The organism is Rhizobium sp. N122, from assembly GCF_002211295.1.
Lineage (GTDB): Bacteria > Pseudomonadota > Alphaproteobacteria > Rhizobiales > Rhizobiaceae > Rhizobium.
In genome coordinates this window covers 1-56,326 of the sequence record NZ_LOKU01000078.1, presented here as the reverse complement: position 1 = coordinate 56,326, position 56,326 = coordinate 1, and the positions used below count along the sequence as shown (strand labels likewise).

Annotated in this window: 55 protein-coding genes (1 of these 55 cut by a window edge); 22 read left to right on the top strand and 33 right to left on the bottom strand. The window is 60.6% G+C overall.

The annotated features are described in order from the left end of the window. From ATY75_RS31570 to ATY75_RS31545, 6 genes are all read right to left on the bottom strand, one after another. Positions 1-526: the 5' portion of a MerR family transcriptional regulator gene (locus tag ATY75_RS31570; RefSeq protein WP_049734001.1), read on the bottom strand. Its footprint begins 14 nt before the window's first position; the window shows 526 of its 540 coding nt (coding positions 1-526); the start codon lies at positions 524-526; its stop codon lies off the left edge, out of view. Positions 527-676: 150 nt separating this feature from the next. Then, positions 677-1,015, bottom strand: a complete 339-nt coding sequence (locus tag ATY75_RS31565) for an integration host factor subunit alpha (protein ID WP_003574027.1) — start codon at positions 1,013-1,015, stop codon at positions 677-679. Between the two features lie 105 nt (positions 1,016-1,120). After that, a complete protein-coding gene (locus tag ATY75_RS31560) occupies positions 1,121-2,092 on the bottom strand; it encodes a beta-ketoacyl-ACP synthase III (RefSeq protein WP_088940626.1) in 972 nt (323 codons plus the stop codon). A 20-nt stretch (positions 2,093-2,112) separates the two neighbouring features. After that, positions 2,113-3,159 carry a phosphate acyltransferase PlsX gene (gene plsX / locus ATY75_RS31555; RefSeq protein ID WP_049734000.1) on the bottom strand — a complete coding sequence of 349 codons (1,047 nt, stop codon included), beginning with the start codon at positions 3,157-3,159 and terminating at the stop codon, positions 2,113-2,115. Between the two features lie 98 nt (positions 3,160-3,257). Further along, positions 3,258-3,812, bottom strand: a complete 555-nt coding sequence (locus ATY75_RS31550) for a DUF177 domain-containing protein (RefSeq protein ID WP_088940487.1) — start codon at positions 3,810-3,812, stop codon at positions 3,258-3,260. Between the two features lie 9 nt (positions 3,813-3,821). Continuing rightward, on the bottom strand, positions 3,822-4,427 hold the full coding sequence (locus ATY75_RS31545; protein WP_088940486.1) for a ubiquinol-cytochrome C chaperone family protein: 606 nt from the start codon (positions 4,425-4,427) through the stop codon (positions 3,822-3,824). Between the two features lie 188 nt (positions 4,428-4,615). Between ATY75_RS31545 and ATY75_RS31540 the strand changes: the two genes are divergently transcribed. Continuing rightward, positions 4,616-5,149 (top strand): outer membrane protein assembly factor BamE, encoded by a 534-nt coding sequence (locus ATY75_RS31540; RefSeq protein WP_088940485.1) that lies wholly within the window; start codon positions 4,616-4,618, stop codon positions 5,147-5,149. 299 nt (positions 5,150-5,448) lie between these two features. On the opposite strand, the gene ATY75_RS31535 is transcribed toward ATY75_RS31540, so the two are convergent. The 4 genes from ATY75_RS31535 to ATY75_RS34375 form a co-directional block, all read right to left on the bottom strand. Next, entirely contained in the window at positions 5,449-7,587 is a 2,139-nt protein-coding gene (locus tag ATY75_RS31535; RefSeq protein WP_049733997.1) for a sodium-translocating pyrophosphatase, read from the bottom strand. A 199-nt stretch (positions 7,588-7,786) separates the two neighbouring features. Continuing rightward, positions 7,787-8,269, bottom strand: coding sequence for a transcription antitermination factor NusB (gene nusB, locus ATY75_RS31530; protein WP_003587419.1), 483 nt, complete (start codon positions 8,267-8,269; stop codon positions 7,787-7,789). Positions 8,270-8,272: 3 nt separating this feature from the next. Further along, a complete protein-coding gene (gene ribH, locus ATY75_RS31525; protein WP_003574043.1) occupies positions 8,273-8,728 on the bottom strand; it encodes a 6,7-dimethyl-8-ribityllumazine synthase in 456 nt (151 codons plus the stop codon). A gap of 3 nt (positions 8,729-8,731) precedes the next feature. Continuing rightward, a complete protein-coding gene (locus ATY75_RS34375; RefSeq protein ID WP_143535371.1) occupies positions 8,732-8,941 on the bottom strand; it encodes a hypothetical protein in 210 nt (69 codons plus the stop codon). A 130-nt stretch (positions 8,942-9,071) separates the two neighbouring features. On the opposite strand from ATY75_RS34375, the gene ATY75_RS31520 reads away from it, so the two are divergent. The 3 genes from ATY75_RS31520 (at position 9,072) to ATY75_RS31510 (ending at position 10,637) form a co-directional block, all read left to right on the top strand. Next, positions 9,072-9,431 carry a hypothetical protein gene (locus tag ATY75_RS31520; RefSeq protein WP_088940484.1) on the top strand — a complete coding sequence of 120 codons (360 nt, stop codon included), beginning with the start codon at positions 9,072-9,074 and terminating at the stop codon, positions 9,429-9,431. 176 nt (positions 9,432-9,607) lie between these two features. Then, complete coding sequence (locus ATY75_RS31515; RefSeq protein WP_088940483.1) at positions 9,608-10,111, top strand: cupin domain-containing protein; 504 nt, start codon at positions 9,608-9,610, stop codon at positions 10,109-10,111. Between the two features lie 10 nt (positions 10,112-10,121). Then, complete coding sequence (locus ATY75_RS31510) at positions 10,122-10,637, top strand: GNAT family N-acetyltransferase (RefSeq protein WP_088940482.1); 516 nt, start codon at positions 10,122-10,124, stop codon at positions 10,635-10,637. 102 nt (positions 10,638-10,739) lie between these two features. On the opposite strand, the gene ATY75_RS31505 is transcribed toward ATY75_RS31510, so the two are convergent. The 7 genes from ATY75_RS31505 to ATY75_RS31475 are packed head-to-tail and all read right to left on the bottom strand — an operon-like array spanning position 10,740 to position 16,674. Beyond that, positions 10,740-11,618, bottom strand: a complete 879-nt coding sequence (locus tag ATY75_RS31505) for a glycosyltransferase family 2 protein (RefSeq protein ID WP_064838008.1) — start codon at positions 11,616-11,618, stop codon at positions 10,740-10,742. A 44-nt stretch (positions 11,619-11,662) separates the two neighbouring features. Then, a complete protein-coding gene (locus tag ATY75_RS31500; RefSeq protein ID WP_088940481.1) occupies positions 11,663-12,415 on the bottom strand; it encodes a class I SAM-dependent methyltransferase in 753 nt (250 codons plus the stop codon). Between the two features lie 3 nt (positions 12,416-12,418). Then, positions 12,419-12,862, bottom strand: coding sequence for a GNAT family N-acetyltransferase (locus ATY75_RS31495; RefSeq protein ID WP_088940480.1), 444 nt, complete (start codon positions 12,860-12,862; stop codon positions 12,419-12,421). Next, positions 12,859-13,830, bottom strand: a complete 972-nt coding sequence (locus ATY75_RS31490; protein WP_088940479.1) for a hypothetical protein — start codon at positions 13,828-13,830, stop codon at positions 12,859-12,861. Before ATY75_RS31490 ends, ATY75_RS31495 begins: the two co-directional genes overlap by 4 nt. After that, a complete protein-coding gene (locus ATY75_RS31485; RefSeq protein WP_088940478.1) occupies positions 13,827-14,795 on the bottom strand; it encodes an exo-alpha-sialidase in 969 nt (322 codons plus the stop codon). The genes ATY75_RS31490 and ATY75_RS31485 overlap by 4 nt, the downstream gene beginning before the upstream one ends. 56 nt (positions 14,796-14,851) lie before the next feature. Beyond that, on the bottom strand, positions 14,852-15,556 hold the full coding sequence (locus tag ATY75_RS31480; RefSeq protein ID WP_088940477.1) for a WbqC family protein: 705 nt from the start codon (positions 15,554-15,556) through the stop codon (positions 14,852-14,854). 11 nt (positions 15,557-15,567) lie between these two features. Then, positions 15,568-16,674 (bottom strand): DegT/DnrJ/EryC1/StrS family aminotransferase, encoded by a 1,107-nt coding sequence (locus ATY75_RS31475; RefSeq protein WP_088940476.1) that lies wholly within the window; start codon positions 16,672-16,674, stop codon positions 15,568-15,570. Between the two features lie 197 nt (positions 16,675-16,871). On the opposite strand from ATY75_RS31475, the gene ATY75_RS31470 reads away from it, so the two are divergent. From ATY75_RS31470 to rfbA, 5 genes are read left to right on the top strand one after another with little or no spacing between them, the layout of a single operon-like run. Further along, on the top strand, positions 16,872-18,854 hold the full coding sequence (locus ATY75_RS31470) for a hypothetical protein (RefSeq protein ID WP_088940475.1): 1,983 nt from the start codon (positions 16,872-16,874) through the stop codon (positions 18,852-18,854). Next, the gene (rfbC, locus tag ATY75_RS31465) at positions 18,844-19,422 is read left to right on the top strand and encodes a dTDP-4-dehydrorhamnose 3,5-epimerase (protein ID WP_088940474.1); all 579 of its coding nucleotides are present in this window, start codon (positions 18,844-18,846) and stop codon (positions 19,420-19,422) included. The genes ATY75_RS31470 and rfbC overlap by 11 nt, the downstream gene beginning before the upstream one ends. A 6-nt stretch (positions 19,423-19,428) precedes the next feature. Further along, positions 19,429-20,484, top strand: coding sequence for a dTDP-glucose 4,6-dehydratase (gene rfbB, locus ATY75_RS31460; protein WP_088940473.1), 1,056 nt, complete (start codon positions 19,429-19,431; stop codon positions 20,482-20,484). A 2-nt stretch (positions 20,485-20,486) separates the two neighbouring features. After that, positions 20,487-21,374 carry a dTDP-4-dehydrorhamnose reductase gene (gene rfbD, locus ATY75_RS31455; protein ID WP_088940472.1) on the top strand — a complete coding sequence of 296 codons (888 nt, stop codon included), beginning with the start codon at positions 20,487-20,489 and terminating at the stop codon, positions 21,372-21,374. Between the two features lie 9 nt (positions 21,375-21,383). Then, positions 21,384-22,253: a glucose-1-phosphate thymidylyltransferase RfbA gene (gene rfbA, locus ATY75_RS31450; protein ID WP_088940471.1), complete on the top strand. Its 870-nt coding sequence runs from the start codon at positions 21,384-21,386 to the stop codon at positions 22,251-22,253. A 50-nt stretch (positions 22,254-22,303) separates the two neighbouring features. Here rfbA and ATY75_RS31445 read toward each other — a convergent pair whose 3' ends face one another. From ATY75_RS31445 to ATY75_RS31415, 7 genes are all read right to left on the bottom strand, one after another. After that, positions 22,304-22,915, bottom strand: a complete 612-nt coding sequence (locus ATY75_RS31445; protein ID WP_088940470.1) for a riboflavin synthase — start codon at positions 22,913-22,915, stop codon at positions 22,304-22,306. Next, positions 22,915-24,222, bottom strand: coding sequence for a bifunctional diaminohydroxyphosphoribosylaminopyrimidine deaminase/5-amino-6-(5-phosphoribosylamino)uracil reductase RibD (gene ribD / locus ATY75_RS31440; RefSeq protein WP_088940469.1), 1,308 nt, complete (start codon positions 24,220-24,222; stop codon positions 22,915-22,917). The genes ATY75_RS31445 and ribD overlap by 1 nt, the downstream gene beginning before the upstream one ends. A gap of 3 nt (positions 24,223-24,225) precedes the next feature. After that, the gene (gene nrdR, locus ATY75_RS31435; protein WP_003547190.1) at positions 24,226-24,702 is read right to left on the bottom strand and encodes a transcriptional regulator NrdR; all 477 of its coding nucleotides are present in this window, start codon (positions 24,700-24,702) and stop codon (positions 24,226-24,228) included. Between the two features lie 9 nt (positions 24,703-24,711). Next, positions 24,712-26,010, bottom strand: coding sequence for a serine hydroxymethyltransferase (gene glyA, locus ATY75_RS31430; protein ID WP_088940468.1), 1,299 nt, complete (start codon positions 26,008-26,010; stop codon positions 24,712-24,714). Positions 26,011-26,215: 205 nt separating this feature from the next. Next, positions 26,216-27,517: a L,D-transpeptidase family protein gene (locus ATY75_RS31425; RefSeq protein ID WP_088940467.1), complete on the bottom strand. Its 1,302-nt coding sequence runs from the start codon at positions 27,515-27,517 to the stop codon at positions 26,216-26,218. A 442-nt stretch (positions 27,518-27,959) separates the two neighbouring features. Further along, positions 27,960-28,475: a MarR family winged helix-turn-helix transcriptional regulator gene (locus ATY75_RS31420; RefSeq protein ID WP_003574072.1), complete on the bottom strand. Its 516-nt coding sequence runs from the start codon at positions 28,473-28,475 to the stop codon at positions 27,960-27,962. Positions 28,476-28,604: 129 nt separating this feature from the next. Beyond that, positions 28,605-29,042 (bottom strand): DUF6163 family protein, encoded by a 438-nt coding sequence (locus ATY75_RS31415; protein ID WP_049733978.1) that lies wholly within the window; start codon positions 29,040-29,042, stop codon positions 28,605-28,607. A gap of 226 nt (positions 29,043-29,268) precedes the next feature. Between ATY75_RS31415 and hemB the strand changes: the two genes are divergently transcribed. From hemB to ATY75_RS31375, 5 genes are all read left to right on the top strand, one after another. Beyond that, positions 29,269-30,282, top strand: coding sequence for a porphobilinogen synthase (hemB, locus tag ATY75_RS31410; protein ID WP_088940466.1), 1,014 nt, complete (start codon positions 29,269-29,271; stop codon positions 30,280-30,282). A gap of 180 nt (positions 30,283-30,462) precedes the next feature. Next, entirely contained in the window at positions 30,463-30,921 is a 459-nt protein-coding gene (locus ATY75_RS31400) for an RDD family protein (RefSeq protein ID WP_003574079.1), read from the top strand. A gap of 205 nt (positions 30,922-31,126) precedes the next feature. Then, complete coding sequence (locus tag ATY75_RS31395; RefSeq protein WP_088940464.1) at positions 31,127-31,903, top strand: arginyltransferase; 777 nt, start codon at positions 31,127-31,129, stop codon at positions 31,901-31,903. Between the two features lie 269 nt (positions 31,904-32,172). Then, entirely contained in the window at positions 32,173-33,057 is an 885-nt protein-coding gene (locus ATY75_RS31380; protein ID WP_088940463.1) for a DMT family transporter, read from the top strand. Positions 33,058-33,114: 57 nt separating this feature from the next. Beyond that, the gene (locus ATY75_RS31375) at positions 33,115-33,336 is read left to right on the top strand and encodes an AbrB/MazE/SpoVT family DNA-binding domain-containing protein (RefSeq protein ID WP_088940625.1); all 222 of its coding nucleotides are present in this window, start codon (positions 33,115-33,117) and stop codon (positions 33,334-33,336) included. Between the two features lie 80 nt (positions 33,337-33,416). On the opposite strand, the gene ATY75_RS31370 is transcribed toward ATY75_RS31375, so the two are convergent. Together ATY75_RS31370 and parC are read right to left on the bottom strand one after the other, a co-directional pair. Further along, positions 33,417-33,875, bottom strand: a complete 459-nt coding sequence (locus tag ATY75_RS31370; RefSeq protein WP_088940462.1) for an SRPBCC domain-containing protein — start codon at positions 33,873-33,875, stop codon at positions 33,417-33,419. Positions 33,876-34,070: 195 nt separating this feature from the next. Next, entirely contained in the window at positions 34,071-36,326 is a 2,256-nt protein-coding gene (parC, locus tag ATY75_RS31365) for a DNA topoisomerase IV subunit A (protein WP_088940461.1), read from the bottom strand. 234 nt (positions 36,327-36,560) lie between these two features. Here parC and ATY75_RS31360 point away from each other — a divergent pair, with 234 nt between their 5' ends. Beyond that, positions 36,561-37,748, top strand: coding sequence for a hypothetical protein (locus ATY75_RS31360; protein WP_088940460.1), 1,188 nt, complete (start codon positions 36,561-36,563; stop codon positions 37,746-37,748). Between the two features lie 87 nt (positions 37,749-37,835). Here ATY75_RS31360 and ATY75_RS31355 read toward each other — a convergent pair whose 3' ends face one another. Next, complete coding sequence (locus ATY75_RS31355) at positions 37,836-38,477, bottom strand: TetR/AcrR family transcriptional regulator (protein ID WP_088940459.1); 642 nt, start codon at positions 38,475-38,477, stop codon at positions 37,836-37,838. Positions 38,478-38,543: 66 nt separating this feature from the next. Here ATY75_RS31355 and ATY75_RS31350 point away from each other — a divergent pair, with 66 nt between their 5' ends. After that, complete coding sequence (locus tag ATY75_RS31350; protein WP_088940458.1) at positions 38,544-39,713, top strand: serine hydrolase domain-containing protein; 1,170 nt, start codon at positions 38,544-38,546, stop codon at positions 39,711-39,713. Between the two features lie 68 nt (positions 39,714-39,781). Here ATY75_RS31350 and aspS read toward each other — a convergent pair whose 3' ends face one another. Continuing rightward, complete coding sequence (aspS, locus tag ATY75_RS31345) at positions 39,782-41,572, bottom strand: aspartate--tRNA ligase (protein ID WP_088940457.1); 1,791 nt, start codon at positions 41,570-41,572, stop codon at positions 39,782-39,784. Positions 41,573-41,827: 255 nt separating this feature from the next. Here aspS and ATY75_RS31335 point away from each other — a divergent pair, with 255 nt between their 5' ends. The 4 genes from ATY75_RS31335 to ATY75_RS31320 all read left to right on the top strand — a co-directional run bounded on the left by ATY75_RS31335 (position 41,828) and on the right by ATY75_RS31320 (position 47,132). Further along, a complete protein-coding gene (locus ATY75_RS31335; RefSeq protein WP_088940456.1) occupies positions 41,828-43,219 on the top strand; it encodes a multicopper oxidase family protein in 1,392 nt (463 codons plus the stop codon). 128 nt (positions 43,220-43,347) lie between these two features. Continuing rightward, positions 43,348-44,493: a ribonuclease D gene (gene rnd / locus ATY75_RS31330; RefSeq protein ID WP_049733968.1), complete on the top strand. Its 1,146-nt coding sequence runs from the start codon at positions 43,348-43,350 to the stop codon at positions 44,491-44,493. A 113-nt stretch (positions 44,494-44,606) separates the two neighbouring features. Further along, positions 44,607-45,668 carry an adenylate/guanylate cyclase domain-containing protein gene (locus ATY75_RS31325; protein WP_064837985.1) on the top strand — a complete coding sequence of 354 codons (1,062 nt, stop codon included), beginning with the start codon at positions 44,607-44,609 and terminating at the stop codon, positions 45,666-45,668. 105 nt (positions 45,669-45,773) lie between these two features. Then, complete coding sequence (locus tag ATY75_RS31320; protein WP_088940455.1) at positions 45,774-47,132, top strand: esterase-like activity of phytase family protein; 1,359 nt, start codon at positions 45,774-45,776, stop codon at positions 47,130-47,132. Positions 47,133-47,456: 324 nt separating this feature from the next. Here ATY75_RS31320 and ppx read toward each other — a convergent pair whose 3' ends face one another. The 4 genes from ppx to ATY75_RS31300 form a co-directional block, all read right to left on the bottom strand. Then, complete coding sequence (gene ppx / locus ATY75_RS31315) at positions 47,457-48,977, bottom strand: exopolyphosphatase (protein ID WP_088940454.1); 1,521 nt, start codon at positions 48,975-48,977, stop codon at positions 47,457-47,459. A gap of 12 nt (positions 48,978-48,989) precedes the next feature. After that, positions 48,990-51,194: an RNA degradosome polyphosphate kinase gene (locus ATY75_RS31310; RefSeq protein WP_088940453.1), complete on the bottom strand. Its 2,205-nt coding sequence runs from the start codon at positions 51,192-51,194 to the stop codon at positions 48,990-48,992. Between the two features lie 62 nt (positions 51,195-51,256). Next, positions 51,257-51,970, bottom strand: coding sequence for a DnaA regulatory inactivator HdaA (gene hdaA / locus ATY75_RS31305; RefSeq protein WP_088940452.1), 714 nt, complete (start codon positions 51,968-51,970; stop codon positions 51,257-51,259). Then, positions 51,963-53,087 (bottom strand): AI-2E family transporter, encoded by a 1,125-nt coding sequence (locus tag ATY75_RS31300; RefSeq protein ID WP_088940451.1) that lies wholly within the window; start codon positions 53,085-53,087, stop codon positions 51,963-51,965. Before ATY75_RS31300 ends, hdaA begins: the two co-directional genes overlap by 8 nt. Positions 53,088-53,333: 246 nt before the next feature. Between ATY75_RS31300 and purM the strand changes: the two genes are divergently transcribed. Together purM and purN are read left to right on the top strand one after the other, a co-directional pair. Further along, entirely contained in the window at positions 53,334-54,407 is a 1,074-nt protein-coding gene (gene purM, locus ATY75_RS31295) for a phosphoribosylformylglycinamidine cyclo-ligase (RefSeq protein WP_088940450.1), read from the top strand. Then, positions 54,404-55,075 carry a phosphoribosylglycinamide formyltransferase gene (purN, locus tag ATY75_RS31290; protein WP_088940449.1) on the top strand — a complete coding sequence of 224 codons (672 nt, stop codon included), beginning with the start codon at positions 54,404-54,406 and terminating at the stop codon, positions 55,073-55,075. The genes purM and purN overlap by 4 nt, the downstream gene beginning before the upstream one ends. Before the next feature lie 6 nt (positions 55,076-55,081). Here purN and ATY75_RS31285 read toward each other — a convergent pair whose 3' ends face one another. Continuing rightward, positions 55,082-56,149 (bottom strand): acyltransferase, encoded by a 1,068-nt coding sequence (locus ATY75_RS31285; RefSeq protein WP_245317674.1) that lies wholly within the window; start codon positions 56,147-56,149, stop codon positions 55,082-55,084. Positions 56,150-56,326: the final 177 nt, after the last annotated feature.

The following is a 56,326-nucleotide window of genomic DNA, read 5'->3' as shown; positions in this document are numbered from 1 at the left end:
CGAGCAGACGCTTGCATTCCAGCAGGTCGTAAAGCGCCTCCTGCAGCAATGCCCTGTCTTCCTTGCCAACGCTCGACTTGCCGATCGAGACTTCCTGCTCGTCCTCGCCAGCCACAAAATTGAAGAAGCGTCGGGTAATCGGCGGCTTGGCGCGGCCGACAATCTGGTCTTCGTCGGCCATGCCGACGCGCGGTTCCCCGGCACTCGTTTCCTGCACGCCCGATGCAAGCGCCTCGACGCTGGCGAGATCGCCGTGGCCGACCGAGATGACGAACTTATTGCCGTTGGTTTTCAGAAGCTTCTGCACACCCTTGATCGTATAGCCGTGATCATAGAGCAAATGCCGGATGCCCTTGAGGAGATCGACATCCTCGGGCCGGTAGTAGCGCCGGCCGCCGCCGCGTTTCATCGGTTTTATCTGCGGAAAACGCGTCTCCCAGAAGCGCAGCACATGCTGCGGCAGATCAAGATCGTCTGCGACTTCGCTGATGGTGCGAAAGGCATCGGGGCTCTTGTCCAACGTCATACTGCTACGCGACCTCGCGGCTCGATCTTACGGCGACTCATCATATTTCAACGGTTTGGCGCCGACAATTCAAGTCATGTCTCGACGTTGCGCACAACGCAGGACAGTGCGAGGGGAAAAAAACGCCGATTGGAAACGGCAAGCCGGTGATCAGGAGGCCGGATTCTGCGGCTTCAGCTTGACCTTGCGAGACACATGCGCCTTGAGGATGCGCGTCTTCAGCACGTTCGACGCCTTGAAAGTCATGACCCGGCGGGGAGAAATCGGAACCTCCTCGCCGGTCTTCGGGTTGCGGCCGATCCGCTCGTTCTTGTCGCGCACCTGGAAGGTGGCGAAGGAGGACAGCTTGACGGTTTCACCACGCACGATGGCGTTGCAAACTTCGTCGATGACGGTTTCCACAAGTTCCGCAGATTCGGTGCGGGACAGCCCGACCTTTCGGAAAACCGATTCCGCCAGGTCTGCTCGCGTCACTGTTTTTCCGGTCATGGTTTCCCCGCCCATTACAAATATTTTGTGAAATCGCGCAAAGAGTATTTGTCTTGCGCCTTACGGTCAAGCTCTTGTTCGCCGCCAGTTTTTTTGGATTCGTGCCTACCAGCGCAGCAGAACGGCGCCCCAGGTGAAGCCGCCGCCCATGGCTTCGAGCATCACCAGGTCGCCCTTCTTGATACGGCCGTCGCCGGCAGCGGTCGCCAGCGCAAGCGGGATCGAGGCGGCCGAGGTATTGCCGTGCAGATCGACGGTGACGACGACCTTCGCCGCATCGATGTTCAGCTTCTTGGCCGAGCCGTCGATGATGCGCCGATTGGCCTGATGCGGCACCAGCCAGTCGAGATCCTCGGCGGTGGTGCCTGTGGAATCGAAGGCAGCCTGAATGACATCGGTGATCATCCCGACGGCATATTTGAAGACCTCGCGACCTTCCATGCGCAGCTTGCCGACGGTGCCGGTCGTCGACGGCCCGCCATCGACATAGAGCTTTTCCTTGTGCGAGCCGTCGGAGCGCAGATGCGCGGTCAGCACGCCGCGATCGGCAACCGTGCCCTCGCCATCTGCCGCTTCGAGCACGATCGCGCCGGCGCCGTCGCCGAACAGCACGCAGGTGGTGCGGTCGTTCCAGTCGAGAATGCGCGAAAAGGTTTCAGCGCCGATGACGAGAACGCGCTTGGCGAGGCCGCCGCGGATATAGGCATCCGCCGTGGTGACCGCATAGACGAAACCGGTGCAGACGGCCTGGACGTCGAAGGCGAAGCCGTGGCTCATGCCGAGACGATTCTGGATATTGACCGAGGTTGCCGGAAAGGTGTTATCCGGCGTCGAGGTGGCACAGATGATCATATCGATATCGGCGGGCGTCAGGCCGCCATTGGCAAGGGCGGCACGCGCGGCGGCCTCACCGAGCGAGGCCGTCGTCTCGTCATCGCCGGCGACATAACGCTGGCGGATGCCGGTGCGCTGGACGATCCATTCGTCCGACGTGTCGACGATGGCCTCCATGTCACCATTGGTCATCACGCGCTTCGGGAGTGCGGCTCCGAACCCGCGAACCACTGAACGGATCATATTCGATTGAACCCCATTGCTCATGCAGCTTCCGGGCCCATCGGGGGCAGCCGCTTGGCATGATATTTCTTAAGATCGTTTTCTATTTTCTGATTGAGGCCGTTCTTGGCCATATCGTAGCCGACTTCAATGGCCGCGGCGATGCCTTCGGCATTCGCCCCGCCATGGCTCTTGATGACGATGCCGTTCAGGCCGAGAAACACGCCGCCATTGACCTTGCTCGGATCGAGCTTCTCGCGAAGCAGGTCGAAGGCGCTTTTGGCAAAAAGGTAGCCGATGCGGGCAAGCAGCGTGCGCGACATGGCGGCACGAAGATATTCGGCGATCTGCTTGGCGGTGCCTTCGGCGGTCTTCAAAGCGATATTGCCGGAAAAACCTTCGGTGACGACGACGTCGACCGTGCCCTTGCCAAGATCGTTGCCCTCGACGAAGCCGGAATATTCGAGCGAATCGATGTTCGCCTCGCGCAGCAGCCGGCCGGCCTCCTTGACCTCTTCCTGGCCTTTCATCTCCTCGACGCCGACATTCAGAAGGCCGATCGTCGGACGTTCGACCTCGAACAGTGCCCGCGCCATGGCGCCGCCCATCAGGGCGAAATCCATCAACTGCTGCGCATCAGCGCCGATCGTCGCGCCGACATCGAGCACGATGCTCTCACCCTTCAGCGTCGGCCAGATCGCCGCGATCGCCGGGCGCTCGATATTGGCCATGGTGCGCAGACAGAACTTCGCCATCGCCATCAGCGCCCCGGTATTGCCGGCCGAGACCGCGACATCGGCCTCCCCCGTCTTCACCGCCTCGATCGAGCGCCACATGGTGGAGATATAGCGGCCGCGGCGCAACGCCTGGCTCGGCTTCTCACCCATGCTGACGGCAAGCTCGCAATCGTGAAAGAGCGATTTTTCCTTGAGTTTCGGAAACTTGGCGAGAACCGGATCGCACTGTTCCTTGAGACCGTAGAAAACGAAGAAAATATCCGGATGCCGGTCCAGCGCCTTGGCGGCGCCGGGGATGACAACCTGGGGACCAAAGTCGCCACCCATGAGGTCGAGAGATATTCTGATCACGCGTCCCTGATCCTTCTTTTCGCCGAGGGCGAAATTTCGGCCAAAATACCGGTTTTGGCGTCGCTTACAACTGAATTATGTCAAATGCCAGAGGCGCTTCAGTCCTTTTTCCAATCCTTGAGGGCAGCGAAAGCCGAAGGCTTTTTGTCGTCCTCGCCGCTATCCTCGATATGGCCTGAAAATTCGATGCCCGCCTTGCGCGGATAGGGGTCGATCGCAAGAGCGGCGAATTCGGCAACCACCTCGCCGGCATCGATCGTATCGCCGACAAAGGTTTCGGGCAGATCGGGACCGTCGGGATCGAGCAGCATCTCGCCGGCATCATTGCCGGCCTGGCGGGCAAGCTTGGAACCTTCAGGCACGAAAATCTGCTCGAAGCTCTCGTCGATGGCGGATTCGACCGGCTCCAGCGTCACGACGCAGGACTGGACGATCTTCGCCTGTACGCGCCCCTTGATGCGCACGCCGTCGCGCTTCCAGCGGGCAATCTGCAGATCGGCGCGGAGATCATCGACGGCGACGACGCTCCAGCTTTCTGCAAGAGCCTTCAACTCGTTGGCATCAGCATCGACATGAACCTCGACGGGGTTGGCCGAGATATGGCCGACCTTGACGTGATAGGAGAAGGGAACATGGTCCCGATCGTTCTTCATGATGTCCTCCTAAGCAACCGGTGGGTGGGCAACCGGCGGGAGCGTCGCCGAACCGGTGGCGATCTCCTCTTCGGCCAGAGTCGACAAATGCGCTTCCGCGGCGATCATCCAGCCGGCGAGACCGGACATGTCGGCCGGCGCCGGGCTTTCCGGATAGACATTGCGCGTGAGTGCGAGTGCGAGCGCTTCGGTATCGCCCGTGTCCATCGCCTTCGAATAGGCTTCGAGCCGGCCGTAAAACATGCCGGCGAGCTTCTTCATGCGCTTCGGCACGCTGTTATCGCCGATGCCGAGTTCGCGGATCGAATAGTCGATATCCTGGAAGAAGGCGTCAACGATCTCCTGGGCGATCTCCTGACCGCTGGTGGCAGAGCTGCGCGTGCGGCGGAAAAACAGAATCATGGCGATCGACAGCATCTCGAAACGGCCCATGACCGTATCCGGAACATTGAGCCGCTCATAAATCTCCGGCATGCGCGCGGCCGCCGTCAGCAGCGCATATTGTGTGTCGACGATTGCCTGGTTGTTGTTTTTCTTACGGAACAGCCCGAAGATCATTGTTTTTTCCGGAAATGCCTCATTCTTCACGCCGGCCGGCCTCTGGCCTTGTTGCATGATTTCGAAAGCTGGTTTACCGAAGCAGGCGCGAATTGCAATGCCGATCGTGGCCAGTTTCGGGACGACGCCCTCGATGCGTCAGCGAAGCGAATTCGGGATATTCGACCCGGAATGGCCACAATGGTTTTGCAGGAGGTAAAGCGTGCAAGGCCCCAAATGGCTGCTATCGACACTCAAGGGAGTAGATGTCGTTGAAGAAACGGTATTTCAAGTCTGACGTGAAATTCTTCAGCAGTGCGGCCATTGCCTTGATAATCGCCTCCACCACAGCGCTTTCCGGTTGCCAGACCAGCACCGTGCTCAACGGCGGATATGTCGCCGACCAGCAATCGCTGAACCTCGTTCCGGAAGGATCGAGCCGTGAGCAGGTGCTGCTTTCGCTGGGCACCCCGTCGACGACGGCGACCTTCGACGGCGAAGTCTTTTATTACATCTCGCAGCGGCGCACGCGCGCGGTCGCGTTCCAGAAGCTGAAGGTTGTCGACCAGAGCGTCCTGGCGATCTATTTCGACAAGGACGGCGTCGTCAGCCGCCGCGCCAACTACACGCTGCAGGACGGCAAGGTGTTCGACACGATCGGACGCGTCACGCCGACCGGCGGCAAGGAACTCACCTTCCTGCAGCAGATGCTCTCCGGCGGCAGCGCTGCGAGCGCCGCCCGCAGCCTGTTCGGCGGCGGCGCCGGCGGCACGCCGCAAAATCCGAGCAGCCTGCGCTGATCGGACAAGTTTCAACGACAAAACCCGCCGGATCGCTCCGGCGAGTTTTTGTTGACAAACCTTGTCTTTTACCTGGCATCTTCGGCTTTAGAGATTGCCGATACCGCCCCATCCGGCTACCGCCACCGACCGGGATCGAGTCACGGGTCTCGACCCGTCTTTCGGACCCTCGTAAACGGGGCGAAGAGCGATAGCCGCACCCTTTCCATCCTTTACCAACGTCTCGCATGGCACGTCCCCTCTCCCCGTTTTTACGGGGAGAGGATTAGGGTGAGGGGCTGCCAGCCGCTGTTGCGGCATCAACCGGCGAGAACAGCGAGCAGCAGCAGCGCGACGATGTTGGTGATCTTGATCGCCGGGTTGACGGCGGGGCCGGCCGTATCCTTGTAGGGATCTCCGACGGTATCGCCGGTGACGGATGCCTTGTGCGCATCCGAGCCCTTCATGTGACGCACGCCATCCTTGTCGACGAAGCCGTCCTCGAAGCTCTTCTTGGCATTGTCCCAGGCGCCGCCGCCCGATGTCATCGAGATGGCGACGAAGAGGCCGTTGATGATGACGCCGAGCAAGGATGCGCCAAGTGCGGCGAAGGCCGAGGCCTTGGAGCCGGAGATGAGCAACACGCCGAAATAGACGACGATCGGGGCCAGCACCGGCAGCAGCGATGGCACCAGCATTTCGCGGATGGCGGCCTTGGTCAGAAGGTCGACGGCCTTGCCGTAGTCCGGCTTGTCCGTGCCCTGCATGATGCCCGGCTTCTCCTTGAACTGACGGCGCACCTCTTCGACGATCGAGCCGGCGGCGCGGCCGACGGCCGTCATGGCGATGCCGCCGAAGAGATAGGGGATCAGGCCGCCGAACAGCAGGCCGGCGACGACGTAGGGATTCGACAATTCGAACGAGATTTCGCCGATATTGGCGAAATAGGGATATTGGTCGCCGTGGGCCGCGAAATACCTGAGGTCGTTGGCATAGGCGGCAAAGAGCACCAGCGCGCCGAGACCGGCCGAGCCGATCGCATAGCCCTTGGTGACCGCCTTGGTGGTGTTGCCGACGGCGTCGAGCGCGTCGGTCGACTTGCGCACCTCAGGCGGCAGATGCGACATTTCGGCGATGCCGCCGGCATTGTCGGTGACCGGGCCGAAGGCGTCGAGGGCGACGATCATGCCGGCAAGGCCAAGCATGGCGGTGACCGCGATGCCGGTGCCGAAAAGGCCGCCGAGCTGGTAGGTGGCCAGAATGCCGCCGACGATGACGATGGCCGGCAGGGCGGTCGATTCCAGCGAGACCGCCAGGCCCTGGATGACGTTGGTGCCGTGACCGGTCACCGACGACTGGGCGATCGACACGACCGGGCGCTTGCCGGTGCCAGTGTAGTATTCGGTGATGACGACGATCAGCGCGGTGACGACGAGGCCGACAAGGCCGCAGACGAAGAGGTTCGTACCGGTCACGTCGGCGCCGGCGACCGTGCCAAGCGAGCCCCAGCCGACCGTCAGCGAGGTGGCGGCGCCGAGACCGACGATCGACAGCAGGCCGGTGACGATGAGGCCCTTGTAGAGAGCGCCCATGATCGAGCCGTTCGAGCCGAGTTTGACGAAGAAGGTGCCGATGATCGAGGTGATGATGCAGGCGCCGCAAATCGCCAGCGGATAAATCATCGCCGACTGGAGGATCGGCGCGCCGGCAAAGAAGATGGCGGCGAGAACCATGGTGGCGACGACTGAGACCGCATAGGTCTCGAAGAGGTCGGCGGCCATGCCGGCGCAGTCGCCGACATTGTCGCCGACGTTATCGGCGATCGTTGCCGGGTTGCGCGGATCGTCCTCGGGAATGCCGGCTTCCACCTTGCCGACGAGGTCGCCGCCGACATCGGCGCCCTTGGTGAAGATGCCGCCGCCGAGACGGGCGAAGATCGAGATCAGCGAAGCGCCGAAGCCGAGCGACACCAGCGCATCGATGACTTCGCGCGAACCGCTCTCATGGCCAAGGCCAAAGGTCAAAATGGTATAGTAGATGGAGACGCCGAGCAGCGCGAGGCCCGCCACCAGCATGCCGGTGATCGCACCGGACTTGAAGGCGATGTCGAGACCGGCGGAGAGGCTGGCGGAAGCCGCCTGGGCGGTGCGCACATTGGCGCGGACGGAGACGTGCATGCCGATGAAGCCGGCAGCCCCGGACAGCACGGCGCCGATCAGGAAACCGATGGCGGCCGTGGCGGAAAGAAGCAGCCAGGCTGCGATGAAAACAACGACGCCGACAAGGGCAATGGTTCTGTACTGGCGCGTCAGATAGGCTTGGGCGCCCTCGCGGATATAGCCCGCGATCTCCTGCATGCGGCTATTGCCCTGATCGGCGGCAAGCACCGATCGGGTTGCCCAGGCGGCATACACCACCGAGAGCAGACCGCATGCAATTACGCATAAAAGAATGGTCATTTCGCTCTTTCCTCCCATAGGCCGGAGCTCACTCCTCCTCCGGCAAAAACGCCGCCGAATCGCCTTTCCTCTCCACAGAAATGCCACAGCTAAGCGGTGCGGAGATTGCGTGGTCGATCACGTGGCGTCAAGACCGCAACGGGCGAAAACCGTTGCAGTGCAAAGAAAGACTTAGGGAGATTGTTTGGCGGCTAAAGACTTACTTCTTCGTCTCGCCACGAACTTGCTTGGCAATACGGTCGAGCACCGCATTGACGAGCTTCGGCTCGTCGTCGTCGAAGAAGGCCTGGGCGATCTCGACATATTCAGTGACGATGACCGCCACCGGAACGTCCTTGCGGTCGGTGATCTCGAAGACGCCGGCGCGCAGGATGGCGCGAACGGTGCTGTCGAGGCGCGACAAGGCCCAGTCATCCTGCAGGGCCGCGGCGATCAGCGGATCGAGACGGGTCTGATCGCGCACGACGCCGGAGACAATCGAACGGAACCAGCCGGCATCGGCCTTCAGATAGGTGGCGCCGTCGAGTTCCTGGCCAAGACGGTGCGCCTCGTATTCGGCGACGATTTCCAGAACGCCGGTGCCGCCGACATCCATCTGATACAGCGCCTGAACGGCAGCAAGACGGGCAGCGCCCCGCTGGTTTGCAGTCTTGACCGGCCGTTCCGTCTTGTCGTCGTTCATTCGTTATGCACCCAGTTTCTGCTTCAGCTCGATCATCGTCAGAGCTGCGCGAGCGGCAAATCCGCCCTTGTCCTTGTCCGAGCGGCGCGCGCGCGCCCAGGCCTGTTCGTCATTTTCCACGGTCAGAATGCCGTTGCCGATGGCAAGTGACTCGCTGACCGCAAGATCCATCAAAGCGCGCGAGGATTCGTTCGACACGATATCGAAGTGATAGGTCTCGCCGCGAATGACCATGCCGAGGGCGACATAGCCATCATAATGCGTTCCGCCATTGTCGTCTCCATCGAGCGACATGGCAATCGCTGCCGGAATTTCCAGTGCGCCGGGAACGGTGACGACCTCGAAGGTGGCGCCGGCCTGTTCCAATGCGAAGGTCGCGCCTTCGAGCAGGGCGTCGGCCATGTCGTCGTAGAAGCGGGCCTCAACGATCAAAATATGGGGAGCGGTCTCTCTCGGCATGGTTCACCTTCGTTTTGTGGGGCGTTTTCCACTCGGCAGCCCGCGGTCAAAACATGCCTTCACCAGAATGGCAAGCACTTTCGCCCGATGCCGCAGCGCCAAAGAAGAAATATCCGCAAGGGGATAGCCGCGCCACCACCACGCTGCTCGGCAGGCCTTTCGACCCGGTTTTTCCGCATGCCTGGAAAACGGCAATTCGAAGGCGGATTTCATGAACAATTCTTAATGCGTTTTCAGTGGCTTAACCTATTGAATCGCGAAGAGGAGAACGCCAATTCCATGTCGTGACAGACGATCCCCTGCAACGACAGCCGACCGTCAAAGCAGATGAAAGGATATAATCATGAACCGCGTTGTCACTCTCACCATCGCAGCCACCCTCTCCTCCTTCGCATTTGCCGGCGTCAGCCGGGCCGAAAGCCTCGGGATGAACACTGCTCAGGGCATCGAGCAGACTCTCAGGACCTTCCACGGCAATGATTTCAACGTCGAGCAGGTCCATAACTGGCGCAACCTCGACGACGAGAGCACCGGGCCGCGCTCGGCGCCGGAACGTTCCGGCCAGGCCGTTCACGCCATCCAGGCCTCGATCGACGCCAACCGGTCGCTGGCCCATCGGCTCAACAACGAGGGCGTCGACGTCCGCAACATCGTCAATGCCGAACAGGCCGCCGACGGAAGCCTGACCTTCTACGTCCGCTGACAGCTCGAGCGCATCGCGTCCCATCGGTGCGCGGCGCTCAAAGCATGGGCGGCGGTCTCCTCTCCGCCCATGCCTTTCTCCGCCCATGCCTTTCTCCGCCTATGGCGGGGATTTCCAGAAAACCATTGAATTTTCCGCAGCGATGATGGTTTCTCTTCCTGCAACAGGAGGACATCATGGCCAGGGAATCGAAGGCGGTGATCAATATCGCCGATCTCAAGCTCGACCATTGGAAACAGGGCACGCTCTATGAAAGCCTTGACACGTCGTTCGGCGCGCTTCTCGGCCTGACCGGCCTCGGCATCAGCTATAACGAGGTGCCGCCGGGCAAATCGGGCTGCCCTTTCCACAATCACCATGTCGAAGACGAGCTTTTCTACGTGATATCAGGCAGCGGCGAATACCGCTTCGGCGGCGAGCGCCATGCGATCAAGGCGGGCGACACGCTCGGCGCGCCGGCCGGCGGGCCGGAAACGGCGCACCAGATCATCAACACCGGCACCGCTCCCCTCGTCTATCTCGGCATCTCGACGATGGCGAAGACCGAGATCGTCGAATACCCGGACTCCGGAAAATTTCTTGCCAAGACCAACAGAGACGGTTCCAAACCTGTACGCTTCCGCCATATCGGCCGACCGGAAGGCGATCTCGACTATTGGGACGCCGAGCCCGGCGCCTGAAGGACCTGATGTGACCGACATTCCAACCCTCGAAACCGAGCGGCTAACGCTCCGCCCACACCGCCTCGACGATTTCGAGGCCCATGCGGCACTCTGGGCAGACGAAGACGTCGTTCGCTTCATCAGCGGCAGCCCATCAACGCGCGAGCAGAGCTGGAGCCGCATGCTGCGGATTGCCGGCATGTGGCACCATATGGGCTTCGGCTTTCTGGCGATCGAGGAAAAGGCGAGCGGTCGTTTCATCGGCGAAGCGGGCTTCATGGAATCGCGCCGCGAGATGGAACCGCCGATCGAGGGGACGATGGAGATCGGCTGGGTGCTGATGCCCTCGGCGCATGGCCGCGGTTATGCCACCGAGGCGCTGACGGCGCTGATCGGCTGGGCGGAAAGCTATTTCCCGGGAAAGCCGATGAGCTGCATCATCAGCCCGGAAAACCAGGCCTCGCTCAGGGTCGCAGCCAAGCTCGGTTTCCGCGAGACCACACGCACGCAGTATAACGGCGAGATCATTCAGTTGTCGCGGTAGGGATCCGCCAAACGGGCACAGAGTGGCGCAGGGCGTCCACCGCACCGGCCCGATGCTCATGGAATGCGGGGTTGCGAATGCACGAGGGCGTGCCACCTTTCTTTACATCAGTGCTTCTTCAATTTGCGCAATTCTCGCTCCAAGCTGAGGGAACGAATTCTGCCAATACCGGTAGACATTCAGCAGGTTACGATATGAGGTAGGCAAGTCGCTTGCCGGCAAATAACCTCTTTCAAACGCAAAATTTAGCACGTCCTCATAGTAGGTGATTGCATAAATGAATTTCCAGTTGACCTCTGGGTTCGACGTGGCGTTCTCATGGCGCCTGAAATAGGAAAGCGGTGTAGGATGAACGACGAAGTTGCCGAGCTGCGCCAGTTCCACCCAGGCTGACAAATCAATCAAGCCAGGAAAGAGATCGCCTTCCATCTTATACAATCGGAATTGACCATTGCTATCGAATGCATCCTCCTTCCGAAATAAAGCCGTTGTATACTCTCCAACCAAATTGACGTGATTGAGAGCCGTCAACCGCAAGAAGTCGTCGCCAGAAACGATCTTGAGGCCATCTCCGGAAGCATTGAAGTGGTTGATGAAGCCGGTAGTGTGATTTTTCCCGTCAATCAAATAACGAGGAGAAAACGAAAGGCGCGTGTTTCTTTCCTTTGTCGACTCCAGCGCCTCTAGCAGGAACTGTATGCAGAAAGGGTGTAGCACGTCGTCATCGAACAGGAATTTGATGTATTCGCCGCTCGCGATTTCCACCAGTCTGCGCACATTGCTCTCGGGACCGGGATTCGGATTGCGGCTGTATTGGACAAACCCTTCGTAGTTCCGGCAGATCGCTTGGATTTCATCGGTCGGACAATCATCCGACACCAGAATTTCGACATCGGTGAAGCTTTGAGCTAACGCACTTCGCAGGCACAGTTCGAAATAGTCGGCCTTGTATGCGGGAATACAGATCGATACGCGCGGCATCGGACATCCTTCGAATTCAGAAGTTGAGTTCGCTAAAGCGCAGCCTATTGCGCTCGGCCGGCTTCACACATGAGAAAGATGCTGGCGCAAAGATCGGGATAGATTTGCCCTAGCTGATAGCACCCCTCCAGATATTCACTGGAAATGATGTCCGTCTGAAGCAAGCGATCCCACTGGAAATTTGCCAGGGCTTTGAAGAAAACGCCGGACCGATGCACAACGTTCAATCCCGCCAATCTTGCATCGCGCTCCAGGGTATCTAGTGAGTATGTGACGCGGTGACCATGTTCCGCTTCCGCCTTCGTGATTGCGGAATTGTGGCTTATCAAACCCATTTTAACAGCGATCTGGCGGGACGGGGCATTCGCATTCGGGCATACCAGGAAGAGCCTGCCCCCTTCCGATAGCCATTCGTCATTGATGCGCTTCAGCACGCCTACCGGATCGTCCAAATGCTCGAGAACATGTGTCAGCAGGACATTGTCATAGCGCTTGGGGAGCTTCACCTCTTCGAACACGTCATTAATAAATGTCAGGCCGTCACCCAGTTCGTTCCTCGCGACGGCTATTGCCTCATCGGAGGCTTCTACGCAGGTGATATCGTCGAAATAAGGAACGATCCTTTTCGTGAAATCGCCCCGGAAACTTCCAAGTTCAAGCAGGCTTCCCGGGCGGAAAAAGGGCATGAAAGACTTCAGCATGTAATGATGCATGACGTCAAAATCGAAGTTGTATGCGTAGCGATGATCACTAGCATCCTTGATTTCGCTATTATAATCGCGCTTCTTCTCAGCCATCTTCTACCCCAAATCTCGCTTCATTGTCAGCATTGACTGTTCGCTATCCAGCACCACGAACCCATATCTGCTATAGACAGCGACGGCGGCCGTGTTTTTCGCCTCGACCTCGAGGCGTATCGTTTCAAACCTCTTCTGCCTGGCCAAAGCGATGCTCCGTTCAAGCAACGCTCCCGCTATCCCCCTGCCGCGCCATTCTTCGAACACACTTAGATTCGTGATGAACGCCCATGTCTGTTGGGAATTGTTGCAATATATGGCCAGAAGCCCGATCAACCTACCGTCAGACCATGCCTCAAAGCGCTCGGCATTGAGCAGGATTTTCAGCGCATAAGCGTCGATGTCCACGCGTGCGCGAAGCCCCTCGGCGAAAACACTTCCGCATTCATTCAAGTGGTAGGCGATGTCGCTTGCCGAAGCGAGGTTGTGGCCCCAATCCGGCGTCATGCAGCGCGTTCCAATATTGCGGCGCCGAATCCATGCCGGCCAAACTGGTTTCCGTTATAGAGGAGGTAAATTGCCCCATCCGCCTCAAAGACGTGCGGATAGCACAACATGTCGGAATCCCATTCGCCGTCCGTCCCTTCAATCCCCAATTCAAGGTCATCGCGTGACCAGTTGATCAGATCGTGCGAATAGGCGTGGCCGATTTGATAGCCGCGTTTCCTGTTAGTTCGGAAATCCGACGATTGCCGATAGCAAAAGAACATATGATAGCGATCATCGATCCGGATGACGGTCGGCAGAGCTTGGCTCTCGTCGGCGCCAAGCCGATCCGGTATGATCTGCCTGCCTTCCTCCTTCTGCCAATTGATGCCGTCTGGCGAGGTCGCATGACCAATTTTATAAGTCCTATCCGGAGGCGCGCCCGGGGAGTATTCTTTCCACCCAGTCCCGAAAATGTACCACATGTGAAATAGGCCATCGATGAACTTCACAAAGCCGTCGCCGACCAGGCACGGCTCCTTGAGAGACGCCGACAAGACCGGCCCATCGCCGATCCTCTTGAACGACATCCCGTCGTCGTGACTGAGGGCAAGCCCGATTGCCGTATCGACCGAGACCGCAACCCTTCGATTCCAGCCGCATGTGTAGCCGTAGATCTTCCCTTCGTGTCGCATCACATTCATCGGGAAGATGCCGTGCTCGTCAAAGCAACCGAGTTTGCCGAGTTCAATGACCGGCCTGTCGGAAACGCGAATGGCCCGCTCCAGAGTCTTGTCCATATCGACAAAAGCGACATGGCTGAGATATTTGCCTTTCACGTCAGTTGCGCGCGTTGAGAAGTAGATTCGTATAAAGTCATCGAAAACGAGCGCCTGGGGCGACTGCGCAAACTCGACACAGCCTGCGGGCAGATGATGCTGCGTGGGATCAAAGATCTTGCCCAGTTTCTTCCATCGCATCTTGGTCATGCGTCACCAAGCTTTCCGTCGAGAACAGCAAGGCCGAAACCATTGCGCCCGACTTGATTGCCGAGATAGGCCATATAGGTCTTGCCATCCAACTCGAAGACATGCGGGTAGCTAACCATCTCATCATCCCAGCCTGTGTCGGACACCGTCAGCCCTGCTTTGCTATCGTCACGTTGCCAGTTGACCAGATCGTTGCTCGAGGCGTAGCCGATCCGGTATCCTTTTTCCTTGCCGCGATAATTCGTGCTGTGGCGATAGCAGAAGAACATGTGGTAGCGCCCGCCGGCAAAGATCACATCGGGGCTCGCCTGTGCCTCATCGGTCTCGATGACAGATTCGATCAGATCTCTGTTCGCTTTCTTCCACTGCACGCCATCTTCAGAGGTGGCTAGACGGATTTTGTATACAGGCTCCGCACGCCCATCGGCCATGATCCACTTGGAACCAGAGATATAGAACAGGTACCACCGGTCGTTAAAACGCCGAATCTTGGGACCACTCAGGACGAAGGGTTCATCCGGCGAGTATGGCACGACGGGTCCTCTGCCCGCCTTAGAGAAGGTCCGGCCTTCGTCCGTGCTCAAGGCCAATCCTATACCGACGTTGAATGGTACGGATTCGCATCGCGTCCAGCCGGCATAGTAAGCGCGTATGAGGTCGCCATCCTTCGCTACTGAGATCGGATAAGTACCAAATTGATCGAATTCGCCGAGACCGCCCAATTCCAGGACCGGACGCTCGCTGATCCGTATGATCTTAAACAAGTCAGCCCTATCCACGTCAATATAAGCAGAATGCGAGACATATTGCCCGGCCTGATCTGCTGGTGGGCGACAGGAAAAGTATATTCGCACAAAATCGTCGAAAAGCAGCGTTGCAGGCGCTTGAGCAAACTCCTTAAGCCACGGACGATCAGTCACCTCCTGCGGCGTAAAGACCTTGCCTAACTTCTTCCATTTGAACATTGCTTCACCGATATTTTCTTCTTGGCAGACCGTCGAAAGGAACCACTCGTCCGCAGCTAAGGTTGAAGGAGTTCATACGCACCCAGCATATTCTTCTGAATCTCTTCCACTGAATTGAACATGATGACATCCACAATTGACAGCCACGGCACGAAATCAGCGCCGAACTGAGAATATTCCGGACACTTCGACTTGATGAATTTCAGTTCTATACCGCGCGCAGCAAACGCCTCTCGAGAGTAAAGTTCCATACCCCCTATCGCATTCACATAGACCCCCGCGCCCGCTTTCTCGCAAAGCTCCAAAACTTTTTCCTGGCCCTTGAGATCGTGATTTATCGTTATTTCAGAGGAAACGGCGAAGTCTGTCCTGATGCCAAGGTAGCCGCAAATTTCCCTGATTGAGTTGAAAATATAGAAAAAAAGATTGTTGTCGGGGAAGCCTATCGCCTGCTCGATCACCGGGAAAGCATTGGAAAAAAATGGCGCGCGTCGATAAGCGCCTTGAATTTGATTGAGCAGCTTGTTGCGGTCGAAGTCTGGCGACAGGCTGCGCTCGCACACGTCTAAACTATCCGGCGCGGCCTTCAGCGGCAGAGAGAATGTGGCGTCCCGGCCGTCACGCAACATGCGGTTTCGGTTAATCCAACCCTTTTTCGTGTATTTGATATTGTCGTAGACGATGAATTTATCGACCGCACCAATCAGCTGAAAATAGCCAATGTAAGGAAAGAAATACGGCTGCATAATAGCCAGTTTCATTTCATCTACCCCTAAGAAGCAATGATCGCGCAGACCTTGTCGACGATCTCCATTTCCATGTCGGGATAGATGGGAAGGCATAGCACCTGTTGGGCGGCTTCGGTTGCTACCGGCAGATTCGCGGGCTGCGCAGATGGCAGGCTGCGGTACATCGAAAAGCTCGAGATCAGCGGATAGAAATAACGGCGCGGATGAATGCCGTTTTCCTTCAGAATCTCATAGAGCTCATCGCGCGAAATAGGATAGCCAGGACGTACGAGGATCGGGAAATAAGAGAAGTTGGAGACAGTCTCGCCTGAGCGGTCCAGGCATTCTATGCCCGCGACGCCGGCCAGACGCTCGCGGTATGCGGCGTCGATGAGCCCACGCCTTTCAAGGGCGAAGTTGATGTATTTCAGCTGCAACAGGCCGAGCGCAGCGTTGAATTCGCTCATCTTGCCATTCGTGCCTGGCGCCACCACGGTCACTTCATCGACGTAACCGAAGTTCTTCAACTGGTCGATGCGTGTCTTCGTCTTAACGTCCGGGCAAATGATGGCCCCGCCTTCGAATGTGTTGAAAACCTTCGTCGCATGGAAGCTCAGAATGGAAAGGTCGCCGTGATTGAGAATGCTTCCCCGTTCGTCTTCCACACCGAAGGCATGGGCGGCATCATAGATGACCTTGAGATTGTAGAGATCGGCAATCTTCTGGATCGCGTCGACATCGCAAGGGTGGCCGTAGCAGTGCACGGGCATGATCGCCGTCGTCTGCTGCGTGATCGCCGCCTCGATCTTCGCCGGATCGAGATTGAGCGTCACCGGATCGATGTCGACGAAGACGGGCTTTAAGCCGTTCCAGAGAAGCGAATGCGAAGTAGCCACGAAGGAATAAGGCGTGGTGATGACTTCGCCCGTGACACGGAGCGCCTGAAGCGCCGTCAGCAACGCAACGGTGGCGTTCGAAAACAGGCTGATGTGCTTGACGCCGAGATGACTGCAGAGCTCCTGCTCCAGCTGCTCGTGGAATGGCCCGCCATTGGTCAGGATGCGATTATTCCAGATAGCTTCCAGCGAAGGAATGAATTCTTCGAGCGGCGGCAGGCTGGGCTTCGTTACATAGATCTTTTCGTTTTTCATGACGCCGTCCAAAGTTGGGCACTAGCACGCAATTGGCCTAGCACGAACATCACGGCTTAACCTGTCCCCAAGCTGACCAGCGAAATTCCCGCCCAACAGTGTGGCGCAAGCTTCACGTCCAATATTCGACACCCGAACCAGCCCGAATGCTGTTTCGTGAATCACGAAGACGGTCGCCATCCGCGAAGGACGATACCTTGACGATCAATCAGCCCATTTCCGCTCTACCGGCCGGCCTTCCTGATCTGGCGCTTCTCATGGAGAAGGCTGCCGGCACTGGATCCGTCATCATCTATCAGCCTTATCTCGATCCTTTGCAGCGCAGCCAGCTCGACGCGGCGGCCATGCCGTTCGATATCTCGTTCAATACGCAGGCGACGACCCGCGAATATGAACTCTTCCGCACCCTGCATCAGCATCACGAGGCGATCGGCCTCGGCGACGACGTGTTCTGGGGGCTGCTTTCGAGCAAATTCGAGATGAAGTCGGTGACGAGCTTCCCGTCTTTTGTCACGGAAGCGGAAAAGGCCCGGGCGGAAGGTGCGGACGCCTATGTTTACAATCCGCTGATCGGCCACGCGGCGGTCTACAGCAACGTCTGGGAACATTCGCTGCTTGGCGGCCATCCCGGCATGGAGCCGATCTTCCTGCATCTTCAGGAGCTCGGCTATCCGATCGCGCCGCCGCAGGACAAGATTGCCTTCCTGTTCTGCAACTATTTCTGCGGCAATAGGAAATTTTGGTCCGGGTATTTCGCCTTTTGCGAACGCATTCTCGAATCGCTGGAAAACCAGGCGCGCGCCGGCACGGCGGCGGGCAATGCCTATTCCGGCACGGCTCACTACTCGCGCGATGCCAACGCCAAGATGCGGCCCTTCGTGATCGAGCGTCTGCTCGGCCTGTATGTCCAGCAGGCTATCGCCTCCGGATTGAAGATCGCCGCCTTCGTGCCGACCCTTGCCGATTTCGAATGGAAGTTCGGCGTCCGCCTGGGCCGGATGCTGCATGGCCTCTTCGCCGCCAAGGAAGCCTTTCTGCAGAGCCGTGACGAGGCTCTCCTGACCGCGTGGCAGCAAGGCCGTCAACCATTGATCAAGCAGCCGCATCTGATCTGGTGCGCCGATGATCCGCCGGCCTGGATGCCGCGCGGCCAGTTCACCGGCGGCCCCGAACTGATGCGTGCCTATTCCCACCAGGTTCCAGGCGCCTCTCCGGCGCCACAGCAGCCGCTACGGACGGAAAGGCCCATACCGGCCGCGCCGAGAATCGAGCAGCCGCCGTTGCAGCCCTTTGCCGGCGGATGGCAGGCCCACAAGGACCGTCATTGCATCTGGATCGTCACGCCCGAAAACTACAATCACAGCCACGCCTTCGACGAAGTCGCGCTCGGCCTGCAGGGCGCCTTCGAGGAACTCGGCGGCTCGGCACCGATCGTCCGCGACATGAACGCATTTGCCGGCCGTGCGCCAATCATCTACGGCGGCAATCTTCTGGCCCCCGAAGTCGTCGCTCATCTGCCGAAGGATAGCGTTCTGATCAACCTCGAGCAGGTCTCTGAAGAAAGCACCTGGATCAATTCACGCTATGTGTCGATCCTGAGGGCGATGCCGGTGCTCGACTACAGCCCGCGCAACCGCGAGAACCTTGCCGCCAAGGGGATCGATCACGCCGGTGTGCTCGAGATCGGTTACAACAGTTGCCTGAGCCAGATTCAGCACGCCCCCGTCAAGGATATCGACGTGCTCTTCTACGGCTCGATGAACGAACGCCGCCACCATATCCTGAAGACGCTGAAAGACGGCGGGCTCAAGGTCGCCCACCTCTTCAACATCTATGGTGCGGAACGCGATGCGGCGATTGCCCGCGCCAAGATCGTCATCAACATCCATCATTATGCAAGCGGCGTCTTCGAGATCGTGCGCATTTCCTATCTGCTCGCCAATCGGGTCTGCGTGCTGACGGAAGGCAACATCCGCGATCCGGACCTCCAGCCCTTCATCGGCGGCTTGGCAATCGAGCCCTATGACGACATGATCGAGCGCTGCTTCAAGCTGATCGCAGATGCTAACGAGCGCGATGCCATTGCCGCGAAAGGTCTTGAGGCCATTCGGATCCGCTCGCAGGCGGAGATGCTGATGAGCGTTATGAAGGCCGCAGAAAAGGTACGTCATGCGCATTGAGACCGCCGCCATCGAGGGCATCGTTGCAATCACGCCGCCACGCTTCGGCGATCACCGCGGCTACTTCTCCGAGGTATTCAAGGATGCCTGGTTCCGGGAAAATGTGGCCGACGTCACGTTCGTCCAGGACAATGAATCGCTTTCGGCGCAGGCCGGCACCGTCCGGGGGCTGCATTTCCAGATCCCGCCCCTCGCACAGGGCAAGCTGGTGCGCTGCCTTGCCGGCCGCATCATGGATGTCGTCGTCGACATCCGCGAGGGATCACCGAGCTTCGGCAAATGGCTCTCTCAGGAGCTTTCGCCGGACACCGGCAAGCAGCTCTGGATACCGGCCGGTTTCGCGCACGGGTTCGTAACGATCGAGCCGAACAGCGTCATCAGCTACAAGGTAACCGCACCCTACAGCCCGCAGCATGACCGGGGCATTGCGTGGAACGATCCGGCGATCGGCATTCGCTGGCCCTTCGATGAGCGAGACATGGTATCGTCCGACAAGGACAAGACGCTGCCGCGGCTCGCCGATCTGCCAAGCCATTTTTCCTATTCAGCACAGCAACCCCAGGATTGATCGACAATGCGCATACTGGTCACGGGCGGAGCGGGCTTCATCGGATCGGCATTGGTGCGCCATCTCGTCAGCGAGATCGGCGCCGAGGTGCTGAATGTCGACACGCTGACCTATGCCGGCAATCTGGAATCGCTGAAATCCGTCGAATCGGCGCCGAACTATCAATTCCTGCGCGCCGACATCTGCGACCATGCCAGAATGCAGGAAGCATTCGCGTCCTTCCGTCCTGAAATCGTCATGCACCTGGCGGCAGAGAGCCATGTCGACCGCTCGATCTCGGGCGCGGCCGATTTCATTCAGACCAACATCGTCGGCACATTCAGCCTGCTGGATGCCGCACGGCACTATTGGGACGGGCTTGACGTTCGCCGCAAGAGCGCCTTCCGCTTTCTGCATGTCTCGACGGACGAGGTCTACGGCTCGCTTGGCGACGAGGGCCTCTTCGAGGAGACGACGCCTTACGACCCCTCCTCGCCCTACTCCGCCTCCAAGGCCGCGAGCGACCATCTGGCGATCGCCTGGCACCGCACCTATGGCCTGCCGGTCGTCGTCTCCAATTGCTCCAACAATTACGGCCCGTTTCATTTCCCGGAAAAGCTCATTCCGCTGATGATCCTCAACGCACTGGAGGGCAAGCCTCTTCCGGTTTACGGCAATGGCGCGAATGTCCGCGACTGGCTCTATGTCGAAGACCACGCCCGCGCGCTTTACACGATCGCATCCAGAGGACGCCCCGGCGAAAAATACAATGTGGGCGGCCGCAATGAGCGCAGGAACATCGATGTCGTTCATCGCATCTGCGCTATTCTCGACGGCGCCTACAGCGATAAGGCACCGCATGCGCGTCTGATCACCAACGTCACGGACCGCCCCGGGCACGACGCACGCTATGCGATCGATGCCTCGAAACTCGAAAGCGAACTCGGCTGGAAAGCGCAGGAGACCTTCGAAACCGGCATCGAGAAGACCGTGCACTGGTACTTGGAAAACGAATGGTGGTGGAGGCCGTTGCGCGAAAAAGTCTACGCCGGCGAACGCCTCGGCGTTTTCAAGGGACAATAGCGATGCGCATCGCCGTCACCGGCAAACAGGGCCAGGTCGTTCAGTCGCTGCTCAGACGCGGCGCCGGAACGGGCGTCGAAATCAGCACGGTCGGGCGCCCGGAAATGGACCTTTCGGATCCTGCAAGTGTCGCAGACGCCTTCTCGGCTCTGCAGCCGGATGTGATCGTCTCGGCCGCCGCCTATACGGCGGTCGACAAGGCAGAGAGCGAAGCCGAACTTGCTTTTTCCGTCAACGCGGCCGGCGCCGGCGCGGTTGCCGAGGCTGCCGCGCGGATCGGCGTCCCGGTGATCCACATTTCGACCGACTACGTCTTCAGCGGCGACAAGGCCTCCGCCTATTGCGAAGAGGATGCGACGGCGCCGATCTCCGTCTACGGGCGTTCGAAACTCGCGGGCGAGAAGGCCGTCGCGGCGGCAAACCCGAACCACGTCATCTTGCGCACGGCCTGGGTCTATTCGCCCTTTGGCGCCAATTTCCTGAAAACGATGCTGCGGCTTTCCGAGACGCGCGATCATCTTCGCGTCGTCGCCGATCAGACAGGATGCCCGACCTCTGCATTCGACATCGCCGACGCGATTCTCGCGATCGCAACCCGCATCGTTGCGGACCCTGCGCCGTCGCTGCGCGGCACATTTCACCTGACCGGCAGCGGCGAAGCAAGCTGGGCGGATTTCGCCGAAGAGATATTCGCGGCGCGTCTTAAATCCGGCGGCAGAAACGTCAGCGTCGAGCGCATCCCGACGGTGGACTATCCGACACCGGCCAAGCGTCCCGCCAATTCACGCCTCAACGGCGACAAGCTCGCCAGAACCTATGGAATCCGGCTCCCGGAGTGGAAGCAATCCATGACAATCGTCATGCAAGACCTTTTGAACAAAGGTCTTTAAGGAGAAAGCATGAAGGGCATTATTCTCGCCGGCGGCACGGGCACGCGTCTGCATCCGATCACGCAAGCCGTCTCGAAACAACTGATGCCGGTCTACGACAAGCCGATGATCTACTATCCGCTGACAACGCTCATGCTCGCCGGCATCAGGGAGCTGCTGATCATCACCACGCCTCACGACGTCGAAGCCTTCAAGCGCCTTCTTGGCGACGGCTCGCAATGGGGAATTTCGCTGAACTATGCCGTACAACCGAGCCCGGACGGCCTCGCTCAGGCCTTTATCATCGGCGCAGACTTCTTGCACGGCGACAGCTCGGCGCTCGTTCTCGGCGACAACATCTTCTACGGGCACGGACTGCCGGAAATCATGAAATCCGGCACGAGCCGACGAGAAGGCGCAACGGTGTTCGCCTATCACGTCACCGATCCGGAACGCTATGGCGTTGTCGGCTTCGACGAAAAGATGAATGCGCTGTCGATCGAAGAGAAGCCGAAGACGCCAAAATCGAACTGGGCGGTGACCGGCCTCTATTTCTACGACCAGCAGGTGGTCGATATCGCCGCCAACCTGAAACCGTCACCGCGCGGCGAATTGGAAATCACCGATGTCAACCGCGCCTATCTCGAGCGCGGCCAGCTTTTCGTGGAGCTGATGGGGCGGGGCTATGCCTGGCTCGATACTGGCACACCGGATAGCCTGCATGATGCCGCAGGTTTCGTCAGCACGTTGGAGAAACGCCAGGGCTTCAAGATCGCCTGCCCGGAAGAAGTCGCCTGGCGCATGGGTTACATCTCGCAGGACGACCTCGCCAAGCTGGCGGAGAAGCTCGGCAAGAGCGCCTACGGCCAGTATCTGACGAAGCTCTCCCCGGCTTGGTGAGCTATCTGGCCGGCCAGACGCGCCAGTAGGAAACCCTACAAGTTTTCGATTCAGGCGCTCGGAAACTCCGCCAGCCGGGCGGCGTAGCGTGCCATGGTGTCGACTTCGAAATTGACGAAATCGCCGGCCTTGCGCTCGCCCCACGTCGTCACTTCGAGGGTGTGGCGGATAAGCAGGACGTCGAAATCCGTGCCGTCGACCGCGTTGACGGTCAGCGAGGTGCCGTCGAGCGCGATCGACCCTTTGGGGGCGACGAATTTCGCCAGGTGCTCGGGGGCCTGCAGGCGGTAACGGGTGGCGTCGCCCTCCGATGTTACCGAGAGGATTTCCGCCTTGCCGTCGACATGGCCGGAAACGATGTGACCACCGAGTTCATCGCCTATTTTCAGCGACCGTTCGAGATTGATGCGGCTGCCCTGCTGCCAGGTGCCGATCGTCGTCAGCCGCAGCGCTTCCTCCCAGGCCTCGACCTCGAACCAGCGGCCATTGCTACCTTCCTGCGGCAGACCGGTCACCGTGAGGCAAATGCCGGAATGCGAGATCGAGGCGCCCATGTCGATGGTCGAGGGATCATAGGCGGTTGCGACCCGCAACCGGATGCCTTCCTTCAAGGGGGAAACGGATTCGACCATGCCGACATCGGTGACTATTCCGGTAAACATCAAAACCCTCTTTCGTATTCATCCAGGCGATCGACGCCGAAGATCTGCGCGCCCATATGGATAAAACCGGATGGTATGTCGGTTGCATCGAGCGGGGATTCAATACCGTCTTCGCCGATGACGACAGGCGCCTGGTAAAGGTGGATGCGGTCGACCAGGCCGGCTTCGAGGAAAAGCCGCGCCGTTTTGGCGCCGCCTTCGACCAGAAGCGAGGAAATGCCGCGCGTGGCAAGCGCCGGCAGCAGGACTTCCGGGTGATAGGGATTACAGTAGACGATCTCGACACCGGCAGCTTCCAGTGCGGCGCGGCGGGAGTCCAGGTCGGCGGCGTCGGTGGGTGCGGTACCCCCCTCTGCCCTGCCGGGCATCTCCCCCACAGGTGGGGAGATCGAATCGGGGCTAGCGCCCTGCCCTACATCCACCGACGCAGAGTCATCGCTGTCAGAAATTCCGGAATTCTGATCGCGCCTCTCGCCGATCTCTCCCCTTGTGGGGGAGATGTCCGGCAGGACAGAGGGGGGTAAACCCTCGGCCTGCAACAGTGAGACTTCCTCGCTCGCCACCAAGATCACCGGCACATCCCGCGCGGTCGTAACCAGCTTACTCGTCAGCGGCAATGCCAAATAAGGATCGAGCACGATACGGATCGGCGACTGCGCTTCGAGGCCCGGCGTGCGCACAGTCAGCAGCGGATCGTCCGATATCGCCGTGCCGATGCCGACCAGGATGGCGTCGGTTTCGGCGCGCAGCGTCTGCACCTCGGCGCGGGCCTTCGGGCCTGTTATCGCCACTTGGCCCTCCCCCGCGCGACCGATCATGCCATCGGCGGAAACGGCAAGCTTGAGAGTCACATAGGGCCGGTTCTTCGTCTGGCGGGTGAGATAGCCGGCCAGCGAACGCCGGCCCTCAGCTTCCAGCACACCGGAATCGACCTCTATTCCGGCGTCGCGCAGCAGAGCGATGCCGCGGCCCGAAACCCGCGGATCGGGATCGGTGACGCTGATGACGACCCGGGCGACGCCATAGGCGATCAGCGCCTCGGCGCAGGGCGGCGTCTTGCCGTGATGCGAGCATGGTTCGAGGGTCACATAGGCGGTGGCGCCGCGAGCACGCGCGCCGGCTTCCGCAAGCGCCTGCGGCTCGGCATGCGGGCGGCCGCCGACGGCGGTGACCGCCTGGCCGACGACGACGCCGTCGCTGACGATCAGGCAGCCGACGGAGGGGTTGGTGGCGGTGCGGCCGAGATGCCGGCGCGACAGGCGGATCGCCGCCGCCATGAAACTCTCGTCATGCGGCGTGACGCTCATGGCTCACCTGTCCAGCGGGTCGCGGGCGATCTTGGCGTTGATTTCGGAGATGACCTTTTCGAAATCCTCGGCAAGCGAGAAATCCCGGTAGACCGAGGCGTAGCGCACGAAGCCGACATCGTCGAGGCTCTTCATGGCTTCCAGCACCTGCAGGCCGATCTGCTCGGAGGAGATCTCGGTCTCGCCGGAGCTTTCAAGCCGGCGAACGATGCCGGAAACGGCCCGCTCGATGCGATCGCGCTCGACAGGGCGCTTGCGCAGCGCCACTTCGAAGGAGCGCACCAGCTTGTCGCGGTCGAAGGGTACTTTGCGGCCGGTCTTCTTGATGACCATCAGCTCGCGCAGCTGCACGCGCTCGAAGGTGGTGAAGCGGCCGCCGCAATCCGGACAGATACGCCGCCGGCGGATGGACGTGTTGTCCTCCGCCGGGCGCGAATCCTTGACCTGTGTATCTTCCGAACCGCAATAGGGGCAGCGCATCGCTACTCCTTATCCCATGTAGTCATACATTGGGAAGCGGTCTGTGAGGTTGACCACCTTGCCGCGCACGGCGGCTTCGACGGCAGCGTTGCCCTCATCCGAATTGGCGACCTTCAGGCCGTCGAGAACTTCGACGATCAGATTGCCGATTTCGCGGAATTCGGCTTCCTTGAAGCCGCGGGTCGTGCCGGCCGGCGCGCCGAGACGTACGCCCGAGGTGACGAAGGGCTTTTCCGGGTCGAAGGGAATGCCGTTCTTGTTGCAGGTGACGTAGGCGCGGCCGAGAGCTGCCTCGGCGCGCTTGCCGGTGGCGTTCTTCTTGCGCAGGTCGACCAGCATCAGATGGTTGTCGGTGCCGCCGGAAACGACGTCGAGACCCCCAGCGATCAGCGTTTCGGCCAGCGCCTTGGCGTTCTTGACGACCTGGGCGGCGTAGTCCTTGAACTCCGGCTGCAGCGCCTCGCCGAAAGCGACGGCCTTGGCGGCGATGATGTGCATCAGCGGACCACCCTGCAGACCCGGGAAGACGGCCGAATTGAACTTCTTGGCCAGATCCTCTTCATTGGTGAGGATGACGCCGCCGCGCGGGCCGCGCAGCGACTTGTGGGTCGTGGTCGTCGCGACATGGCAATGCGGGAACGGCGAAGGATGCTGGCCGCCGGCGACGAGGCCGGCGATGTGGGCCATGTCGACCATCAGATAGGCGCCGACCGAGTCGGCGATTTCGCGGAAACGCTTCCAGTCCCAGATGCGGGAATAGGCAGTGCCGCCGGCGATGATCAGCTTCGGCTTGTGCTGTTCGGCCTTGCGGGCGACGTCATCCATGTCGAGCAGGTTGTCGCCTTCGCGCACGCCGTAGGAGACGACGTTGAACCACTTGCCGGACATATTGACCGGCGAACCATGCGTGAGGTGGCCGCCCGAATTCAGATCGAGACCCATGAAGGTGTCGCCGGGCTGCAGCAGGGCCAGGAACACGGCCTGGTTCATCTGCGAGCCGGAATTCGGCTGAACGTTGGCGAAGTTGACGCCGAACAGCTTCTTGGCGCGCTCGATCGCCAGCTCCTCGGCGATATCGACGAACTGGCAGCCGCCGTAATAGCGCTTGCCCGGATAACCCTCGGCATATTTGTTGGTCATGATGGAGCCCTGGGCTTCCAGCACGGCGCGGGAGACGATGTTCTCGGAAGCGATCAGTTCGATCTCGTGCCGTTGGCGACCGAGTTCCTTTCCGATCGCGCCGAAAATCTCGGGATCGACGTCCGCAAGCGAGCGATTGAAGAAGGATTCGGTAGAAGCATTGGTCATGGGCGGGCTCCTCAACTGGAATGCGCTGAGGTATTAGCCTTCCGCCGGGGCAAGGGCAATACGAAGAACGACATTTGCTGAGCAAAGCGCGCGCTCCCGTCATTTTGCGACAGCGCAAAACTAAGAACCGGCGGTCACCTTCCCCCGGCATAAAAAAACCGCGCCGGAAGGGCGCGGTTTGAACATGCGATGCCGAGGCCGGCGTTTATTGGGCCGGCTGTTCCATGCCGGCAGTGGTATCGAGCGCCAGCTCGGCGTTGCCGTCCATCTGATAGATGTCGTCGCGGAACTGGACGATGCCGTCGGGCATACCCCAAGCGGAGATGTAGACGAAATAGACCGGAACTTCCGTGGCGAGTTTGATCGGCGTGTTGACGCCGGTTGCGATTACCTGCTCCATCTGCTGGCGGTTCCAGCCGGGGGTCTCGCGCAAGAGCCAGTTCGACAAGTCGCGCACGTTCTGGACGCGGACGCAGCCAGAGGATTCGAAGCGCATCAGCTTGTTGAATAGGCCCTGCTGCGGCGTGTCGTGCATGTACTCGCCGTTCTTGTTGTAGAAATTGATCTTCGTCGAGGCCATAGCGTTGGTCTTGCCGGGGTCCTGGCGGAACATCAGGTTCGGCGCCTCGCCGTTCCAGTCGATGGTCTCGGGGGCAACTTCGTTGCCCTTGCCGTCGATCAGGCGGATGGCGTTCTTTTCGAGATAGGTCGGATCCTTGCGCATCAGCGGCATGATGTCCTTCTCGACGATCGAGCGCGGCGAGGTCCAGTAGGGGTTGAGGATGACCTCGTAGATCTTCGAATTGACGAGATGTGTCGGACGGCTGAGACGGCCAACAACCGCTGTGTGGCGCGTCGCAACAGTGCCATCCTCGACAGCCTCGACATAGGCGGCGGGGATGTTGACCATCACGTGGCGGCGGCCGAGATCCTCGGGGAACGTCTGCAAGCGGATGATGTTGGTGTTCAGCTGCTGCAGGCGGACATCGGCGGGGATGTTCATCGCCTTCAGCGTGAATTCGCCGAGCACGCCATCGGACGGCAGGCCGTGGCGGGCCTGGAAGCGCTTGACGGCGCCGTCGACATAGGAGTCGAAGGCACTCGACATGCCGGCCTCGCGCGGCAGGTCGCCGGTGATCGCCAGGCGCTGGCGCAGCGCCTGGACTGCGGGATGGCTGACGCCGAGCTGCAGTTTCTGGTCACCGGGATTGACCTCCGGCCAGCCGCCGGCGGCCGCGATCTGCTGATACTGCATGACCGCCTGCTGAGCGCTGGCGAGCGATTGGGGACCAAGGATCGGCGTGTTGGAAACGACGGCGCTTGCCGTGCGCGAAGCCGCCTTGGCATCGAACTGGTCGTCCCAGTTGCCGCGGCGCGGCGCGTTGATCAGCGTATCGATCGCCGATTGCGCGAAGGCCGGCGCGGCAATCGCGCTAACGCCAACCGTTGCCGCGGACGCAAGGAAAGCGCGGCGCGAGAGAGCTTCATTTCCGTTTTTCTTCGACATAGTCCCAACCACTGAATGCGGCGATAAAGAGAAGCCGCGGCTCTTTGCGATATCCCTGCGCTCTAACGCAGATCTCTGTGCATTTGTTGTCCCGGCACATCAAAATTTTCCGCTCGCCCCATCACAAGTTTGCGATGCGACAGGCTGAACATTCCTGATCGGTCCATTGAAAGCGCCGGTTGTTAAGCCTTCCGCTGCCACACCAATATGGCCAATTCGTGTTGCCGGCCGGAAGACCGACGACCCGGCTACCGGAAACATGACACAACGAACCATATGACGGGCTAAACCGTGCCGGTTAATAACGGCTAAAAAACGGCTTGGATACGGGAGATAATGCTTGCCTCCCTTGCGTTGCAAAGATGCCACGCAGCGCCAACGGCAAAACCGGACGCGCAGGGACACGTCCGGTTTTCTGCAACCCTGATGGAGGTCCAGGGTCTTAGAGGCGATACATGATGCTATCGTTCCAGAAGCGGTCAAGACGCTGGAGCAGCTTGTTCATCTGGGTGAACTCGTCGGTGCCGATGCCGCCGACCTTGTCGATCGAGGTGATGTGGCGTTCGTAGAGTTTGGCAACTGTTTCGGCAATGTCCTGGCCCGTTTCGGTCAGGCTGATGCGGACCGAGCGGCGGTCGATGCGCGAGCGCTGGTGGTTGATGAAGCCGAGATCGACCAGCTTCTTGACGTTGTAGGAAACGTTGGAGCCGAGATAGTAGCCCCGCGAGCGCAGCTCGCCGGCGGTCAGCTCGGAATTGCCGATGTTGAAAAGGAGCAGCGCCTGGATGGCGTTGACGTCACTGCGGCCCTGACGGTCGAATTCGTCCTTGATGACGTCGAGAAGACGGCGGTGGAGACGTTCAACAAGATGAAGGGATTCCATGTAAAGATCACGGATGCCCTGGTCCTGCTGGTCACGGAAGTTCGATACCGCCTGCGGCTTGATTTTCGTGTTCATATTGACTGCCTCACTGTTTGTTTGGCGGTGTCGTTTTCTTCCCGCCTTGAGTGAGACCCTATCGAATACATATAAAATTCGACTTAAACCGCAGGCTTAACGGAGCCTTACTGGAAACCCCACGTTGTCTCAGGGTAAATCAACACTTACCTGGCGGCGGTGCCGGCGCTTTTCCAGCCAGAGCAGCAGGCGGAAAATCCAGTAGACGACGGCGACGATCAGATGCAGCAGGATGATCAGCTTGTTCGGGCCGAAAATATCCGGCAGCAGGCCATACATCAGGATTTGCCCGCCGGCGGCGAGCACCCAGATGACCGGCCCCCAGGAGACGGTCAGCCAGAGGCCGAGGGAGGCGACGGGAAAAAGCACGGCAAGACTGGTGCTCGCCACCTTCCACGGCAGGCTCAAAAGATCGAAGCGGCCGGCGCCGACGAGCGAATAGCCGACGAGCATCGCCCAATATTGCAGGCCGAACCAGAAGCACGAAACGGCGACCAGCCTCAGGAAGAGAATGAAGAGTATATCCGCCAGTGTGCGTTTCGGTATCGTCGGGGAATCGGTTTCCATGGCGCAGACATCGGTTTGGGGTTGCATCTTGTTAAAGAGCGCCGCCCATCTGACGACGTACTAACGACACGACGCTCTATCATATCGCGTTCGCGCGTAACGCAGAAAATCGATTGCGGGTTATACGCCTGAGGTTTTTCCGCCGCGGCCAATCGCCCGGTTTGGATTTTCGAGGCGTCATGATAATGAGCGCTCCGATAAATGGAATGGGCCAGGGGCAGATATCATGCAGGATAGGACGCATCTCGTCGACGACATCACCGGCCATCGCCGCATGCGGCGCAACCGCAAGGCAGACTGGACGCGCCGGCTGGTGCAGGAAAACCGGCTGACGGTCGACGACCTGATCTGGCCGATCTTCATCGTGCCGGGTTCCGGCATCGTCGATCCGATCCCGGCCATGCCGGGCGTCAACCGCATGAGCATCGACAAAGCCGTCGAAGCGGCGCGCGAAGCGGCCGACCTCGGCATTCCAGCGCTCGCCACCTTTCCGAATATCGAAATGGAACTGCGCGACGAGACCGGCTCGAACAGCCTCGAAGCCAACAATCTGATCAATCAGGCGACGGCGGCGATCAAGAAGGCGGTGCCCAATATCGGCGTCATCACCGACGTCGCGCTCGACCCCTTCACCAGCCATGGTCATGACGGAATCTTGAGAGACGGCGAGATCGTCAATGACGAGACGGTCGATCAGGTGGCGCGGGCCGCGGTGATGCAGGCGGATGCCGGGGCCGACATCATCGCACCGTCGGAGATGATGGACGGACGCATCGGCGCAATCCGCATGGCGCTCGATGCCGCCGGCCACCAGAGCGTCGGCATCATGAGCTATGCGACGAAATTCGCCTCCGCCTTCTACGGCCCCTATCGCGAGGCGATCTCGACGGGCGGGCTGCTGAAGGGCGACAAGAAGACCTATTATATCGACCCGGCCAACGGCACCGAGGCGATCCGCGACGCGGCCCTCGACGTCGAGGAAGGCGCTGATATGCTGATGGTCAAGCCCGGCCTGCCCTATCTCGACATCTGCTGGCGGATGAAGGAGGCCTTCGGCTTGCCGACCTTCGCCTACCAGGTCTCGGGCGAATACAGCCAGATCAAGGCGGCGGCGATGAACGGCTGGATCGACGGCGAACGGGCGATGCTTGAAACGCTGCTGTCGTTCAAGCGGGCGGGATGCGACGGCATCCTCACCTATTTCGCGGTCGAGGTGGCGAAAATCCTCGCCAAGCGGTGATTGCGAGCATGATGCCGAAAAGTGTACGCGGTTTTCGGGCGACATCATGCTCTATTTCTTCGATTTAGATGCGGATGTTTCAAGCCAATCCGGCCTGAAACATCCGCATCTAGGAAGAAATATTGTATTTCCCACTGCCGATACCATATCAGCGGCATCGCTTTTCCGCAGGAGATTGAGATGAGCTACAACCCCAATCCGCTTTATGCCGCACCGGAGGACTGGCGCGCCTATAGCGGCGTGTTGAGCCGCCGTGTCTTCGCCTTCATCCTCGACTATCTTATCGTGCTGCTGCTCTGCATCCCTGCCGGGATCGTGCTGTTCTTTCTGTCGATCGTCACGCTCGGCCTCGGCTTTCTGCTCTACCCTGCCCTCTTCGTCATCGTCGCCGGCATCTATTTCGGCCTGACTGTCGGCGGGCGGAGCCAGGCCTCGCTCGGCATGCGCGCGATGGGGATCGCCATCGTGCGCGTCGACGGCCGGCCGATGGATTTCCTGACGGCGATCGTGCATCTGGCGCTGTTCTGGATCCTCAACTCGGTGCTGACGCCTCTCATTCTGCTTGCCGGCCTGTTCACCGAGCGCAGCCGTCTCATCCATGACCTGCTGGTCGGGACGGCGACGGTTCGCACCGCCTGAGCGTTGGACCGAGGCCACGGCTAAGCCATTCAGCGGAGACGAAATAAAGTCTCCGCTTTCTCTTTGCCCGAGCGCGCCAACGCTCCATATCTAAAATTAGAAGACCGAAATGAAGGGCGAGAACCGCCCCGCTGTTGACGTTTTTTATTCTTAGGTCATGCTGTCAAGAAACAGCACAGTCTCGACAAGGAAATTTCCGCGACAGATGAATACGCAGACAACGCCATCCCCGCAGTTTTATCTGACGGCTCCGGCTGCGTGTCCGTATCTGCCGCATGAGATGGAGCGTAAGGTGTTCACCCATCTGGTGGGTCCACGCGCCGCCGAGATGAACGACATCCTGACCCAGGGCGGTTTCCGCCGATCCCAGAACATCGCCTACCGCCCGGCCTGCGAATCCTGTCGCGCCTGCGTTTCCGTACGGATTCTCGCCCAGGAATTCGAGCCGACGAAATCGATGAAGCGGGTGCTTGCCGCCAATTCCGACGTCATCGCCACCGAATTCACGGCCCAGCCTTCCAGCGAGCAATATTCGCTTTTCCGCCGCTATCTCGATTATCGCCACCAGCAGGGTGGCATGTCCGACATGACCGTGCTCGACTATGCGATCATGGTCGAGGACACGCATGTGAACACGCGAATCGTCGAATACCGCCGGCGTGAGGAGGGCTCCGGGCTAGAGCAGCGGCCGAAGGGCGAGCTGCTTGCCGCTGCGCTGACCGACACGATGAGCGACGGGCTGTCGATGGTCTATTCCTACTTCAACCCCGATATCGAGCGGCGATCGCTCGGCACCTTCATGATTCTCGACCATGTCAGGCGCACGAAGGCGCTCGGCCTGCCACATGTCTATCTTGGCTACTGGGTTCAAGGGTCGCGAAAAATGGACTACAAGACACGCTTCCAGCCGCAGGAGCATCTGACCCCACGCGGCTGGGAACGTTTCGATCCCTCATCCACGCCTCAAAGCCCCCACGATTAGAGCCTTTCCTGGTTAGATTGAAGCATTCTGCCGGAGCAGGTTTTCGTCAGGCAGAGGCGATTGGCGGTGGGCATACACTTGGTACGTCCGAGCCGATCGCCTCTGCTCCTGGCGGAAAGATGCCCGGCCCTTCGGGTTGGCTGAAACGGGCCGCCTGCTCGACCGGCCGGCTTGGCCGTAGATCTGGGCTACGACGCGCGCCAGCCGGTCGAGCATTCGACTCCGTTTGAGCCAACAAAATGCTTCAATCTAACCAGGAAAGACTCTAAATGTTACCCACTGCTCGTTCCGATCATCGGAAGGGTCTGCTGCTGACGGCGATCGGCGGGCTGGCGCTTTCCATGGATATTCCGCTCGTCCGTCTTGGCGGTGGCGACATCTGGTCGGTATTGGGGATGCGAAGCGCGGCCACGGTCCTCGCCACGCTCGTCATCCTTGGCGCAATGCGCTTGGCCTCTGGCAAATGGCCGATCCTCGTCCCGGGGCGGCCCGGCCTGCTCGCCGGTCTGCTCTATGGTCTCTCCTCCCTGACCTTCGTGCTCGCGATCTTCAACACGACCACGGCCAATGTCGTCTTCATCGTCGCCTTCAACCCGATGTTCGGGGCGCTTCTTTCGTGGATGTTCCTCAAGGAGAAGCCGCAGGCGGCAACGCTGATCGCCATGCTGTTCATGATCCTCGGCGTCGGACTGATCGTGCGCGAAGGGCTTTCCAGCGGCCATTTTTTCGGTGACGCGATGGCGCTTCTCAGCGCGCTTATTCTTGCCGCCGCCATCACGATCGGGCGGGCCTCGCGCCGCGAAATGGGCTTCGTGCCGCTGCTTGCCGCCATTCTGCCGGCCACGCTCGGTCTCGCACAAGCTCTGCCCTCAGGGCTTTCCATCGCCCACCCCGGCTGGATCCTCTTCAATGGCGCCATCGTCATGCCCCTCGCCTTCTGGTGCCTTGCGACCGGGCCGCGCTACCTCTCCGCCCCTGAAGTCGGCATGTTCTACCTGCTCGAAACGGTGCTCGCCCCGATCTGGGTCTGGCTGATCTTTTCGGAAACGCCGGCGACGATGACACTCATCGGCGGCGGAATCCTGATGGCGGCGATCGCCGGGCATTGTTTCTGGATGGTGCGGGGAAGCCGCATCAGGCCGTTGGCGGAATAGGCGTTGTCGCCTGCTTACCACCATGTGATACTCCGTTCTGACACAGAGGACGAAGCGATCAACGTTACAATCCGTAAGATCGGTCATTCCGAGGGGATTATTATCCCTAAGGAAGTTCTGGCCCGTCTTGGATTGAAGACGGGTGATTCACTGGAACTGAGGCTGGAAAACGGCGGCATCAATATGAAGCCGGTCAATGAGGATTTCCCTCGTCAGCTGGAAGCGGCACGAAATTTCGTAGACAAGTACAAGGTCGCGTTGAAAAAGCGGGCGGAATAAAGCGGTTCAAATTTCATCGAAAGGCGGGGCCGCTTCAAGTCTTGACGCGACCCGCTTCCTTCCCGACTTCAGCGTGCCGCTCAACCCGTAGCCTTCATCTGCTGCTGCTCCAGCTCACGGCCAAGCCCTTCGACCACGTGCGCCCAGCCTTGCCGGGTCTTCTCCTCATGTTCGGCCCATTCGGCGCACATTTCGTGGGTCAGCGTCAGGCGGCTGCCGCCGCCGAGCGGCTCGATGTCGATTTCGACGCGGTCGCAATTGTGGTCGTGGTCCTCGACGGAAAAGCTGAAGACCATGCGCTGCGGGCGCTTCAGCTCCAGGAAGACCCCCTGATGAAAGGCGTCGCCGGTCGGGCGGCGGTCGACGATGAAAAAACGGCCGCCGACATGCGGATCGATATCGGCGCGAATGACGTGACCGTCATCGGTGGCAAACAGGAAGCGGCGGGCGATTTCGGGGTTAAGCCAGGCGTCGTACACGACAGCAGGCGGCACCCTATAGGTGTGGCAAACATGCAATTTGATGGTGCTGGCGGGCATCGATTTTCCTCCGGTAACGGCGCGCGCCTTCTCCAAGCGCGCGGGCCATAGCCGTTCCATCCGCCCACGGACCGGCCTTCTCTTCTTTTGGGTAACAGCGTTGAGATAGAGAAGTTCCAGCGCCCGCCAAGAGACGAGCATGGAATTTTTATGGATGTCGTTCCGGAACCGCTGTACACGTCCGGGGGACATGCATTAGCCGGCGAACTTGCCGCTGCGCGGAAAGCCCTTCGGCACGGTGCGGCCGGCGGTGGCGCGGTCGGACAGCCATTCGGCAAGCTCGTCCTTGTTCTTCGTGAAGGTGCGGCCGGCGCTGTCTTCCCAGACGAGGCCGTCCGATATCGCGAAGCAGCGGACGTCTGAGATGCCGCCATCCTTGTAGCGCTGCAGACGCACGCCCTTGCCGCGCGACATTTCCGGCACCTGCGCTAAGGGGAAGACCAGCAGCTTGCGGTTTTCGCCGACGACGGCGACATGATCGCCGCCGACGGGCACGAGCAGCTGCGTCTCCTCGGGCAGCGCCACGTTCATGATCTGCTTGCCCTTGCGCGTATTGGCGACCAGCTCGGCCTCGGCAACGACGAAGCCGTTGCCGGCTGTGGAGACGATCAGCTGCTTGCGCGAGGGATCGTGCACGAAAGCGGTCAGCACCGCCTGGTCGTTGTCCATGTCGACCATGATGCGCAGCGGCTCGCCGTGGCCGCGACCGCCCGGCAGCTTGTCGCCGCCAAGCGTGAAGGCCTTGCCGCCTGTCGTGACGATCAGGATCTTGTCCGTCGTCTGCGCCGGGAAGGCTATTTTCAGGCCGTCGCCCTCCTTGAAGGTCAGCGTCGCCGTATCGGCGATATGGCCCTTCAGCGCGCGGATCCAGCCCTTTTCGGATATGACGACCGTGATCGGTTCCTTCTCGATCATCGCCTGCTGGATGGCTTGCTCATCGGCTTCGGGCGCGTCGGCAAACTGGGTGCGGCGGCGGCCGACCTCGGTCGCCTTGGCAAATTTCTTCTTCACCTCGCCGATTTCCCAGGCGACCGTCTGCCACTGCTTGTCGTCGGAGGCAAGCAGCGCTTCGATCTCGCCTTTTTCCTTGGTGAGTTCGTCGAATTCCTTGCGGATCTCGAACTCTTCGAGCTTGCGCAGAGAGCGCAGCCGCATGTTGAGGATCGCCTCGACCTGATTGTCGGTGAGATCCCAGCGCGCCACCATCACCGGCTTCGGCTCATCCTCCTCGCGGATGATCCTGATCACCTCGTCGATGTTGAGATAGGCGATCAGCAGGCCGCCGAGGATTTCGAGACGTTTTTCGATCGCCGCCAGGCGGAAGCGCGAGCGGCGCTGCAGCACCTCGCGGCGGTGATCCAGCCACTCCTTCAGCACTTCGTTCAGCGCCATGACCCGCGGGATGCGGCCCATGGACAGCACGTTCATGTTCAGCGGGAAGCGGCTTTCCAGCTCGGTCAGCTTGAACATCGATTCCATCAGGATCGTCGGATCGACGCTGCGGGTTTTCGGCACCAGGACGACACGAATGTCCTCGGCCGATTCGTCTCGGATGTCTTCCAAGAGCGGCAGTTTACGGGCGATCAGCAGCTCGGCGATCTTTTCGATCAGCCGCGACTTCTGCACCTGGAAGGGAATTTCGGTGATGACGATCTGGTAGCCGCCGCGGCCGAGATCCTCGGTCTGCCATTTCGCCCGCACGCGGAAACCGCCGCGGCCGGTGCGGTAGCTCTCGATGATGCTGTCGCGGCTGTCGATGATGATGCCGCCTGTGGGGAAATCCGGGCCGGGAATGAATTCGACGAGCTTTTCGACTGTCGCATCCGGATGTTTGATCAGATGCAGCGCGGCGTCGCAAAGCTCATGCGCATTGTGCGACGGGATCGAGGTCGCCATGCCGACGGCGATGCCGGAGGAGCCGTTGGCGAGCAGGTTCGGGAAGGCGCCGGGAAGGACGGTCGGCTCGGAATTCGATTCGTCGTAAGTGTCGCGGAAATCGACGGCATCCTGATCGATACCTTCGAGCAGCAGTTCGGAGACCGCCGTCATCTTCGATTCGGTGTAACGCATGGCGGCGGGGCTGTCGCCGTCGATATTGCCGAAATTGCCCTGGCCGTTGACCAGCGTGTAGCGCTGCGAGAAGTCCTGGGCGAGACGGGCAAGCGCGTCATAGATCGACTGGTCGCCGTGCGGATGGTAGTTACCCATCACCTCGCCGACGATCTTGGCGCACTTCCTGAAGGCCGAAGTCGGCCTCAGCCCCATCTCGTTCATCGCGTAGACGATGCGGCGATGGACAGGCTTCAGCCCGTCGCGGACGTCTGGCAGAGCGCGGTGCATGATGGTCGACAGCGCATAGGCGAGATAGCGCTGCTCGAGCGCCGCCTTGAGGTCGACCGGCTGGATGTTGTCGTCGTCTCCGCCGGAAGGCGGCAAAATCTCTTGTCCCATAGGTTCTGACTAGCCCAGAAGCGGCTGGCGGGCAAGGAATCCAGGCCATTGCAGCTGTGGATGAAGTCTTGGCACCGACATCAAAGGATGAGACAAACGTTCGGCCGCAATTTGGACTTCGTTTGCCGTTCCTTTCAACGGAAATTTAGAAGTCCGCAAATATAAAGCGGGCCCAATCCGTAGTAGTGTAACTGCAGATTTCCAACCGCCACACGCCACCAGAGGAATCACCCCATGAACATTTACCGGACAACGCGGCTGATGCTGTCGGGCGCCGCCTTTTTCTCGCTCGCCGGCTCGGCATTCGCCCTCGACGGCACCGATCTCCTGAAGAAGATCAATGCCGCCTATGCCGCCCAGGGTGGGACGATTGCGGCTGAAAGCGTCGATATCGACGGCACGACCGTTACGTTGAAGAATGTCACCGTCAAGCCGACCGGCAGCGAAAGCCTGCCCATCGGCGAAATCACCCTTTCCGGCGTCGAAGAAGACGAGGACGGCGGCTATTACATCGAAGAAGCCGCGTTCCCCGACATCAACAAGACGGAGGACGGCGTCACCGTGACGGCGCAGGAACTGACGCTCGGCGGCATCTCCGTGCCGGCAACGCCGGGCGGCGACACGCTCGACACCATGATGCTCTATGAAACCGCGCATATCGGCCCGGTGAAGGTGGTCAAGGATGGTGCGGAAGTGTTCTCGCTGCTCGAAAGCAACATGAACCTGACTCTGCGCGAAGACGAATCCGGCTTCGATTTCGACGGCGCCTTCAAAAGCATGAAGGCCGATCTCACCAAGGCCGACGATCCCAAGAGCAAGGATGCGATCGAGAAGCTCGCCCTGCAGCATATCCAGGGCGACATCACGATGAAGGGCGCCTGGGAACTCGCCCCGGGCACGATCGACATCTCGGAAATCGCCTTCGACTTCACAAATGTCGGCAAGCTGAACCTCGGCTTCAAGATCTCCGGCTACACGATGGCCTTCATGAAGTCGATGCAGGATGCGATGAAGCAATCCGAAGCCAACCCGAACAAGGAACAGTCGCAGCAGGCGCTCGGTCTCGCCATGCTCGGCCTGATGCAGCAGCTTTCCTTCGAGGCAGCGCAGGTGCGTTTCGACGATGCCTCGATCACCAAACGCGCGCTTGACTATGCCGGCTCGCAGCAGAACATGTCGGGCAAGCAGATGGCGGATTCGCTGAAGGCGATGACGCCGATCATGCTGGCGCAGCTCAACATTCCGGAACTGCAGAACGCCGTTTCGGCTGCGGTCAACACCTTCCTCGACGACCCGAAGAGCCTGACCGTCAAGGCCGCTCCTGAAAAGCCGGTGCCTTTCCCGACGATCGTCGGTGCTGCCATGGGCGCTCCGAACACGCTGCCGCAAGTGCTCGGCGTCAAGGTTTCGGCCAACGACTGATCGCTTCACTCTTGCGATGAAAGGCCCGGTAATGTGTGACTGACCCCAATAGTTGGTGTCAGTCACGGATTGCCGGGCCTTTTCGTTTCAAACGCGGTGGCGGGCGAGTTCTGAGATGGCGAGGCTTGCGATCTCAAGCAACTCCTCGAGCGATGCGCCGTCCCTTGCCTGCACGGACATGCCCTGCACGATAGCGCCGAGGAATCGCGCCAACGCGCGCGGATTGGTTTCCGCGCTCATGTCGCCCTCGCGGATGCCGCGCTCGATCCTTGCCGCAAAAGTATCCAGCGACCGACGACGCAGCGCTGCGACATGGTCGGCGATCGTGTCGTTCTCGCTGGCGCAATTCAACGCAGCCGTCGAAATCATGCAGCCTTTCGGATGTTCCGGCGCCGAAAATATCGCCGCCGAGCCCCGCAATATCCGTTCGAAGGCAGAGACGGTGTCGATCGGCTCGCCGAGCGCGGAAAAGGTTCCGGCGCCCAGCGCTCTATATTGCTCCAGCGCCGCGCGGTAGAGATCGGCCTTCGAGTGAAAGGCGGCATAGAGGCTTTGAGGCGTGATGCCCATGGCGGTCGTGAGATCGGCGATCGAGGCGCCTTCGTATCCATGCGCCCAGAAGGTCTCGCGGGCCGCCGCGAGAACCGTCTCGCGATCGAAGGCTGGCGGGCGGCCGCGGCGGCGCGCGGAAGGATTTTTCATCTCTGAACTATTTTTCACAACGATCACTCTAGAAATTCCGCCCTATCCATCTATTTCAGGAATGGTCATTGTGATTATAGAAGGTTTGATCTGATGAGTCTTCCCCTCGAAACGACACGTGCCAACAAGAATTCCTTGCTTTCCGCGGGCGTCGACGCGGCAATTGCAGATGCGCTCGACGACAGGCGGCTGGTCGGAGCGGTCGTGCTCGTCGCCCGCGACGGAGACATCATCCACCGCCGAGCAGCAGGCCTCGCCGACCGCGAAAACGGCCTGGCAATGCGCGAGAATACGATCTTCAGGCTTGCCTCCATCACCAAGCCCATCGTCACCATCGCCGCGATGCGGCTCGTCGAGCAGGCGAGAATCGACCTTGACGACGCGGTGACCAGATGGCTGCCGGAATTCCGGCCGAAGCTGCCCGACGGCAACGAGGCGACCATTCGTATCCGCCACTTGCTGACCCATACATCAGGCCTCGGCTACAGCTTTTCAGAAGAGGACGGTGGTCCCTATATCCGCGCCGGTATTTCCGACGGCCTCGACCAGCCGGGACTGGCGCTCACCGAAAATCTCAGGCGGATCGCCAGTGTGCCCTTGCGTTTCGCACCGGGCAGCGACTGGCAATATTCCCTTGCCATGGATGTTATCGGCGGCGTCATCGAGGCGGAAACCGGCGCGCCGTTGGCTGAGGCCGTCGCCGAACTGGTGACAAGACCACTCGGGCTTGCCGACACGGCGTTTTCGGTTTGTGACCGCAGCCGGCTCGCCGCCGCCTATATGAACGCTTCACCCGAACCGGCGCTGATGGGCGAAAATGCGCTGGTGATGTCGCTGTTGGGTCCGATCCGCTTCGCGCCGAAGCGCATCTTCGATTCCACCTCCTATCATTCGGGCGGCGGCGGCATGGCGGGAACGGCTGGTGACGTTCTGGCCGTACTCGAAACCATCCGCAGGGGCGGCGCACCGCTGCTCTCGAGCGACACCGTTGCGATGATGATGACCGACCAGGCCGGCGGGCACCGCCAGCGGCATGAACCCGGCTCGGGCTTCGGCTTCGGCTGGTCCGTCATCACCGATCCGGCCGAGGCAGGCGTCCCCTTCCCCAAGGGCACGGTGAAATGGGGCGGCGTCTACGGCCACAGCTGGTTCATCGACCCCGTGAACCGGCTGACCGTCGTGGCGCTGACGAACACGACGCTGGAGGGCATGTGGGGCAAGTTCACGGTCGATCTGCGCGAGGCGATCTACGCGGCCTTGTGAGCGACAGCAAAAAGCCCGACGACACCTGAACGGTCGCCGGGCTTTTCACATTCGGGATCGGACGATCCTCAGTCCTTCTTGACCGGCGGGATCGGCCGGATCGAGAGTTCGCGCAGCTGCGTCGGGGTTGCCGGGGTCGGCGCGCCCATCAGCAGATCCTGCGCCTGCTGGTTCATCGGGAACAGCGAGATTTCACGCAGGTTCTTGGCGCCGACGAGCAGCATGACGATACGGTCGATGCCGAATGCAGCACCGCCATGCGGGGGCGCGCCGTACTGGAAGGCGCGGTAGAGGCCGCCGAAACGGTCTTCGACGTCCTGCTGGCTGAGACCGACCTTCTCGAAGGCGGCGACCATGGTTTCCGGCGACTGGTTGCGGATCGAGCCCGAGGCGATTTCGAAGCCGTTGCACACCGCGTCGTACTGGTAGGCTTTGATGCCAAGCGGATCCTGGTTCAGCAGCGCATCGAGGCCGCCCTGCGGCATCGAGAACGGGTTGTGGGCGAAGTCGATCTTCTTTTCTTCCTCGTTGTATTCGAAGAAGGGGAAGTCGACGATCCAGCACAGCTCGAAGCGGTCGCGGTCGATCAGGTTCAGCTCGTCGGCGGCGCGGTTACGGGCCTCGCCTGCAAACTTGTAGAACTTGGACGGCTCGCCGGCGACGAAGAAGCAGGCGTCGCCCGCCTCAAGGCCGAGCTGCGTGCGGATCGCCTCGGTACGCTCCTCGCCGATGTTTTTGGCAAGCGGTCCGAAGCCGGCGATTTTGCCCTCTTCTTCCTTCCAGAAGATGTAGCCGAGACCGGGCTGTCCCTGGCTCTGCGCCCAGGCATTCATACGGTCGCAGAAGGCGCGCGAGCCGCCGGTCTTTGCCGGGATCGCCCAGATCTCAACCTTCGGATTGGAGGCAATCATGCCGGCGAAGACCTTGAAGCCGGAGCCGGCAAAATGCTCGGTCACCGCTTCCATCACGATCGGGTTGCGCAGATCCGGCTTGTCGGAACCGTACTTACGGATCGCCTCGTCGTAAGGGATGCGCGGCCATTCCTTGGTCACCGGCTTGCCTTCGGCGAATTCTTCGAAGATCGAAGTCATCATCGGGCCCATCGTGTCCCAGATGTCCTCCTGCTCGACGAAGCTCATTTCGAGGTCGAGCTGGTAGAATTCGCCCGGCAGGCGGTCGGCGCGCGGGTCTTCGTCGCGGAAGCAGGGCGCGATCTGGAAGTAACGGTCGAAGCCCGCGACCATCAGCAGCTGCTTGTACTGCTGCGGCGCCTGCGGCAGGGCGTAGAAAGTGCCGGGATGGATGCGCGATGGCACGAGGAAGTCGCGCGCGCCTTCCGGCGAGGAGGCCGTCAGGATCGGCGTGGTATATTCGGTGAAGCCGACATTGCCCATTTCGCGGCGCATCGCCGAGATGACCTGGGTGCGCTTGACGATGTTCTTATGCAGCGTTTCGCGGCGGAGATCGAGGAAGCGGTATTTGAGGCGGACGTCTTCAGGGTAATCCGGCTCGCCGAAGACCGGCAGCGGCAATTCCTTGGCGGCGGAGAGCACTTCGATCTCCTGGGCGTAGAGCTCGATCTCGCCGGTCGCCATTGTTTTGTTGACGGTGTCTTCGGTGCGGGCCTTGACGAGGCCGTCGATGCGGATCACCCATTCGCCGCGCACGGTCTCGGCCATCTTGAAGGCCGGGCTGTCCGGATCGGCAACCACCTGGGTAATGCCGTAATGGTCGCGAAGGTCGATGAAGAGAACGCCGCCATGGTCGCGGACGCGATGGACCCAGCCGGAGATACGGGCGGTCGAGCCGACATCCGTCTTGCGGAGGGCGGCGCATGTGTGGCTGCGATAGCGATGCATGATCTCAAATCCTGGAATGTGGCTTAAGACGGCAGCAAGGGTTCAAAGACCCTCAAGCGCCGACAAGAAAATCGGGCGGAAAAGCGCATGGACGCTCCGATTTGTCAAGGCTTAGCGCGTGCTGCCCACGCGTTTGGCACGCGTTTGTGGCAACGCAGCGGCCCGTATGCTGCGGCAGTTTGGCCGCGCTTCCCGTATTGCTGAAAAAGCCGGTCAACTTTAAAAGGATCGGCATTCTCACCATGGAGCGCCCGCATGCCCCTCCTGACCCGCCGCAATCTTTTCAAGGCATCCGCCGTCGCGGGCGCCTATGGCGTCGGCCTCGGCATTGCCGGCAAATTCGGGCCCGCTGAGGCAGCACCCGAGCCGCAGCTGCTGGCGGCGGTTAAGACCGAGGCGGTGCTGACCGAGGCGGGACCGACCCGGGATATCATGAGCTGGGGCCATGACGGCATGCCGCCGGTTCTCCGGATGACGAAGGGGCGCCCTTACGCCGCGCGGCTGAAAAACGGGCTCGACGAGCCGACGACGATCCACTGGCACGGGCTTCGCATCGACAACCGCATGGACGGCGTGCCCTTCATGACGCAGCCCTACATCTATACCGGCGACAGCTTCGACTATGCCTTCACGCCGCCCGATGCCGGCACCTTCTGGTATCATCCGCACTGCAATACGCTGACGCAGATGGGGCACGGCATGACCGGCGTCATCGTCGTCGAAGATCCCGCCGATCCTGAATTCGATGCCGAACTTGTCCTGAACCTGCGCGACTGGCGGCTCGGCGGCGACGGGCAGTTCATCGCCCCCTTCCGGCCGCGTGACGCGGCCAAGTCCGGCACCTACGGCACGGTGCGCACCGCCAACTGGCGTCAGGAGCCGCAATATGACGCGCCGGCCGGCGGGCTGGTGCGGCTGCGCATCGCGGTCACCGACGTGACGCGGATCTTCTCGCTGAAGGTGGAAGGCGCAGATACGACCGTCATCGCCATCGACGGCAATCCGGTGCCGAAGCGTTTTCCCCTCGACCTGCTGCAGATCGGACCGGGACAGCGGCTCGATCTTGCGGTGCGCATGCCGGATGGAGAAGGCGCTGTCGCGACGCTCGAGGATATCCGCGGCACCACGCCGAAGACGATCGCCAGCCTGCGCGCCATCGGGCCATCGCTGAAGCGCGAGATCGGCGATCTCGGGCCGCTTGCCGAAAATCCGGTGGCGAAGGCCGACCTTTCCACTGCCGAAGAGATCCCGCTGGTGCTGAGCGCCACCGCCGAGAATACCGCCACTGAGAGCATCTGCGGCACGCTCGGCTACAGTTTCTGGGCGATCAACAAGGTGCCATGGCCGGGCGACACGCCGGATCCGACGGCGCCGCTGGCGGAATTGAAGCTCGGCCGGAGCTATGTCTTCAATCTGGAGAATGTCACGCCGCACGCGCATCCGATCCATCTACACGGGATGAGCTTCACGGTGATCTCCTCCTCGACGCGGGAGGTGATGCCGTTGGTGTCGGACACCTATTTCATCCAGCCCGACGAGAAGGTGCAACTCGCCTTCGTCGCCGACAATCCCGGCGACTGGCTGCTGCATTGCCATATCATCGAGCACCAGAAGACCGGGATGACCAGCTACTTCAGAGTGAGCTGAGGCGGCTTCGCCGCAGTTCGGACGTAATTCTTAGCCAGCAATGCGCGAAGCTTATGCTGTTGTATTGACATATCGAAGCGAAAGGAGAAGGAAGGTTCAACCGACCTTTTCCTTGCGAATGAAATGATATGATCGAAACCACCGCCGATTTGGCGGCCGCCTGCAAAGAGCTGGCCAAGTCCGACTTCATCACCATCGACACCGAATTCCTGCGCGAGACGACCTTCTGGCCGGAGCTTTGCCTCATCCAGATGGCAAGCCCGACAACCGAAGTGCTCGTCGATCCGCTGGCCAAGGGCATCGATCTTGCCCCCTTCTTCGAGCTGATGGCCGATCCGAAGGTGCTGAAGGTCTTTCACGCGGCCCGCCAGGACATCGAAATCATCTTCAATCGCGGCAATCTCATTCCGCATCCGATCTTCGACACGCAGGTCGCCGCGATGGTCTGCGGTTTCGGCGACAGCGTCTCCTATGATCAGCTGGTCAGCCGCATCAAGAATGTCCATATCGACAAGTCGTCGCGCTTCACCGACTGGAGCCGCCGGCCGCTCTCCGACAAGCAGCTGGAATATGCGCTGGCCGATGTCACCCATCTGCGCGACGTCTACCTGTCGCTGAAGGCGGAACTCGATCGCGAAGGCCGCACCTCCTGGCTCTCCGAGGAAATGGATATTCTCGAGGCGCGCGAGACTTACGACCTGCATCCCGACGATGCATGGCAGCGGCTGAAGATGCGGTTGCGCAAGCCGCAGGAGCTGGCGATCCTGAAATATGTCGCCGCCTGGCGCGAACGCGAGGCCCGCGCCCGCAACGTGCCGCGTTCGCGGGTGCTGAAGGACGATGCCATTTACGAGGTCGCCCAGCAGCAGCCTAAGGATACCGAGGCGCTCGGCCGGCTGCGCACTATTCCGAAAGGCTGGGAACGCTCGACTTCCGGCGCCGCCGTCATCGAGGCCGTCAACGCAGCACTCGCTCTCCCGAAGGCCGATATGCCACATGTGCCGCGCCAGGCGCAGGCGCCCGAAGGGGCCGCTGCCGCCGTCGAACTCTTGAAGGTGCTGTTGAAACTGATTTCGGAAAAACACGGCGTGGCGCCGAAGGTGATCGCCAACAGCGAGGATCTCGACAGGATCGCCGCCGAGGGCGAGAAGGCTGAAGTCGCGGCCCTCAACGGCTGGCGACGCGATCTTTTCGGCGAGCCGGCGCTGCAGCTGATCCAGGGTCAGATCGCTCTGCGCTTCGTCGGCCGCAAGGTCGAAACCGTCAGCCTGTAGCGCATCGGCCCGACAGGCGGTTTCCAAGCGCTACGGTGCCGCAGCGAATTCGCTTGACGCTTTTTTCCCAGCTGAAACAATGGCTGGACGAAACATTACGGGCGAAGCGCCGCATGCGGGAAATATCTCCGACGCAGAACTGGATCCTGATCACGATCGTTCTGGCTGCCAGCGGCGTCGTCTATGATCTGATGTTCTACTCCAATCAGACGCCCGTGATCGGGGCGATCTTTGCGCTGTTCATCGGCATGCCGATCATCGCCTTCGAGCGCAAGGTGCTGTTCCGCGGACTCTACAGGCGCATCCAGAAGCTGCCGACGTTCGCCTTCATCATCACCGAGCTGGTGATCTACGAGATCCTGATGAGCATCGGCTTTGCCTGCGGCGGCCTGCTGCTTTGGGCGATCGGCATGCTGAAGCCGCCCTCGCTCTTCGATCTCGTCATCATGCCTTACGAGGTCTTCCTCTATGCGCTTGCCGTCTGCTCGGCGATGATCTTCCTTCTGCGCGTGCGGGAACTGCTCGGCCGCGAAGTCTTCCTGAGCATGCTGGTCAGCCGCTATCGCAATCCGGTCAGGGAAGAGCGTGTCTTCCTGTTCATCGATCTCGTCGATTCGACGGCTTTTGCCGAAAAGCACGGCGACCTCCGCGCGCAACAGCTGCTGAGTTCGCTGTTTGCGACCTTCGCCGAGCCGGTCCGGCGCCACAAGGGCATGATCAACGACTATGTCGGCGATGCGGCGATCATTACCTGGCCGCTTGCCCGCGGCGTCAAAAATGCGCGCTGCGTGCGCTGCATCTTCGATATCCTTGCCGATATCGAAGCCAATGCCGCCGGCTGGCGGAAAAGCTATGGGCAGGTGCCGAAGCTGCGGGCCGCCCTTCACGGCGGCGAGATCATCACCGCCGAAATCGGCGTCGATCATCACAAGATCAGCTATTTCGGCGACACGGTGAACACCACCGCCCGGCTGGAAACCCTCTGCCGCAGCTTGAACCGGCCGGTGCTGATCTCCTCCGAGCTTGCCCGGCGCATGGAGTTTCCCGACGATATCGCCTGCGAGGATCTCGGCACCCACGCCGTCAAGGGGCGCGGTCAGGCGCTCGGTGTCATGGCGCTTTCCTCGCGGGCGGTGACCGTGCTGAACACGCCGGCAGTCATTCTGCACGGCTGAGCAACGGCATTTCCACCCGTCACCAAAGCTTCACCCAACCGTCAATTCGCTGACACGGAAGCCCTGCTAAGCGGAAGCCATTGGCATCCGTTCCATGGGGATATTATGAAGAACGTCCTTTTTGCTTCCGTATCGCTTTTCATCCTGATGGCCGCCTCCGCTTCGGCCGACCAGCAGCAGTTCCCGGCCAAGCTCGCCGGCCAGGCAATCCTGCCTGCCAACACCCTGGTTCCGGCTCCGGCCGACGCTCCTGAATTCCTCAAGCACTCAGGCAAGTTCACGACGCCGGACCGCAAGCGCACCGAAGCGCTCGGCACCGTTCCCGGCAAGGACGGCGCCCGCGTCACCGATCTCACGCTCCCTTTCGACGGTCAGGCGATCCAGGGCTTCTCCGGCATCAAGACAATGGGTGACGGCATGTTCTGGACGCTTACAGATAACGGCTTCGGCTCGAAGGCCAATTCCGCCGACTCCATGCTGTTCCTGCACCAGATGAAGTTCGACTGGGCGGCCAACAAGGCCGACGTCGTCAAGAACCTCTTCCTTTCCGATCCGAACAAGATCGCCCCCTTCCCGATCGTGCTGGAAGGCACCGATACGCGTTACCTCACCGGCGCCGATTTCGACATCGAATCGATCCAGCCGGTTGCCGACGGTTTCTGGCTTGGCGACGAATTCGGTCCCTACATTCTGAAAATCGACACCGAGGGCCACCTGACCGACGTCATCGCGACGACGCTCGACGGCAAGCCGGTGCTTTCGCCCGACAATCCGCTGATCCAGCTTCCGGGCAACCCGGCCGCGAAGATGCCGGTCTTCAATCTGAAGCGCTCCGGCGGCTTCGAAGGCCTCGCCATGTCGAAGGATGGCTCCAAGCTCTACGGCCTGCTCGAAGGCGCCATCTACAAGGATGACGGCCAGATGGAATCGGTCGACGGCCACACCGCGGTCCGCATCATCGAATTCGACGTCGCCTCCAAGAAGTGGACCGGCCGCAGCTGGCTCTATCCGTTCGAGGACAAGGGCGTGTCGATCGGCGACTTCAACATGCTCGACGACACGACCGCCCTCGTCATCGAGCGCGACAGCGGCGCCGGCACCAAGGACAAGGCGTGCGCCGACCCGAAGCAGCCGAAGCCGGATTGCTTCGAGGCGCCTGCCGAGCTGAAGCGGGTCTACAAGATCGAGTTCAACGACGCCAATGCCGGCAAGGCCGTCCGCAAGATCGGCTATATCGACCTTCTGAATATCCAGGACCCCGACAACAAGAAGAAGGCCGGAGCCAAGGACGGCGTTTACGACATGCCCTTCGTGACGATCGAAAACGTCGACCGCGTCGACGCCACCCACATCATTGTCGGCAACGACAACAACCTGCCCTTCTCCGCCGGCCGCGCCGTCGACAAGGCCGACAATAACGAGTTCAGCCTGCTTGAGGTTGGTGAGTTTTTGAACGCGAAGTGATTTGGGTTCTGATACCTGAACAGGAAGGGCGGTGCGTGAAGCGGCGCCCTTTTTGCTTGGACAACATGCGTGAGGAGGTAAGCAGCCGTCTCGTTCGTTCCCTCGGGCTTCTAACGAGTGAAGAAGGCATTCGGCGCCGCCACATTCCCCGTCTCCCCAGCGGGGAGAAGATGCCGGCAGGCAGATGAGGGGGTGAGCGGCAAAAGCCGCGAATGCACTGAGCGCAAGCGAAGGCAATAATTACATGGTGTGCCGTGCGGCCCCCTCATCCGACCCTTCGGGCCACCTTCTCCCCGCTGGGGAGAAGAGGGAGCAAGCACCACCCTACTCGAACAAAAACGCCAGCCTCTTGTTCGTCAGCCTCGACAGCTGCTGCAATCGTCCGTCCAGGCGTTCGCCGGCGAAATCGCGGTATTCCGGCGGTACAACGAATTCGAGGTCGAGGTCCGGGTTCGACGATTTGCGGAAGGTCAAGTTCTTGACGATTCCGGGCATCGAGGCCGAGAAGAGGTAGACGACGCGCAGCATGCCGCCGAGCAGCTTGGCGCGCTCGATCAGCTGCGGCGTGGCGATCTGCGCCAGCGGGCCGGTGGCGCCGTCGTCGTGCAGGCCCTCGAAACGGTAGTAATTGGTCAGCGCGATGAAGGCGCGTCCGGGATGGCTGATGCCGACGAAGGAAGAGTGGGCGATGACGTTCAGCGCCTGCAGGCCGCGATAATCGGGATGGGCGCGCCAGCTGATATCGGCGAGCAGACAGGCGGCCCGGCGATAGCGGCTTTCCTCTTCGGTCTCCTGGATGCCGAAGAGGGGCATCATCCGGCCGGTCCATTCCGCCAGCTCGCGGGCATGCTCGGGCGAACGGGCACGCAGGATCGCCAGTTCGCCGGCGGCGGCAAGCAGCGGATCGAGGCGGCGCTCGCCCTCCGACAGCAGCGAATAGAGATATCCCTCACGCACACCCTGGGCAGAGAAGGAAATCACCGACGGCTTCATCGCGCTCAGCACTTCCTTCATGGCGACGGCGCCGAAGGGCAGCAGCGAACGGCGATGCTTGGACACGGCTTGCAGCGCCGGCTCCTTGGAATCGCGCGCGGTCACCACCTGTTCGAGGAACAGCATCATCGCTTCGAGCGAGACTTCATAACCCTGCATCATATGCAGCGGATAATGAGTCATCTCCATATGCAGCTTGGCGATGTTTCGCCAGGTGCCGCCGACGGCGTAGAAGGTGCGCCCCTCGCCCTTCGACAAGAGCTTTGCCGTCTTCACCTGCTTGCGGGCAAAGGTACGGGCCTTGGAGAGCGAGCCGCCGGCATATTCCGACAGGCGCAGGCCGCCGAGCGGCAGGGTGATGCCCTTGCCGAACTCCTTGCCCTTGATATCGATGAGCTCAAGCGAGCCGCCGCCGAGATCGCCGGCGATGCCATCGGGATTGAAGAAGCCACTGATGATGCCGAGCGAGGCGAATTTCGCCTCCTCCTCGCCCGAGAGCACACGGACCTTGCGGCCGAGGATGGTTTCGGCCTGATGGATGAAATCGGGGCCGTTGCTCGCCTCGCGCGCGGCAGCCGTCGCCAAGACATACATGGTGGCGGCGCGCGCCTGGTCGGACAGGGCCTTGAAGCGATGCAGCGACGCCAAAGCCCTGATGACGCTGTCTTCATCCATCTTGCCGGTCAGGGCTATGCCCCTGCCGAGGCCGCAGAGAACCTTTTCGTTGAACAGGACGGTTGGCGAACGGGACATGCCTTCGTAGACGACAAGACGAATGGAATTCGATCCGATATCGACGACGGAGACCGGGGCGATCCCCGGAAGGCGCCCCTGGGCTTCAGACTCAACCATTTATGTCCAGTTTTACTTGTTGTTGCGGCCTTCAAGCAGGCCGGCGATCAGCTTCGGCGCGCTGGACTTCAGAGCTTCACCACGGCCCGACAGGCTCGGATTGGTCATGAAATACTGCTGCGCATTGAACGGTTCCTCGCCTCTGCGCACTTCCATGCGCCGGGACGTACCGTCGGGCAATATCTCGTAGCTTTGTTGATTGTCAATCACGTTGCCGAGCATAATCTGTGACAAGACCTGCTCGTGAACGGTCGGGTTTGTCAGCGGAACCATGGTCTCGACGCGGCGATCGAGATTTCTCGGCATCATGTCGGCCGAACCGATATAAACCAGCGCCTTGTCGGACGGCAGGCCATGGCCGTTGCCGAAGCAGAAGATGCGGCTGTGTTCGAGGAAGCGGCCAACGATCGACTTGACGCGGATCTTTTCCGAAAGGCCGGGCACCTGCGGACGCAGGCAGCAGATGCCGCGCACGACCAGATCGATCTCGACGCCGGCATGGCTGGCGCGATAGAGCGCGTCGATGATGTCGGGGTCGACAAGCGAGTTCATCTTCATCCAGATCGCCGCCGGGGCGCCGTTCCGGGCATGCTGAATTTCTTCCTCGATGTGGCGCAGGATGCGCGGGCGCATCGTGTAGGGCGAAATCGCAAGCTGCATGCCCTGTTCCGGCTCGCCGTAGCCGGTGATGAAATTGAAGATGTTCGCCATATCGTGGGCGATGACCGGATTGCAGGTGAAATAGGAGAGGTCTGTGTAGATCTTCGCGGTGATCGGGTGGTAGTTGCCGGTCCCGAGGTGGCAATAGGTCCGGAGCTTGCCCTCCTCGCGGCGCACGACCATCGACATCTTGGCGTGGGTCTTGAGTTCGATGAAGCCGAAGACGACCTGCACGCCGGCGCGCTCGAGATCGCGCGCCCAGCGGATGTTCGCCTCTTCGTCGAAGCGAGCCTTGAGTTCGACCAGCGCCGTCACCGACTTGCCGGCTTCGGCGGCGTCGACCAGCGCACGCACGATCGGGCTGTCGTTGGAGGTGCGGTAAAGCGTCTGCTTTATCGCCAGGACGTCAGGATCGCGCGCAGCCTGGAGAAGGAACTGGACCACCACGTCGAAGGATTCATAGGGGTGATGGACGACCATGTCCTTTTCGCGGATGGCGGCGAAGCAGTCGCCGGCATGTTCGCGGACGCGCTCGGGAAATCGCGCATTGTAGGACGGAAACCTGAGATCTTCGCGCGGCGCCTTGGTGATCTCGGACAGAGTGTTCAGCGCCAGAAGGCCGGGCAGAACGGCGACGCGATTGTCAGGGATATTCAGCGCCTGAACGACGAACTGGCGCAGCGAGGCCGGCATTTCCGAGTCGGTCTCGATGCGGATGACCTTGCCGCGGCGGCGGCGCTTCAGCGCCGTTTCGAAGAAGCGCACGAGATCCTCGGCCTCTTCCTCGACTTCGATATCGCTGTCGCGGATGACACGGAAGGTACCGGAGCCCTGCACCTCGTAACCCGGGTAGAGCCGATGGATGAAGATGTTGGCGACATCCTCAAGCGTGATGTAACGGATGGTGTTTCCATCATCCGGCAGACGGACGAAGCGATCGAGCGCCGGCGGCAGACGCAGCAGCGCCGTCATCGGCTCGCGGCCGTTCTTGCTGACGAGTTGCAGCCCGATCGAGAAGCCGAGATTGGGAATGAACGGGAACGGATGGGCCGGATCGATCGACAGCGGCGTCAGAACCGGGAAGATCGCCTGTTCGAATTCGGTGGCCAGCCACTGGCGGTCGGCATCGCTCAAGGCGCCGGGGCGCACGATCAGGATGTCTTCCTTGGCGAGATATTGCTGCAAGACGGCGAGCGAGGCCTGCTGCTCCATCTGCAGATGGTCGATCTCCTGCAGGATCGAATCGAGCTGCTCGGCCGGCGTCTTGCCGTCGGGACTGCGAATGACGATGTTCTGGCGCACCTGGCCCTCGAGGCCGGCGACACGCACCATGAAGAATTCATCGAGGTTGGCGGCCGAGATCGACAGGAAGCGGACGCGCTCGAGCAGCGGATGCTCGGTATTCAGCGTTTCTTCGAGGACACGGCGGTTGAACTGCAGCCAGGAGAATTCACGGTTGATGAAGCGCTCGGGGCTCTTGAGCAGTTCTTCCAGCGGGGGCGTGTTGTCGTTGGTTTCCGGAGTGAGTTCCTGATGCTCTGCGACGGCACTATCCATGGTCTACCCCGTTCTCAATCGCCGAAGGCAATTATATCAGTTTCACGACGGAACTGTGACAGTCAATCGGCCGGCTCCGAATTTCCCAATTCATTCAATACTTCGGCGGCCATAGACCGGGTGATTTTCGTACCGCGCGACAGGGCCAGCCGGTCCAGCCTTTCGACGATCGTCTGGGCCGCGTTCAGCGACCGCTCCATGCGGTTGACGATATAGAGCACGAGTTTGTCATCTATATAAAGCTGGCGGTCGGCGAAGAGCTTGACGATCACCTGCGACAGCAGCGCCTCGTCGGGCTCACCGATCTCGACGATGGTGGCGGCCTTCAGGCGCGAGCGCAGATCCGGCAGCACAACCGGCCAGGAGATCGGCCAGAGACGGCTGGTTATCAACAGGCTGGTGCCGTTTTCGCGTACGCTGTTGATGACATGGAAGAGCGCATTGTCGTCGAAGCCGAGGCGGTCGGCATCCTCGAACAGCACCGGGCCGGCGGCGGCAACAACGGCAGCGTCCGAGCCAAGCTCGGGATGGATGTCGACGGCGCCGCTCAGCTCCCGCCAGATGCGGGCGAGATGCGATTTTCCCGAACCGACCGGGCCGGCGAGCACGACAACCGGCGACGGCCATGCGGGCCAGGCATCGACGATCGACACGGCGGCAGCAAGACGCTCCGAGATCAGGAGATCGTCACGCCCGCTGGCGGCATCGTGCGAAAAGACCAGCGGAAGCTGCTCTCCGGCCTTGCGCTTCGGGTCCGCGTTCTTCACGTCATTCATTGGGAACTGATTTCGTCTTCCGGGCGCGGCCAGTGGGCGACACGCCAAAATAAAGATCGCTCTGAAGGTAGCGCGAAAGCGCGAAACGAACAAGGACGCCGACGGCGGCTGCGGCCGGCACGGCAACCAGAAGGCCGACGAAACCGAAGAGCGCGCCGAAGGCAAACAGCGCAAACATCAGCCAGACCGGATGCAGACCGACGCTGGAGCCAACGAGCTTCGGCTGCAGAATGTTGCCTTCCAGGAACTGACCGCTGAAGAAGACGGCGAGCACCAGGCCGATCCACGGATAATCCGGCCAGAATTGGACGATCGCCACGCCGACGGCGAGAACGAGGCCGACCAGCGAGCCGACATAGGGAATGAAACTGATCATGCCGGCGAAGAGGCCGATCAGCAGGCCGAAATTCAGCCCGACGAGAGACAGGCCGACGGCATAATAAATGCCGAGGATGAGGCAGAGCGAGCCCTGGCCGCGGATGAAGCCGGCGATCGCCTGGTCGATCTCCTTGGCGATCTGGCGGACATCGTTGATATAATCGCGCGGGATCCACTGATCGACCTTGGCGACCATACGATCCCAATCGAGCAGGATGTAGAAGGCGACGACGGGAGTGACGACAAGCAGCGATATGACGTCGACGATCGCCTTGCCGGAATTCCAGATCTGCGCGAAGAGCCCGGTCAAGAAGCCCATGCCTTCGGAGAGGATGCCGGAGAGATTGTCCTTGATCGTGCCGGCCTGGCTCTTGACCCAATCCGGCAGCAGCGAATTCTGCGTCTGGGTAACAAACTGCTGCAGCTGGTTGATATAACCCGGCAGCCGCTCGGCGAAATCGTTGAACTGACTGACGAGCACCGGAATGAGGATCATCAGCGCCAGCGCGAAGGTTATGACGAAGGCGATCAGGATGACGACCGTCGCCATCATGCGGCTCAGACCCAGCCGCTCCAGCCGGTCGGCCACCGGATCGAGGAAATAGGCGATCGCCATGCCGGCGATGAAGGGCAGCAGGATCGAGCTGAAGACATAGAGAAAGGCGATGAAGAAGGCGAGCACGCCCAGCCAGAAGAAAATCTGACGCTTGAGACTGTTGCCGCTGACTTGCTGTGGCATCGCTTCCCCGCTGATCGCTTTCCGCCGCCAAACGCCGCATTCGAACCGACGCGGCCATTCAGCACATAGGATGCAGGCGCAAAGATGGTCAACCCTGTCGCGGCAAATCCCGGAAAGGCCAGTTGAAGACGCGGGAAATTGGGGGCTTTTGCCATGCGGCGCTTGCATAAAAGCCCCTGTCATGCAATTGCGACCGGCAGATGACGCGGCATGTTAGCCGCCTGAAAATAGCCATCGGAGACCAGCATGAGCCAGTCTGGGAAAAACGGCCTGACATACAGCGATGCGGGCGTCGACATCGATGCCGGCAACCTCCTCGTCGAGAAGATCAAACCGGCGGTGCGCTCGACGCGGCGCCCCGGCGCCGATGGCGAGATCGGCGGCTTCGGCGGGCTCTTCGACCTCAAGGCCGCAGGCTTCACCGATCCGGTTCTCGTCGCCGCCAATGACGGCGTCGGCACGAAGCTGAAGATCGCCATCGATGCGGACTATCACGACACCGTCGGCATCGACCTCGTCGCCATGTGCGTCAACGATCTCGTCGTCCAGGGCGCCGAGCCGCTGTTCTTCCTCGACTATTTCGCCACCGGCAAGCTCGACCCCGACCAGGGCGCGGCGATCGTCGGCGGTATTGCCGCCGGCTGCCGGCAGGCCGGCTGCGCGCTGATCGGCGGCGAGACCGCCGAAATGCCCGGCATGTACTCCTCCGGCGACTATGATCTCGCCGGTTTCGCGGTCGGTGCGGCCGAACGCGGCAAGCTGCTCCCCTCCGGCGACATTGCCGAAGGCGACGTCATTCTCGGCCTCGCCTCCTCCGGCGTGCATTCCAACGGTTTCTCGCTGGTGCGCAAGATCGTCGAACTGTCCGGCCTCGGCTGGGATGCGCCGGCGCCATTTGCCGAAGGCAAGAAGCTCGGCGAAGCCCTGCTGGAGCCGACCCGCATTTATGTGAAGCCGCTGCTGAAGGCGATCCGCGAAACCGTTGCGCTGAAGGCGCTCGCCCATATCACCGGCGGCGGCTTCCCGGAAAATATTCCGCGCGTGCTGCCGAAGCATCTGGCAGCCGAAATCGACCTTGCCGCCGTCAAGGTTCCGCCGGTCTTCTCGTGGCTCGCCAGGACGGGCGGCGTCGAATCCAAGGAAATGCTGCGCACCTTCAACTGCGGCATCGGCATGATTGTCGTCGTCGCCGGCGAGAATGTCGCCGCCGTTTCCGCTGCCCTCGAGGCCGAGGGCGAGACGGTGGTCACGCTCGGCCGCATGATCGCCCGCGAGGAAGGCGCCGCCGGCACGGTGTATAAGGGCACGCTTGCCATATGAGCGCGAAGCGCAAACGCGTCGTCGTCCTCATATCCGGCGGCGGCTCCAACATGATGGCGCTGATTGCGGCCGCCAAGGCCGCCGATTACCCGGCCGAAATTGTCGGCGTGATTTCCGACAAGACTGAGGCCGGCGGGCTTGCCAAGGCGGCGGCCGAAGGCATCGCCACCTTCGCCTTTCCCCGCAAGGACTATGCCAGCAAAGACGCGCATGAAGCGGCGATCTTTTCGGCGCTCGACGAGCTTTCCCCCGACATCCTCTGCCTCGCAGGCTACATGCGGCTGCTGACGGCGACCTTCATCCAGCGTTATGAAGGCCGGATGCTCAACATCCATCCTTCCCTGCTGCCGCTGTTTCCGGGCCTCCACACCCATCAGCGCGCCATCGACGCCGGCATGCGCATCGCCGGCTGCACCGTGCATTTCGTCACCGAAGGGATGGATGAAGGGCCGGTGATCGGCCAAGCCGCCGTCCCTATTCTCACAGGCGACACGGCCGAAAGCCTTGCGGCGCGCGTGCTCACCGTCGAACACCAGATCTATCCGCAGGCGCTGCGGCTCTTTGCCGAAGGCCGCGTGACGATGGAAGGCGGCAAGGCCGTCAGCGCCGAGGATTCCGCCGTCGCGCCAAAGTCCCAGCTCATTTCGCTGATCGGCGACCGCGCCTGAATTAATTCAGAGAAACTTCCGGCTTAGATAGGCGCGAATGGGTCTGTCGAACTGGGTGTACAGAAAATGCGCCGCGACAACAGCAGCCAAGAGCGTGCAACTCACGGCGAGCGGCAATGGAACGAAGCTCTTTGTGACGCTCTGGAAATAAGAGCCAAGCTGAATAACGGGCAAATGGACGACATAGAGAGGGTAGGACAACTGCCCAAGATAGGCCGCGAGTGGCTGCTCTCCACTCTGCGGAACTGCACCCGCGAACGCGACCACAATCGGGATGATGATGGCGATGCAGACAAAGTCGTAGATGTCTCTTGGGACGGCAAACGGGAAAAATAGAACGGCTATCAGGATGAAAAGGGGGATTCGAGGTCGTACCGCTGGGACACGCTGAACGATTTGCCAGCGGAAGATCAGAACACCGGCAAGGAACGAAAAGCCGGCCCTGACAAATCCCTCAAAGAACGCTCGCCAGCTGCCAAATCCAACAGGCCCGATAGTGCCTTCGACCAGGACAACTGCGAAAAGCGCCGCCGCCAATAACGCGAGAGCCGCTATCTCATGCCAAAGATGAATTCTTCGGCGGGCAATCGATCCGTAAATCATGCCAGCCACAATTTCAAAAAAGATCGACCAGAGTGGATTGTTGATCGCGAACGCCTCTTGCCCCACCAGAAACCCCAAGGGCAACAAGAGTAATGCGCCGATGGCAAGAATCGAAACATCAGCGAGAGAAATGCCTGGCGCGTAAACGACTTGCAACGCGAGAGCGCCCAGGCCAACACCGACCATGATCATGGGATAAAGCCGCACGATTCGTTTCAGGAGGAACATCGGGCCTCGCAAAACGCCCGACTTTAGTTTTTGATCGTAGGCATTTGCGAGCACGAAGCCGCTAAGGCAAAAGAAGAAATCCACGGCTAGATAGGCGTGGGAAGCAAGGCCGAATCCAAAGGTCTGGCTGGCATGTAAGAGAACCACCGATAGCGCGGCTATTCCCCGAAGCTCATCGAGAAGACAAAGTGGTCCTTCACCTCGTTTCCACAGGTAGCGAAGTACAAGGCCTCGCCAGGACAACCATCCGTTGTTCCACAGAATGCTGAACGGGCTAAATCCTCGGCCACAGTTTAGAGTCTGTCAGGGTTATTCTGAACCATACCCTGCATGTCTGAGGTAGTTGGAGCACTCCTGGGGACTGAACGCCTTCAAGAGTTCTCCAATGCGTCTCCATGTAGTTTCAACGGTTCGTTCGTC

Excerpts from the sequence above, each read along its gene's own strand:
- ATY75_RS31565 (WP_003574027.1), bottom strand. The coding sequence starts at position 1,015 with ATGACCGGAAAAACAGTGACGCGAGCAGACCTGGCGGAATCGGTTTTC.
- ATY75_RS31560 (WP_088940626.1), bottom strand. The coding sequence starts at position 2,092 with ATGATCCGTTCAGTGGTTCGCGGGTTCGGAGCCGCACTCCCGAAGCGC.
- ATY75_RS31550 (WP_088940487.1), bottom strand. The coding sequence starts at position 3,812 with ATGAAGAACGATCGGGACCATGTTCCCTTCTCCTATCACGTCAAGGTC.
- ATY75_RS31545 (WP_088940486.1), bottom strand. The coding sequence starts at position 4,427 with ATGCAACAAGGCCAGAGGCCGGCCGGCGTGAAGAATGAGGCATTTCCG.
- ATY75_RS31540 (WP_088940485.1), top strand. The coding sequence starts at position 4,616 with ATGTCGTTGAAGAAACGGTATTTCAAGTCTGACGTGAAATTCTTCAGC.
- ATY75_RS31535 (WP_049733997.1), bottom strand. The coding sequence starts at position 7,587 with ATGACCATTCTTTTATGCGTAATTGCATGCGGTCTGCTCTCGGTGGTG.
- nusB (WP_003587419.1), bottom strand. The coding sequence starts at position 8,269 with ATGAACGACGACAAGACGGAACGGCCGGTCAAGACTGCAAACCAGCGG.
- ribH (WP_003574043.1), bottom strand. The coding sequence starts at position 8,728 with ATGCCGAGAGAGACCGCTCCCCATATTTTGATCGTTGAGGCCCGCTTC.
- ATY75_RS34375 (WP_143535371.1), bottom strand. The coding sequence starts at position 8,941 with ATGAAATCCGCCTTCGAATTGCCGTTTTCCAGGCATGCGGAAAAACCG.
- ATY75_RS31520 (WP_088940484.1), top strand. The coding sequence starts at position 9,072 with ATGAACCGCGTTGTCACTCTCACCATCGCAGCCACCCTCTCCTCCTTC.
- ATY75_RS31515 (WP_088940483.1), top strand. The coding sequence starts at position 9,608 with ATGGCCAGGGAATCGAAGGCGGTGATCAATATCGCCGATCTCAAGCTC.
- ATY75_RS31505 (WP_064838008.1), bottom strand. The coding sequence starts at position 11,618 with ATGCCGCGCGTATCGATCTGTATTCCCGCATACAAGGCCGACTATTTC.
- ATY75_RS31500 (WP_088940481.1), bottom strand. The coding sequence starts at position 12,415 with ATGGCTGAGAAGAAGCGCGATTATAATAGCGAAATCAAGGATGCTAGT.
- ATY75_RS31495 (WP_088940480.1), bottom strand. The coding sequence starts at position 12,862 with ATGACGCCGGATTGGGGCCACAACCTCGCTTCGGCAAGCGACATCGCC.
- ATY75_RS31490 (WP_088940479.1), bottom strand. The coding sequence starts at position 13,830 with ATGACCAAGATGCGATGGAAGAAACTGGGCAAGATCTTTGATCCCACG.
- ATY75_RS31485 (WP_088940478.1), bottom strand. The coding sequence starts at position 14,795 with ATGTTCAAATGGAAGAAGTTAGGCAAGGTCTTTACGCCGCAGGAGGTG.
- ATY75_RS31480 (WP_088940477.1), bottom strand. The coding sequence starts at position 15,556 with ATGAAACTGGCTATTATGCAGCCGTATTTCTTTCCTTACATTGGCTAT.
- ATY75_RS31475 (WP_088940476.1), bottom strand. The coding sequence starts at position 16,674 with ATGAAAAACGAAAAGATCTATGTAACGAAGCCCAGCCTGCCGCCGCTC.
- rfbC (WP_088940474.1), top strand. The coding sequence starts at position 18,844 with ATGCGCATTGAGACCGCCGCCATCGAGGGCATCGTTGCAATCACGCCG.
- rfbB (WP_088940473.1), top strand. The coding sequence starts at position 19,429 with ATGCGCATACTGGTCACGGGCGGAGCGGGCTTCATCGGATCGGCATTG.
- rfbD (WP_088940472.1), top strand. The coding sequence starts at position 20,487 with ATGCGCATCGCCGTCACCGGCAAACAGGGCCAGGTCGTTCAGTCGCTG.
- rfbA (WP_088940471.1), top strand. The coding sequence starts at position 21,384 with ATGAAGGGCATTATTCTCGCCGGCGGCACGGGCACGCGTCTGCATCCG.
- ATY75_RS31445 (WP_088940470.1), bottom strand. The coding sequence starts at position 22,915 with ATGTTTACCGGAATAGTCACCGATGTCGGCATGGTCGAATCCGTTTCC.
- ribD (WP_088940469.1), bottom strand. The coding sequence starts at position 24,222 with ATGAGCGTCACGCCGCATGACGAGAGTTTCATGGCGGCGGCGATCCGC.
- nrdR (WP_003547190.1), bottom strand. The coding sequence starts at position 24,702 with ATGCGCTGCCCCTATTGCGGTTCGGAAGATACACAGGTCAAGGATTCG.
- glyA (WP_088940468.1), bottom strand. The coding sequence starts at position 26,010 with ATGACCAATGCTTCTACCGAATCCTTCTTCAATCGCTCGCTTGCGGAC.
- ATY75_RS31425 (WP_088940467.1), bottom strand. The coding sequence starts at position 27,517 with ATGTCGAAGAAAAACGGAAATGAAGCTCTCTCGCGCCGCGCTTTCCTT.
- ATY75_RS31420 (WP_003574072.1), bottom strand. The coding sequence starts at position 28,475 with ATGAACACGAAAATCAAGCCGCAGGCGGTATCGAACTTCCGTGACCAG.
- ATY75_RS31415 (WP_049733978.1), bottom strand. The coding sequence starts at position 29,042 with ATGGAAACCGATTCCCCGACGATACCGAAACGCACACTGGCGGATATA.
- hemB (WP_088940466.1), top strand. The coding sequence starts at position 29,269 with ATGCAGGATAGGACGCATCTCGTCGACGACATCACCGGCCATCGCCGC.
- ATY75_RS31400 (WP_003574079.1), top strand. The coding sequence starts at position 30,463 with ATGAGCTACAACCCCAATCCGCTTTATGCCGCACCGGAGGACTGGCGC.
- ATY75_RS31395 (WP_088940464.1), top strand. The coding sequence starts at position 31,127 with ATGAATACGCAGACAACGCCATCCCCGCAGTTTTATCTGACGGCTCCG.
- ATY75_RS31380 (WP_088940463.1), top strand. The coding sequence starts at position 32,173 with ATGTTACCCACTGCTCGTTCCGATCATCGGAAGGGTCTGCTGCTGACG.
- ATY75_RS31370 (WP_088940462.1), bottom strand. The coding sequence starts at position 33,875 with ATGCCCGCCAGCACCATCAAATTGCATGTTTGCCACACCTATAGGGTG.
- parC (WP_088940461.1), bottom strand. The coding sequence starts at position 36,326 with ATGGGACAAGAGATTTTGCCGCCTTCCGGCGGAGACGACGACAACATC.
- ATY75_RS31360 (WP_088940460.1), top strand. The coding sequence starts at position 36,561 with ATGAACATTTACCGGACAACGCGGCTGATGCTGTCGGGCGCCGCCTTT.
- ATY75_RS31350 (WP_088940458.1), top strand. The coding sequence starts at position 38,544 with ATGAGTCTTCCCCTCGAAACGACACGTGCCAACAAGAATTCCTTGCTT.
- aspS (WP_088940457.1), bottom strand. The coding sequence starts at position 41,572 with ATGCATCGCTATCGCAGCCACACATGCGCCGCCCTCCGCAAGACGGAT.
- ATY75_RS31335 (WP_088940456.1), top strand. The coding sequence starts at position 41,828 with ATGCCCCTCCTGACCCGCCGCAATCTTTTCAAGGCATCCGCCGTCGCG.
- rnd (WP_049733968.1), top strand. The coding sequence starts at position 43,348 with ATGATCGAAACCACCGCCGATTTGGCGGCCGCCTGCAAAGAGCTGGCC.
- ATY75_RS31325 (WP_064837985.1), top strand. The coding sequence starts at position 44,607 with ATGCGGGAAATATCTCCGACGCAGAACTGGATCCTGATCACGATCGTT.
- ATY75_RS31320 (WP_088940455.1), top strand. The coding sequence starts at position 45,774 with ATGAAGAACGTCCTTTTTGCTTCCGTATCGCTTTTCATCCTGATGGCC.
- ppx (WP_088940454.1), bottom strand. The coding sequence starts at position 48,977 with ATGGTTGAGTCTGAAGCCCAGGGGCGCCTTCCGGGGATCGCCCCGGTC.
- ATY75_RS31310 (WP_088940453.1), bottom strand. The coding sequence starts at position 51,194 with ATGGATAGTGCCGTCGCAGAGCATCAGGAACTCACTCCGGAAACCAAC.
- hdaA (WP_088940452.1), bottom strand. The coding sequence starts at position 51,970 with ATGAATGACGTGAAGAACGCGGACCCGAAGCGCAAGGCCGGAGAGCAG.
- ATY75_RS31300 (WP_088940451.1), bottom strand. The coding sequence starts at position 53,087 with ATGCCACAGCAAGTCAGCGGCAACAGTCTCAAGCGTCAGATTTTCTTC.
- purM (WP_088940450.1), top strand. The coding sequence starts at position 53,334 with ATGAGCCAGTCTGGGAAAAACGGCCTGACATACAGCGATGCGGGCGTC.
- purN (WP_088940449.1), top strand. The coding sequence starts at position 54,404 with ATGAGCGCGAAGCGCAAACGCGTCGTCGTCCTCATATCCGGCGGCGGC.